Raw genomic sequence first — 45,576 nt, 5'->3', positions numbered from 1 at the left:
ACGATGGCGCCGATCGCGGCCCCGCGGCTGCCACCCAGCGCGCCGCCAACGATCGCGCCCGCAGCGCCGCCGAACAGCGCGCCACCGAGCGTGCTTTCCTGCGCCGCAGCCTCCTGGAGCGGCGCGCAAACCGCAAGGGCGACCACGATCGAGAGCGCGAATTTCGGCATCATGTCAGTTCTCCGGCCATTGGACGATTCGCTTGCGTATTCCGCGTCCAGCTTTGACATAATTTGGCCTCACGACGCAACGGTGAAGCGGGAACAATTGGCCCTGCAACTTGTTGTAAGCCCGGAAGAAATCAGAGGCTGGGTCATGTCGGACACTTACATTATCGAAGTCGGCTCACAGCCGGCGGGGATTGTCGTGCGCACGCCTGGCGGCTTTTGCTTCTTCGCCGCCTCGCACCGTTTCAACCAGCTGGAAGGGCGGATATTTCGCAACGCGCGAGAGGCTGAGCGTGCCGCACGGGAGCTCGTCAGCGGGGTGACGCTGGCGGCCTAACCGCCAGCGCCGGTCGTGTGCAGCGGTCAGAGCTTGGTGGCTGCCCGCGACAGCAGTTTCCAGTCGTTGCCCTGCTTCTGCCAGTTCATCAGGATGTGCAGGTTCTGCGGCGTCTTCTTGCCGTCGGTGAACTCCTGCTCGCCGACGAAGTTGAAGCGCACGATGGCGGTCGGGCCGACGACGCGGATCGTGGGATCCTTGTATTCGAGCGACGTCCATTTGTAGTTGGCCTTGGCGATGCCATCGAGAAGCGACGCCTTGGTGTCGACCTTGGCGTTCGAGTGGCTGTAACTAAGGTCGTCGGCGCAGAGCGAGGCGATTGCCTCGGCATTGCCGGCAGCCTGTCCCGCGCGGAAGGTTTCGACATTCTTCGCGACGGCATCCTCGTCCGCACCGGCAAAGGCGGGGACGACGCTCAGGAGCCCAAGCGCGAGTGCGGGCAGGGCGAGCTGACGTCGATCGATGTTCATGGTTTCCTCCATTTTTTGAGTTGTGCGGCACTCTTTCAGCCATCTGTCGTTTTGTCGAGCGCCGCGTACCACTTCGCTTGCCTTAACCAGTTTCCCTGTTTCGGCCCGCCGGCTCCCCGTGCGGCCGATCTCCCTCGTTGACCGCGGCGCCAATCAGCCGCACCATGACGGCAACTTTGTGCCTCAAACTGTCGTTGTGCCCCAAAGTATCCAAGGGTGCCGCCATGGCCGGACTGTCCCACCGCCAGACTGAAATCCTCAACATCGCCCGCGCCTTTGGCCGGGTGATGGTGGAAGACCTCGCCAAACGCTTCGAGGTCTCGGCGCAGACCATCCGCAAGGACCTCAACGACCTCTGCGACCAGCGCTCGCTGACCCGTATCCATGGCGGCGCGATCATCGCCTCCGGCGTCGAAAACCTCGCCTACGAGGCGCGGCGCTTCGTGGCGGCGGAGGAGAAGCGGGCGATCGGCATTGCCGCGGCGTCGCGGATTCCGAACGGCTGCTCGCTGTTCATCAACATCGGAACCACGACCGAAGAAGTCGCCAGCGCGCTGACCTCGCACGAAGATCTGCTCGTCATCACCAACAACCTCAACGTCGCGATGCTGCTCTATCGGCATCCGCGCATCGAGGTGATCGTGGCGGGTGGCGCGGTGCGCCGCGCCGATGGCGCGGTGATCGGCTCGACCGCGATCAGCCTGATCGGCCAGTTCAAGGTCGATTACGCCATCATCGGCGCATCCGCGATCGACGAGGAGGGCGCGCTGCTCGACTTCGACTATCGCGAAGTGCAGGCGGCCCAAGCCATCATCGCCAATGCGCGCAGCGTCATGCTGGTCGCGGACTCGACCAAGCTTCGCCGCAGCGCGCCGGTGCGCATCGCCCATCTCAGCCAGATTCAGACTTTTGTCACCGACGCGCCGCTGCCGGCAAGTCTTGCCAACATCTGCCACCACCGCGGCATCGAGGTGGTCGAGGCGATGGACAAGCCGGCGGCGGATATCGACGAGCCGAGTGACACGGGTGAGACCGCTTCACTGGTGCGGTTGAAGTAGCAGCGTCGCGTACTGTCAGCTCGGCCACATGGTTCGAGACGCCGCTACGCGGCTCCTCACCATGAGGGTCTGAGATTCTCAACGGTGCACATGTCAGACCTCATCCTGAGGAGGCGCCAAGCGCCGTCTCGAAGGATGAAAGCCCGGCTGCCAGCCCCGCTCCAAATCAGCAGCGAGAATTCTCCACGCCCGGTTCCACTTTCACTTCGCTTTCGTCTTGCTTTCGTTTTTGTTTGTGATTAACTCCCATCCGAAAGTAAAATCGCCGAAGTGAAGAGGCGATCGCCGGGGAAGCGTCTGTTGGATCGGATATTCGACCTCGCCATTATCGGAGGCGGTATTAATGGCTGCGGCATCGCGCGCGACGCGGTGGGCCGGGGCAATTCCGTTTTCCTTTGTGAAATGAATGACTTGGCGAGCGGGACGTCATCCTGGTCGACCAAGCTCGTGCATGGCGGCTTGCGCTATCTTGAATATTACGAGTTTCGTCTGGTCCGCGAGGCGCTCATCGAGCGGGAAATTCTCTGGCAGATCGCGCCCCACATTATCAGGCCCCTTCGTTTCGTTTTGCCGCACCATTCAGGCCTGCGCCCAGCCTGGCTGCTCAGGCTAGGGTTATTCCTGTACGACCATATTGGCGGCCGCCACCTGCTGCCGCCCACCCGTTCGGTCGATCTCGTCCATGACGAAGTGGGCAAACCCTTGATCGCCAACCGCTACAAGCGCGGTTTCGAATATTCCGACTGCTTCGTCGATGACGCGCGTCTCGTCGTGCTGACTGCGCGCGATGCGGCGGACCGTGGCGCGGAAATCCAGACCCGCTCGCGCGCGGTCGAGATCAGGCAGGTTGAGGGCATCTGGCACCTCACCGTCGAGAACATGATCAGCGGCGTGCGCACCACCATCCAGGCGCGCGCGCTGGTCAATGCCGGCGGCCCGTGGGTCGAGCAGGTGCTCTCGTCGGGCTCGGGCGTCAACGCGCGCGCAAAAGTGCGGCTGGTGCAGGGCTCCCACATCGTCGTGCGCAAGCTCTACGATCACGACCGCGCCTACATGTTCCAGAATGCGGATGGCCGCATCATCTTCGTCATTCCCTATCAGGACGACTTCACGCTGATCGGCACCACCGATCGCGACTATGACGGCGATCCGGCCAAGGTAAAGGCTAGCCCCGAGGAGATTCAATATCTCTGTGCGTCGGCCAGCGAGTACCTGAAAAAGCCGGTGCTGCCCGCGGATGTCGTGTGGACTTATTCCGGCGTCCGCCCGCTCTATGACGATGGCGCCAGCGAAGCGAAAGCGGCGACCCGCGACTACGTGTTCGAACTCGATACGCCCGGCGGCGCGCCGCTGCTGTCGATCTATGGCGGCAAGATCACGACCTATCGTCGTCTGGCGGAAGAGGCGCTGGAGCGGCTCGCGCCCTACCTGCGCAGTGCGAAAGAGAAAGATGGGTGGACCGGTAAGGCGCCGCTGCCCGGCGGCGACATGGACGTTTCCGCGGTCGCTGCGCTGACGGCGGAACTGACGCGGAAATATCCGTTCCTCGAGCCCGCCCACGCCAACCGGCTCGCGCATGCCTATGGCACGCGTGCGACAAAATTGCTCGGCAATGCGAAGTCATTCGCCGACCTCGGCCAGTCGTTTGGCGCTACGCTGACCGAAAGCGAGGTTCGTTATCTGATTTCGAACGAATGGGCCTGCAGCGCCGAAGACGTGGTGTGGCGGAGGTCCAAGCTCGGCCTACGGCTGTCATCAGACGAAATCGCCGTGCTCGACGAATGGATCAAGGCCAACAGCGGCTCCGGCGAACGTCCCTTGCGTGAAGCGGGAGGGCGGCCATGAGCGTCACGCTCGAACATGTCACGCGAACCGTGGATGGCATGGCGACCATTCGCGACGTCTCGCTGACGCTGGAACGCGGCACGCTGAGTGTGCTGCTTGGACCGACGCTGTCGGGCAAGACGTCGATCATGCGGCTGCTCGCCGGTCTGGATAAGCCTGCGACTGGCCGCGTGCTGGTCGACGGCAATGACGTCACCGGCGCCGATGTGCGGCGGCGCTCGGTCGCGATGGTCTATCAGCAGTTCATCAACTATCCCTCGTTGACGGTTTACGAGAACATCGCTTCGCCCCTGCGGGTGCAGGGCAGGCCGCGTGAGGAAATCGACCGGCGGGTCCAGGAAGCCGCGAAGCTGCTGCGGCTCGAGCCTTATCTGAAGCGCACGCCATTGCAGCTTTCCGGCGGCCAGCAGCAGCGCACGGCGATCGCGCGCGCACTCGTCAAGGGCGCCGACCTCGTTCTGCTCGACGAGCCGCTTGCCAACCTCGATTACAAGCTGCGCGAGGAGCTGCGCGCCGAATTGCCGCGCATCTTCGAGGCGTCGGGCTCGATCTTCGTCTATGCGACGACCGAACCCTCGGAAGCTCTGCTGCTCGGCGGCAATACCGTCTGCATGTGGGAAGGTCAGGTTCTGCAGGCCGGCGACACCTCAAGAGTCTATCGCCAGCCCGACACGCTGCGGGTGGCGCAGGTGTTCTCCGATCCGCCGCTCAACATCGTCGGTATCGAAAAGAAGAATGGTTCCGTGCAGTATGCCGGCGGCATCCAGGCGCCGGCCACTGGGCTCTACGCGCAGCTTGCCGACGGCCCGTATCGCGTCGGCTTCCGCGCCCATCAGCTCGAAGTGGCCAACGGCGTCGCCGGCCGCCACGCCTTTCACGCCACCGTCACCGTGACCGAGATCACCGGTTCGGAAAGTTTTGTGCATCTCAATCGCGATGCGTCGAACTGGGTTGCGGTGCTGCCGGGCGTGCATGAATACGAGCCCGGCCATGTGCTCGATGCCGTGCTCGATCCCGACAATGTCTTCGTGTTCGACGCCGCCGACCGTCTGGTCGCCGCGCCGGGCAAAGCGTTTTCAAGCGAAGGGCATCGCGCTTCGCGTGAAGAAAACGCAGCAAAAAGGTCGAGCGCTTGAGGAAGATGCGACATGGCCCGCATTGATCTCGTCGATCTAGCGCACTCCTACAGCGGCAATGATGCGCCGCCGGAATCATTCGCGCTGAAGCCTGTCACCATGACCTGGCGGCAGGGTGGCGCCTATGCGCTGCTCGGCCCCTCCGGCTGCGGCAAGACCACCCTGCTGAATCTGATTTCCGGCATCGTCACGCCGTCGCGCGGAAAGATCCTGTTCGACGGCGCCGATATCACACCGCTGTCAACCCAGAAGCGCAATATCGCGCAGGTGTTCCAGTTTCCGGTGATCTACGACACCATGACGGTCGGGCAGAACCTCGCATTCCCGCTGCAGAATCGCGGCGTGCCGAAGGCCGAGGTCGAGGCGCGGGTGAGGCAGATCGCCGATCTCCTGGACCTCACGTTTTATCTCGACCGCAAGGCGACGCGCCTGACCGCCGACGCCAAGCAGAAGATTTCGCTCGGCCGCGGCCTCGTCCGCTCCGACGTCGCCGCCGTGCTGTTCGACGAGCCGTTGACGGTGATCGATCCCGAGCTGAAATGGCAGTTGCGCTCGAAGCTCAAGGCGCTGCATCGCGAGCTCGACCTCACGATGATCTATGTCACCCATGACCAGACCGAGGCGCTGACCTTTGCCGACACCGTCGTCGTCATGCATGACGGCCGCGTGGTGCAGAGCGGTACGCCGGCCGAACTGTTCGACAAGCCCGCGCATACCTTCGTCGGCTATTTCATCGGCTCGCCCGGCATGAACATCGTGCCGGCTGTCGTGAGCGGGCACGAGGCGCGGATCGATGGCCACGTCATCGGCCTGCACCGCAATTACGGCGTGCTGCCGGCGGGCGCGAAGATCGAGATCGGCGTGCGGCCGGAATTCGTCAATATCGCCGCTCCCGCGTCGGGCCTGCTGGCGGCCAATATCGAGCGCATCGATGACCTCGGCCGGGCGCGTTTTGCCCGCGTGCGGATCGGCGATGCCAAATTCGCCGCGCGCGTGCCGCCGGGATTCTCCGCGTCCGACAACTCGGTCGGGCTCGTGTTCGATCCCGCCCATGTTCATGTGTATGCCGACAGCCGTCTGGTCGAGGGGGTTGCCTGATGGACAAGACCATCAACCAGAAAGCCTGGTTCCTGGTGCTGCCGGTATTCGCGGTGGTCGCGTTCTCCGCGATCCTGCCGCTGATGACGGTCGTGAACTATTCGATGCAGGACACGTTCGGCAACAATCAGTTCTTCTGGAACGGCGTCGGCTGGTTCAAGGAGCTGCTCGATCCCTCGACCGATCTCGGTGGCCGCTTCCTGGCTTCGCTCGGCCGCAACCTGCTGTTCTCCGCCATCATCCTGGCGATCGAGGTGCCGCTCGGCATCGTCGTGGCGCTGTCGATGCCGCGCGAGGGCTGGACCGTCGCCGTCTGCCTCGTCATCCTGGCGCTGCCGTTGCTGATTCCGTGGAACGTGGTCGGAACGATCTGGCAGATTTTCGGCCGGCCCGACATCGGTCTGCTCGGCTATACGCTGAACAGTCTCGGCATCGACTATAATTACGTCTCCAACGAGTTCGATGCCTGGGCCACCGTCATCGTGATGGACGTCTGGCACTGGACCAGCCTCGTCGCGCTGTTGTGCTATGCCGGCTTGAAGTCGATCCCCGACGCCTATTACCAGGCGGCGCAGATCGACGGCGCCTCGCGCTGGGCGGTGTTCAAGGCGATCCAGCTGCCCAAGATGAACCGCGTGCTGCTGATCGCGGTGCTGCTGCGCTTCATGGACAGCTTTATGATCTACACCGAGCCGTTCGTCGTCACCGGCGGCGGTCCCGGCAATTCCACCACCTTTGTCTCGATCGAGCTGGTCAAGATCGCGCTCGGGCAGTTCGACCTCGGAAAGGCGGCAGCACTTTCGCTGGTCTATAACCTGATCATCCTGATCGTGTGCTGGGTGTTCTACACTGTTATGACCAACGCCGGGGCCGAGCGCCCCGAGAAAAAGGGAGCCGCGTGATGAACACGATTCCCGGCCGTCGCATCATCATGGTGGTGTTCCTGATCTTCCTGCTGCTGCCGATCTACTGGCTCGTCAACATGAGCTTCAAGACCAATACCGAGATCGTCACCACCATGACGCTGTGGCCGCACCAGCCCACGCTGGAGAACTACAAGCGCATCTTCACCGACGAGAGCTGGTACTCCGGCTATATCAACTCGCTGACTTACGTCCTGATCAACACCGTGATCTCGATCGCGGTGGCGCTGCCGGCGGCCTATGCCTTCTCGCGCTACCGCTTCCTCGGCGACAAGCATCTGTTCTTCTGGCTGCTGTCGAACCGCATGGCGCCGGCGGCGGTGTTCGCGCTGCCGTTCTTCAACCTCTATTCGGCGATCAACCTGTTCGATACGCCCTGGGCGGTCGCGCTGGCGCACTGCATCTTCAATGTGCCGCTTGCAGTGTGGATCCTCGAAGGCTTCGTCTCGGGCGTGCCGCGCGAGATCGACGAAACCGCATTCCTCGACGGCTATTCGTTCCCGCGCTTCTTCGCCAAGATCCTGGTGCCGCTGATTGCCAGCGGCATCGGCGTCGCGGCGTTCTTCTGCTTCATGTTCTCCTGGGTCGAATTGCTGCTGGCGCGAACGCTGACGTCGGTCAACGCCAAGCCGATCTCGGCGATCATGACGCGCACGGTCTCCGCCGCCGGCATGGACTGGGGGCTTTTGGCCGCCGCCGGCGTACTCACCATCATCCCCGGCGCGCTGGTGATCTGGTTCGTCCGCAACTACATCGCGCGCGGTTTCGCGCTGGGACGGGTGTAGCCATGGAACACATCGCATGGATGGCATGGACGCTGCCGACCGCGATCTTCTTCGTGATGCTGGCGCTGACGCTCGGCGTCATGACCTGGCTCGCCGTCGCCTATCCCGAAGCCGAGCGCGTCGGTGTCTTGCGCATTCCGACCACGCGTGGTGACCGGCTTTTCATTTCGCTGGTGCTGGCTGCCGTCATCCATTTGCTGTGGATCGCCTTTGTCGGCACCGATCCGATCGCCACGTTGCCGATCGGGGAGGGCGTTGAGATTTCGAGCCTGTGGCTCGCAACCCTGATTTCGCTTGTCTCGGCCGTTGCGATTTTCCGCACCGTCTAGGAAGCGAAAAAGAGCAGATCCGGGATCAACCCGGGCCTGAATTTGTGTTTGTCGCTGCAACCGGAGGATCCAACATGCGACGCTTGAGAGGAAGGAATGGTCCGTTGACCAAGGAGAGCTTTCTGACGATGACCAGCGCGGCTGCGCTGATCGCGGCTTCCGTGACCATTGCGGCACCCGCGCATGCGGACGACGCCACCAATCAGAGGTGGATCGACAGCGAATTCCAGCCCTCGACGCTGTCGAAGGCGGACCAGCTGAAGGAGCTGCAGTGGTTTGAAAAGGCCGCCGCACCCTTCAAGGGAATGGAAATCAACGTCGTCTCGGAAACAATCACGACGCATGAATATGAATCGCGCACCCTGGCGAAAGCCTTCACCGAAATCACCGGCATCAAGGTCAAGCATGACCTGATCCAGGAAGGTGACGTCGTCGAAAAGCTGCAGACCCAGATGCAGTCCGGCAAGAACGTCTATGATGGCTGGATCAATGACTCCGACCTGATCGGCACCCACTTCCGCTACGGCCAGACCGTGATCCTGTCGGACTACATGACCGGCGAGGGCAAGGACGTCACCAATCCGCAGCTCGACGTCAACGACTTCATCGGCAAATCCTTCACCACGGGTCCGGACGGCAAGCTCTATCAGCTTCCTGACCAGCAGTTCGCGAACCTCTATTGGTTCCGCTACGACTGGTTCTCCAATCCGGAATACAAGGCCAAGTTCAAGGCCAAGTATGGCTACGATCTCGGCGTTCCCGTGAATTGGTCGGCCTATGAAGACATCGCCGAGTTCTTCACCAACGACATCAAGGAGATCAACGGCGTCAAGGTCTATGGCCACATGGACTATGGCAAGAAGGATCCCTCGCTTGGCTGGCGTTTCACCGACGCGTGGCTGTCGATGGCCGGCAACGGCGACAAGGGCATCCCGAACGGCAAGCCGGTCGATGAATGGGGTATCCGCATGGAAGGCTGCCGTCCCGTCGGCTCGTCCGTCGAGCGTGGCGGTGACACCAACGGCCCGGCGGCGGTCTATTCGATCGTCAAGTATCTCGAGTGGATGAAGAAGTATGCCCCGCCGCAGGCGCAAGGCATGACCTTCTCCGAAGCAGGTCCGGTGCCGGCGCAGGGCAACATCGCCCAGCAGATCTTCTGGTACACCGCTTTCACCGCCGACATGGTGAAGCCGGGTATTGCAGTCGTGAACGCGGACGGCACGCCGAAATGGCGCATGGCGCCGTCGCCGCACGGCTCGTACTGGAAAGAGGGCATGAAGCTCGGCTACCAGGACGCCGGCTCCGCCACGCTGTTGAAGTCGACCCCGCCCGATCGCCGCAAGGCAGCCTGGCTCTATCTGCAGTTCATCAACTCCAAGACGGTCAGCTTGAAGAAGAGCCATGTCGGTCTCACCTTCGTGCGTGAATCCGACATCTGGGATAAGTCCTTTACTGAGCGCGCGCCGAAGCTCGGCGGCCTGATCGAGTTCTACCGTTCGCCCGCGCGCGTGCAGTGGACCCCGACCGGCAACAACGTACCTGACTATCCGAAGCTCGCGCAATTGTGGTGGCAGAACATCGGCGATGCGTCGTCCGGTGCGAAGACCCCGCAGGCGGCGATGGATGCGCTGGCCGCAGCGCAGGACTCGGTGCTCGAACGTCTTGAGAAGTCCGGCGTGCAGGGCGCCTGCGGGCCGAAGCTGAACAAGAAGGAGACGGCCGAGTTCTGGTTCAAGAAGTCCGAAAAGGACGGCAACGTCGCTCCCCAGCGCAAGCTGGCGAACGAAAAGCCGAAGGGCGAAACCGTCGACTACGACACGCTGGTGAAGTCGTGGCCGGCCACCCCGCCCAAGCGCGCCGAGGCGAAGTGATCCCCCGGCGTCATCGTCCTCGGACGGTCCGGTACGCCGCGGCCTTTCGCTTCTGACGGCCGCGGTTATCGGATGCCCCGCATTCGCGGGGCGTGACGAGCGGAGATAAACGAAAGGCCGGGAGCGATCCCGGCCTTTTTCGTGCCTGCCGTCATTGCGAGCGGAGCGACTTGTCCGCCGTAGCTCTAGCGAAGGCGGAAGCAATCCATCTCGCCGCTTGCTGAAGNTCGCTTCGCTCCCTTGCACAAACGCTTCGCGTTTGTCGCAGGCAATGACGGACGAGGGAGCGCCTCTGCTTACGCCCCTCAATCCCTCCGCCGCACCAGATCGTCGATCATCGCCTGCACATGTGCGAGCCAGGCTTTCCGCCGGCCATCCTCGGCAAGGTCGATCTGCATGTAGCTCGACAGCGTGTAGAGATTGGCGCGGTAGAAATAGGTCAGCGACAGGATCGAGAGGTAGATATGGAAGCTGTCGCAATCCGGTTTGAAAATGCCGAGCTTGATCCCGCCTTCGATCACCCGGTTGAGCATGCCGAGTTGTGTGTTGGCGAAGCTGCGGCGGATGTTGTTTTTGACGTGGCGTCCCTTGAACAGGTTTTCGGAAGCGAGGATGCTTAGCAGCTCCGGATGCTCCCAATAGTAGTTCCAGTTGAACGCGACGAGGGCGGCGAGCGCCTCGCGCGGCCGGGCGAAGTCGAGGTCAAGCGCCTCCTCGCGCGAGACGAGATCGGCATAGCAATGCTCGATCACATGGTGGAACAGCTTCTCCTTGCTCTTGAAATAGTAATAGAGCATGCGGTCGTTGCTCCTGGCCGCCTTGCTGATGCGATCGACACGGGCGCCGCCATAGCCTTCGCGGGCGAATTCGGCGACCGCCGCGCGCAATAGTGCCTCGCGCGTCTGGTCCGGCGCTCGCGTCCGCCGGCGGGGTTTTGCCGTCTTCTTGCGCGGGGCTGCCGTTCGCGCGCGAGCACTGGGCTCGCGTCCGGAAGCTTCTGTCTCGTTCGCCATGGCGCACCTTCGCAAATCACATTCGGCAGGATGGGCCCTGCCTGCTTTTTGGCAAGCCCTGCCGTTTTTTGGCCGTTGACAATCCCTCTAAGCGGGTATTCGATATGTAGTAAGTACTACATACATAAGCTGATCCCCAATGGCGGAGGGTGGCATGCGGTTGTCAGGTGCCTTGCAACTGGTCGTACTTGCTTGGGTCGCAGCCGGCGGCACAGCCCTCGCGGCCGACCCGCCGCCGATCAAGATCGGGGAGATTTCCAGTTATTCGGCGCTTCCGATCGGCACCCGCGGCTATCGCCAGGGCTGGGAACTCGCCCGCGACGAGATCAACGGCAAGGGCGGCGTGCTCGGCCGCAAGCTCGAGATCATTTCCCGGGACGACGCCGGCAAGCCCGATGTCGCGATCACCGCGGCGGCGCAACTCGTCGAGGCGGAACAGGTCGATCTCCTGACCGGTACCATCCTCTCTCATGTCGGGCTTGCGGTCGCCGACTTCGCCAGGCAGAAGCAGATCTACTTTCTGGCGTCGCAGCCGCTGACGGATGCGCTGATCTGGGAGAAGGGGAACCGCTATACCTTCCGGCTGCGGCCGAGCACTTACACCCAGGCTTCCATCCTGGCGAAGGAGGCTGCCAAATATCCGGCGCGGCGCTGGGCGACGATCGCGCCGAACTACGAGTTCGGCCAGGCGGCCGTGGCAGGCTTCAAGCGCGAATTGACGCGGCTGCGCCCGGATGTCGAGTTCGTCTCCGAGCAATGGCCGCCGCTCGGCAAGGTCGATGCCGGGGCGATCGTGCAGGCGATGTCGGCGGCCAATCCCGAAGCGGTGTTCAACGCGACCTTCGGCTCCGATCTCGCCAAGCTCGTGCGCGAGGGCACGACCCGCAACGCCTTTGCGAACCGCGCCGTCGTCAGCATTCTTGCCGGCGAGCCCGAATATCTGGCGCCGCTCAAGGACGAGGCGCCGGCCGGATGGCTGGTCACCGGCTATCCCCCAGGCGAGATCAAGACGCCGGCGCATGACGCGTTCCTCAAGGCCTATGTCGGCCGCTTCAAGGAGACGCCGAACATCGGCGCGCTGATCGGCTACATCAACACGATCATGCTGGCGAAGGCGATCGAGAGCGCCGGCTCGACCAAGGCCGACGATTTGATCAAGGCCACCGAGCAACTGAAGGCGGACACACCCGTCGGCAACATCGCCTTCCGTGCCATCGACCACCAGTCGACCATGGGCGTCTATATCGGCAAGCTCGCGGTGCGGGACGGGCAGGGGGTGATGACCGACTGGCGCTATGTCGACGGCGCCGACTTCCAGCCCGCCGACGCCGAAGTGCTGGCCAAACTGAAGAACTGACAATTCGGATTTCATGCCATGAATCTGCTCGCTCCCCGCAATACCTGGTACCCGCTCACCTGGTCGCGCAACGTGACGCGCGCCTTGTCGCGCCATCGTATTCTCGGCGCGGATCTCGTCGTCTATCGCAGCGAGGCCGGCGAGCCGGTCGCGCTGGACGACATGTGTCCGCATCGGTTCGCGCCGCTCTCGATGGGCAAGCTCAAGGGCGACGCCATCGAATGCGGCTATCACGGCATGACCTTCGGCCGTGACGGACGCTGCGTCCGCATTCCCGGGCAGCCGACCATTCCGCCGAATGCGCGGGTGCCGTCCTATCCGCTGCAGGAGAGGATGGGACTGGTATGGATCTGGCCCGGCGATCCCGCGCTGGCCGATCCGTCGCTGATCTACGATCTTCCGCAGTTCGGCCAGGCCGGCTGGCACGCGGCCGAGGGCGACGCGCTGTGGATTGACACCAACTACCTCAACCTCGCCGACAATCTCTGCGATCCCGCGCATGTCAGCTTCGTGCACCTGTCGACGCTGGGCAATGCGGCGAGTGAGGAGATTCCGGTCGAGCATACGTTTGGCGAGCGCGGCGTGCTGGTGTGGCGCTGGATCAGGGACGCGCCGGCGATTCCGCTGTTTGCCAAATACGGCAATTTCAGCGGCAATGTGGACCGCTGGCACTATTACGACTATGTCGCGCCCTGCATCGCGGTGATCGATTTCGGCAGCGCGGACGCCGGTGCGATTGCAAGACCAGAGGACCGCGGCGCGGGATTGCGGATCTTTGCCTGCCACTTCATTACACCGGTGGACGAGCATGTCTGCATCGACCACTGGCTCCATGTCCGCAATTTCGCGCTCGACGATTCCGAGACCGATCAGCGCCTGCATGCCGATTTCCGGATCGCCTTCAACGAGGACAAGGAGATTCTGGAGCGTATCGAAGAGGTCGCGCAGGCGCGGCCCAACGCTAAATCGATCCGGCTTGCGATCGATGCGGCGCCCCAGCGAATGCGGCGCATCGTCGAGCGGATGGTGGCGAGCGAGGGAGGCAAGCGGGCGTCGGCGTGAGGTTGGTGCCGGGGAGGGGCCGGGAGCGATCTAACCACCGTCATTGCGAGGAGCGAAGCGACGAAGCAATCCATGCCTCGGCAAGCAGNNGATTGCTTCGCNNNNGTCATCGGGCGCGCATTCGCGCGACCCGTTGGCTCGCAATGACGGGGAGAGGGCGTCGTGCTTTTACTCCGCCGCTTGCGCTGCTCCTAGCGTCGGATAATCCGTGTAGCCCTTGGCGCCGCCGCCGTAGAACGTATTCTTGTCCCACTCGTTCAGCGGCGCGCCCTTCTTCAGACGCTCGACCAGATCCGGGTTCGAGATGAACGGTTTTCCGAACGCGATCAGATCGGCGGCGCCGGCTTCGAGCACCTTTGTCGCGAGATCGAAGTCGTAGCCGTTATTGGCGACATAGGCGCCGCTGAATCGCTTGCGCAGGGATGCGTAGTCAAACGGCGCGTTGTCGCGCGGGCCGCCGGTGGCGCCTTCGATGACGTGAATATAGGTGAGCTTCAGCGCGTTGAGCCCATCGACGATGTGATCGAACAGCGGCTGCGGATTTGAGTCGGAAACATCGTTGGCCGGCGTCACCGGCGAGATGCGGATGCCGGTGCGCTCGGGGCCGGCGACCGCGGCGACCGCCTTCGAGACTTCCAGCATCAGTTTGGCGCGGTTCTCGATTCCGCCACCGTAAGCGTCGGCGCGTTTGTTGGCGCCGTCTTTCGCGAACTGGTCGAGCAGATAGCCGTTGGCGCCGTGGATCTCGACGCCGTCGAAACCGGCCGCCAGCGCATTCTCGGTGCCGCGCTTGAAGTCGTCGATGATCCCTGGAATTTCCGACAGCTCCAGTGCACGCGGCTCGGAGATTTCGGTGAAGGTGCCGTTGACGAAGGTCTTGCCCTTAGCGCGGATCGCTGACGGCCCCACCGGCTTGCCGCCGCCGGGCTGCAGCGTGGTGTGCGAGATGCGGCCGACATGCCAGATCTGGATGAAGATGCGGCCGCCTTTTTCATGCACGCGGTCGGTGATCTTGCGCCAGCCTTCGACCTGCTCCTTGGAATAGATGCCGGGCGTATCCTGATAACCCTGGCCCTGCTGCGAGACCTGGCTGGCCTCGGTGATGAGCAATCCGGCCGAGGCGCGCTGGCCGTAATAGTCGACCGCGAGCGGGCTCGGCACCATGCCGGGAGGCACCGCGCGGTTGCGGGTCAGCGGCGCCATCGCGAGGCGGTTCGGCAGCGTAATCGGGCCAAGCTTGAGGGGCTCGAACAGTTTGGTCTGGCTCATGTCAGGGATGTCCGGATGAATGACGATACGGGAAAATTGGGCATTGCGGCCATTTGTGCAATCCCGAAAGCCATTCGGCTTGCGCAGATGAGCTGCGCAGGCCCTCAAGTCTGTACCGGCATCGCGATACGGCCCGGCGCGCCGGTGTAGAATTATCCAATCGAAATCGGGAGCGGCGCAGCATGGGCCGCCTCCTGTCCGGTGCCGTAACGGCCCAACGGTACTCCGGGCACCCGACCGGCTGCAGCGCGCACGATCGATCGGCCGTCGGACCCGGCGCGATCACTCACATTGCAGCGAACGCGCTTTTCTCACCCACGGCCACGGGCGCATGCACCGCTACGCCGGCTCGCCTGTTGTCCAGCTCGACGGCGAGGCCGGTGATATCGACCTGCATCAGCTCGAAGGTCAGGCATTCGCAACCGATCGAGCGAAACACCTGGCTGGCCGCCTTCTGGACGCTGTTGCTGAAGGTCTGGTGGTCCATCTGGATTTCGAGGCGGGTTTTGCGGCTGCACACCGCCTTCACCACCGATTGCAGGCGCATGCAGACCTCGTCCCGGTAGCTCTGCGTGCTTTCGAACGAGGCTTGGGGGGCGATGATCTGGGTCCGCACGACGTAGATGAGGTTGAGGGCAAAGCGGTCGGCGGAGACGGCGCCTTGCTTGAACCGGAACACCTCCGGGCGCAGATCGATCCGCACGAGTTGACGGCTGCCGGTGCGGATGCGGTGCGGGCCGGGGTTGAGGGCTCTTTCAAAACGCCCGTTCCGGTAGAGCAACACGGTCTCGAACTGCTGGACGCAGATCCGGTCGAAACCGAGCAGCGCCATCATCCCTTTCCTGAACAGCGTCGTAATCCAGGCCCAGGCGCCGGCGATCAGCGCGATGATGATCAGAGAAAATGCTAACGAGCCCAGGAGTTCACCCACGTTTTCCCTTTCCCCGCCACGGACTTTATCTTTATTGCGACTCCGCGATCTCAATTCATCTCTTGGCGTTCCGTGCGTCGAAAATAAGTCATCGTCATTTCAATCTCGACGGGTAAACAAAAAAATAATTGAAGTGTGACTTCGCAATTTGATTTTCAAATAGGCGCATCGTGCCGCCCGATTGTGCGACGAGGTATAGTCGTTGCCTATGAGGTAGCGCCGCAACGAACCACCGTCATCCCCGCGCATGCGGGGATCCAATACGCCGCGGTTCCTCGATTCAATCACCGGCGTCTCTGGAATACTGGGGTTCCCCGCCTTCGCGGGGGATGACAGCGGAGTATGACTTCGCGATCTCGCGACATGTTCTGCCCGAGGTTGCATCTTCGTTTGCCCTCCGAGAACAGAGGGCGCAGGGAAGACCGGGTGCTTGCCGCACCCGCGGTCTCGCGTGCAGGGTGCACACGAAGAGCNAGGTACAGCGGGAGCATCCCGGCCTTCCCTGCGCAATGGCTTTACGGCTTATAACGAGCTCTCCCCGGAGAACGGCTTTCTTGCCTCCGTCATCGGCGGGACACCGCGCTCGATCCATTTGGATCGATGCGCAACCGCCAACTTAACGCCAGCACCGCGACGCCAGGACCACACGACTTCGCCGTACGCTGCCTTGCGCGTACGTCTAGCGCGCATTCAGCGTCCATCGCATCTCACCGCACGTTCGTGACGATCGCGAAGCGCCCCTCATCTGCCGTGAGATGGGCGGAGTTATGCGGNACGAAAGCGGAATATTTTTGATTCCCGGGCTTGACACGATTTCTGAAAATCCGAAGTGATTTGCCCCTCGTGCCAAGCTTGTCGCACGCGCGGGCGTAAATGCGCTCGCGCGAAGGGCAATCAGTACGCACTCCGTAGCCGTAGGGTGGGCAAAGGCGCTGGAAGCGCCGTGCCCACCAGTTCACGCCGCGCTCGTGATGGTGGGCACGCTTCCGCCTTCGCTCCCCAAGCCGCGGCGGGACAAGGTCGCTTTGCTCAGCCTACGCCCTAATTGTGCGCGGGTATTTCGGCGCCATCGGTCGCATACTGCTTGATCTTGTTGCGCATCGTGCGCACCGAAAGCCCGAGCAGGCGCGCGGCGTGGGTGCGATTGCCGTGGCAGCGCGCCAGCGTCTGCAGCACGAGCTCGCGTTCGATCGCCTCGACCGTCGAGCCGATCAGCATCGGCACGATCTCGTGGGGTGGGCGGATTTGCGAATCCGAAAGCGGAATTTCGGTTACCGGAACACAGTCCGTGCCAAGATATACGTCAAAATATTCCCAGGGCATCAACACCTCCCGATCGACGCTTGCTCCGAAACGCGGAGCAGAAACATCAGGAATCACAAGCCCTCCAGCCGCAGGGAAGCGTGGGCGCGAATGGTTAACGAAAGATTAATAAGCACGGGAAAGTTTTGTAGATTAATCAATACACCCTGAAGTATATGCTCGGTAGCAGGCAGATAATCGCGTGCGCAGGGGCCTCGTAATTTTCAAGTTGAGCCTGCGAACATAGGGATACATAGCCACCGCTCGTGGTTGTTGATGCGATCGCTGCTCCAGTTCCATATCACGATCAGCGCGTAGACAGCATGAGCCAACGGATCGCTCATCCGGATTACGCTTGCTGTGAGCTATGGCACGACCCACGAATCCACGAGTGATTTCAGCTTGCGATCCATCTCTTCCCACTGGGGCAGGGCAGTTCGTGGGGCGGTGTAATAGAGTATGTAGCGTTCCAGCCTTGTATGGTGATTGCAGCCACCGGACTCGAAGCACTCGACGGTACGAAGTGTCTTCCCTTCGGGATCGCTCCGCAGAAAGTAATAGAGCGTCAGCCCCGGTCGACGCCCTTCCGCAGGGATGGACTGGACATAGGCTTGATGCCCGCTCTGAACGCCGGCCGCGGCGAATTTTTCCGGATGGCGTTGCCAGGGCGTTTCCGCAACGAAGCCCATGAAGCGATCCATCGCGGGATAGATCGAGAGCTGGCTTTGTCTTCCATGCCTGCACGCCTCATCGTACCGACCCGACAGGGTGTCCAGGCACAAAAACATGTCGACGCCGTTGGAGTACCCCTCTGGACCGAATTGCCAAGGGATTCGGAAGTGCATTTCTCCGGCGTATCTGTCGAAATGTTGAGGACCTCTGGGCACAGAATTCAGATACACCGTGCCGCCGATAACGAGCCCGACCCAGCACGCGACGACAAACGCCGACGTTGCAACGCGCCTGCGCAGGACCAGCGCGAGCGACGAGCCTACGGCAGCCGCCGCGGCAATCCAGAAAACCCATTGAAGCAAATGAACGAGCGCGCGATCGTAGCTTACCCACTCATGCTGCGGGTGATAGCGAGCATTGATCGCCGAGCCGATGCCTACAATGAAGTAGGCAAGAACGGACAGCACCAGCAGCAGCCATGCCAGAGCTACAAACCATCGGGCGCGTTTATGCAGCAGGCTGGGTATCGACAAGGTGGCTTGTTATCATTTCGGGAAATTCGTTCTGCGTAACGTGGCGATCTGCACAGCGAACACAACCCCCGGATGTTGCCGCGTCCACCCGGACTACGCTCCGCTATTGAGCCTTGGCGAAGTTGAGTTGCCTGAATTCGGGTGGCGGCGCGTCGTTCGCTGCAGCGGCCTGTACTGAAAACGTACTGTGAGCGACCGCGGTCTTCTGCGGGACGACGACCGATCCGACCATCGTGTAGCTATAACCGGAATCTTCGCCCCAGCGCTTGGGCAGCAGGTAGTAGGACTTTCCTGCCTCCACCACGAATTCGGCGGGATGCGGTACTCCCGAGATGACGCGTGTCCAATACTCGTTTGGCGAACCAACGCTGTGCCGGCCGGGTGGCAGCTCGACAGTCGCATACTGCCCGGGAGGAAGCGACGTCAGCCGCTTGCCATCGACCTCGATAGGAAGCGCAAATACGCTGGTGTGAAAGGTAAAGGGGCGTCCAATGTACACAGTTGCGTAGCCGGCCCTGGGCGGGGCGGGGACAAAAGTTGCGGCAGCCCCAACGGTTTGATTGTGGACTGCCGAGCAGGCGGTGAGCAGATTGAGTGCCAGCCCAGCAGCAAGCACACGCGCGGATCGAGCCGACGCGACATTCAGAAATTTCACAACGCCCCTCGTCCCCAGAGCTGAGCGGAAATGCAGCTCTACGAACATTTTTGGTCGGGCCAACGTACAAGTCAAGGTAATCTAATCGGCTCGAGTACACGCGTTGGCGAAACTATCAGGCATAGGCCTCCGCGATCGCGGCCGTATCCGTATATTCGCGAAACCGGACGATCCGCCCGTCCCGCACCTCGTGCACCTGCATCCAATCGACCGCCCATTCCTTGCCGGTCGCCTTCACCAGAAAACGCTCGCTGCCGAACACCACAACCGTATTGCGCAGCATGGCCGGCACGGTCGTAGTCCGCATGAGCGCAGTATTGGACCCGGATTTCGCTTCGCTCATCCGGGCTATGCATGCTCAGCAAGACTTGTGAGGATCATAGTCACTTTTTGACTGCGACTACGTAGCAGGCCCTATCGCCAGTGTCGCATCGCTTCCATCTGTAAGAATTGTCGTCCCAATAAGCATTGACGACCATACACGGCGTGGTCGTTCCACACGCTGCGCCGTCCTGCGCAACTGCTGTCTGGAAGAGCTGTTGGCCCGCAATTACGGACAGTGCAGCAGCAATAACTGTCAGGGTCAGTTTCGAATATCGATCAATCATCTTCAATTCTCCAAGAGCTACAAGTAAGAGCAATAATCAATAATACTACTATAGGTAGTATAAAAGTAAATGCGAGATGTGTGAAAGAAAGCCAGGCTTGCGCGAGACCTCCCGGTCAGGTCCGGTCATGATTTAGAGAGGGCGGAAGGGAACTTTCTACCGTACCGGTTCCTTCGCCCGTTCTTCGGCCGCAACCGCCTCCGCAGGCTTGCTCGACCTCACCATCAAAAACGTCCCCGAAACCGCGGTGCCCGGCAGCTTCCAGCGCCCATCGATTTCCGTGGCCTCGGCATTGACCGTGCCCTCATAGGAGACGGTGGTGTAGCCGTGGCCGGGCGGCTCGTAGCGTTTGACGAAGGACACGGTGCTGCCGGATCGATGGCCCGCAATCGATGCGTTGTGGGTGCTGATCGGGCAGCCGGGCACGGTGCAGGGTTCGGTCACGTTTCCCGTGAGCGCGCCACCGGTTTCGATGAGCGTCGCCAGAAACGTGACCATTCCTACCTGCTGCTGAACAAAGGTGCCGTCCCAGACACCGGTCAGGCTGTCGGTCATTGCTTTCTGGATGCGTGCGCCGTCCTCATAGCACCCGGTTGCTCTCCTTCACCTTATCCGCATCCAGATACACGCTCGATCCCATCTCCTTGAACTTCTGGCTCATCGCCGCCATTCCATCCTCGATGGTGCCGCTTATGGACATCCCGACACTCGCCGGGTCGTTCAGCGTCGCCGCATAGTCCCGCACGTCCTGCGTGATCTTCATCGAGCAGAACTTTGGGCCGCACATCGAACAGAAATGCGCGACCTTGTGGGCTTCCTTCGGCAACGTCTCGTCGTGGAAGTTCTTGGCCGTATCCGGATCGAGGCCGAGGTTGAACTGGTCGGTCCAGCGGAAGTCGAAGCGGGCGCGGGAGAGGGCGTCGTCGCGCAGTTGCGCGGCGGGGTGGCCCTTGGCGAGATCGGAGGCATGGGCGGCGATCTTGTAGGTGATGACGCCGACCTTGACGTCGTTGCGATCGGGCAGGCCCAGATGCTCCTTCGGCGTGACGTAGCAGAGCATGGCGCAGCCGAACCAGCCGATCATGGCCGCACCAATCCCCGACGTGATGTGGTCGTAGCCCGGCGCGATGTCGGTCGTCAGCGGCCCAAGCGTGTAGAACGGGGCTTCGCCGCACTCCTTGAGCTGCTTGTCCATGTTGATCTTGATCTTGTGCATCGGCACGTGGCCGGGGCCTTCGATCATCACCTGGCAACCCTTGTCCCATGCGATCTTGGTCAGCTCGCCGAGCGTCTCCAGTTCGGCGAACTGCGCGCGGTCGTTGGCGTCCGCGATCGAGCCGGGGCGCAGGCCGTCGCCGAGCGAGAACGAGACGTCATACTTGCGCATGAGGTCGCAGATCTCGTCGAAATGCGTATAGAGGAAGCTCTCCTTGTGATGCGCCAGGCACCACTTCGCCATGATCGAGCCGCCGCGCGAGACGATGCCGGTGACGCGGTTGGCGGTGAGGTGGATGTAGGGCAGGCGCACACCGGCGTGGATGGTAAAATAGTCGACGCCCTGTTCGCACTGCTCGATCAACGTGTCCTTGTAGAGCTCCCAGGTCAGTTTCACCGGATCGCCTTCGCACTTCTCCAGCGCCTGGTAGATCGGCACGGTGCCGATCGGAACCGGCGAGTTACGCAAGATCCATTCCCGCGTCGTGTGGATGTTGCGGCCGGTCGAGAGGTCCATCACGGTGTCGGCGCCCCAGCGGATCGCCCACACCATCTTGTCGACTTCCTCCTCCACCGACGAGGTGACGGCGGAGTTGCCGATATTGGCGTTGATCTTGGTCAGGAAGTTGCGGCCGATGATCATCGGCTCGAGTTCGGCGTGGTTGATGTTGGACGGAATGATAGCGCGGCCGCGCGCGATCTCGGAGCGGACGAACTCCGGGGTGATGAAGGCGGGCACCGAGGCGCCGAAGCTTTCGCCATCAGCCAATGCGGCCTCTGCGCGCTCGAGCTGCTGCTTGCGGCCGAGGTTTTCGCGCTCGGCGACGTAGATCATCTCCTTGGTGATGATGCCGGCGCGGGCGAATTCGAGCTGGGTGATCTTGTGGCCGTCAAGGCCGCGGATCGGCTTGTGATGCGCGGTGAAGGCCTTTGCGGCGTGCGAGGCGCCGACATTGCCGTTGTCTTCCGGCTTGATGGCGCGGCCCTCATACTCCTCGATACCGCCGCGTTCCTTGACCCAAGCGAGACGGTTGCGGGAGAGGCCGGCGTTGACGTCGATGGTGACGGAGGGATCGGTGTAGGGGCCCGAGGTGTCGTAGACCGGCAGGTTCGGCTCGCCCGCGGCTTCCGAGAGGATGATCTCACGCAAGGGCACGCGCAGGTCAGGCGCGGCATCGGGGGTCGCGAAGATTTTTCGCGACGAGGCGAGCGGGCCGGTGGTGACGGCGGGGAGCGTGGTGTCGGGGTTGGAGCGAATGTTCATTACGTATCCTCCGTTAAATTCTGTCTGTTGTTTTNAGGAGCCAACGGGTCGGCGCGAAGCGCCGCCCGATGACAGGCTCCGCGACGAAGCAATCCACTGTCACCGAGTGCGCGGTGCCAATGGATTGCTTCGCTGCGCTCGCAATGACGGCTGATGGGTTCGTAATCATCTCACGCGACCTCCGCGCTTTGGCCCAGCCACTGCCGCACCCGTGCGTCGGGATCGGCGTTCTGGGTGACGTCGCTGACGACGGCGATGGAGTCGGCGCCGGCGGCGTAGATTTCGGCCGCCTGTTCGAACTTGATGCCGCCGATCGCAACCAGCGGGATGTCGCCGATGCGCTTCTTCCATTCGGTGATCTTTGGAATACCCTGCGGCGCGAAGCGCATCGATTTCAGCGTGGTCGGGAAGATCGGGCCGAGCGCGATGTAATCGGGCTTGGCGGCGAGCGCGGTCGCCAGCTCCTCGTCGTCATGGGTGGAGATGCCGAGCGTCAGGCCCGCTTTTCGGATTTCGTCAAGGTCCGCGTCGACCAGATCTTCCTGGCCGAGATGCAGATGCTGGGCGCCGGCGACGATCGCCGCGCGCCAGTAATCGTTGACGACCAGCTTGGCGTCGGTGCCCTTGATGACCTCGAGCGCGTCGGTGACGATCTGCAGCGCCTCCGATTCATTGAGGTCCTTGGCGCGCAGTTGAATGGTGCCGACGCCGAGCAGCGCCAGCCGGCCTACCCAGGCGACGCTGTCGACCACGGGATAGAATCTATCAGGATACGGCATGCCAGAACGGGGTCCCGATCACAGGGGTTGAGGGGGAGGCGAAATCGCGGGCTTCCATCAGGCCGGCTTCGTAAGCGGTGCGGCCGGCGTCGACGCCGAGGCGGAACGCTTTCGCCATCGCGACCGGATCGGCGGCTTTCGCCACCGCGGTGTTGAGCAGCACGGCGTCGTAGCCGAGTTCGAGCGCGTGGGCGGCATGCGAGGGCGCGCCGAGACCTGCGTCGACCACCAGCGTGATGTCGGGCAGGCGCTCGCGCATCAACCTCAAGGCGTCGCGGTTGGTGATGCCTTTGGCACTTCCGATCGGCGCGGCCCAGGGCATCACCACCTTGCAGCCGGCGTCGACCAGCCGCATCGCAACCGAAAGGTCTTCGGTGCAGTAGGGGAACACTTCAAAGCCGTCCTTGATGAGAATGCCGGCGGCTTCGACGAGACCGACCACGTCGGGCTGCAGCGTGTCGTTGTCGGCGATCACTTCCAGCTTGATCCAGGGCGTTCCGAACAATTCGCGCGCGAGCTTGGCGGTGGTCACCGCCTCGCGCACGCTGCGGCAGCCGGCGGTGTTCGGCAGCACCGTGACATCGAGCTCGCGGATCAGCGACCAGAACGCGTCCCCGCTCTTGCCGCCGGCAGCCTCGCGCCGCAGCGACACCGTGACGATGTTGGCGCCCGACGCGCGGATCGCGTCCTGCATGATCGCGGGCGAGGGGTAGAGCGCCGTGCCGATCAGGAGGCGGGAGGAAAAGGTCTTGCCGTAGAAGTTCAGCATTGCGTTTGTGTCCCGTTCTCGTCACCCCACGCACACCTCGTCATCCCCGCGAAAGCGGGGATCCAGTACGCCGGGAAGCCTGCGCTGGAATCGAGAAGACGCGGCGTACTGGGTCGCCCGGTCAAGCCGGGCGATGACAGCGGAGTGTGGAAGATGCGTGCACACATCATCCTCACCCTCCCTGCCGCGGCGTGATGATCTCGATCTCGTCGCCGGCCTTCAGCGCAGTCTCGGCCCAGCGGCTTTTCGGCAGCACGTCGTAATTCAGCGCGATCGCGAAATGCGTGCCTTCGTATTCGAGTTCGCTGAGCAGCGCATCGACGCGCGTCGAGGCGATCTCGCGCGCTTCGCCATTGACGGTCACACGCATCGCATCACCTCATTGTCGATGGCGCCGCGCTGCACATAGGCGAGCGTCGCTTCCGCGAGCGCGGGCGCCAGCAGGAAACCGTGGCGGTAGAGCCCGTTCACGGCGATCTTGTCGTTGCGAACCGTGATCCGCGGCAAATTGTCGGGATAGGCGGGACGAAGGCCGGAGCCGAACTCGACGATGCGCGCTTCGGCAAAGGCTGGATGCACGGCGTAGGCGGCCCCTAACAGTTCCAGCGCCGAGCGGACGCTGACGCCGGTGTCCTCGGCCTCGATCGAAGTCGCGCCCAGCATGAACTTGCCGTCGCCGCGCGGGATTACATAGAGCGGCCAGCGCGGATGGATCAGCCGCACCGGGCGGGAGAGCTCGACCTCGCTGGTTTCGACGATGATCATCTCGCCCTTGACGCCGCGCAGCTCGGGCTGCTCGTCGCGCGCAGAGAGGCCGCGGCAATCGATGACGATGCCGTCGAGGTCTTCTGCGCTCGCATCGCAGTCGAATTTGATGGTGCCGCCGGCAGCTTTGATGCGGGCGTGCAACTCGGGGAGCACCTTTCGCGGCTCGACATGACCCTCGTCGGCGTAGAACAGGCCGTTACGAAAGCGGCCATCCAGCGACGGTTCGAGCTCGCTCAACGCCTGCGCGTCGAGCCTGATATGGCCGGTGGTGAGTTTGGCAAAGCGCTCGAAATCGGCGCGGTCGCGCGCATGCGCCACGACCAGCGAGCCGTTGAACGGGGTTTTGGGAAAATGCTCGCGCCACAGGTCGAGCGAGCGGATGCCGAGCCGGCCGATCACGGGCTCGGAGGTCTCGGCCTCGCACCAGGGCGCCAGCATGCCGCCGGCCCAGTGGCTGGTGGAAAGCGTCATATCGGCGTCACTGCGCTCGTACAGGGTGACGGCATGGCCGGCCTGGGCGAACAGCAACGCCTGCCATGCTCCGGCAATGCCCGCGCCGATGATGGATACGGGGGAATCCCCCCTCGAATCTGACTTCTGGTACATCCCTGTCCCTTCGCCGGCATGACCCGGATCAGGTTCAAAGGGTCACCGCGGTCCCAGGACTTCACCTCTGTGAGGTAACGGCCCAAGCTTGCGGTATCTCAGCTCCTCGTCGGAGCACCCCTCGGAACAGGTCTAATGTAGGCGGTTGGGCCTGCGTGTCAACAACGCGCACCCTCGTCGTGCGGGGCATCCACGTCTTTGGCGCTGGCCGGGACAACGCCCGGCCATGACCGTCATTGCTTGGGAACCTGCAGTGCGTTGGCGTCGGCGGGCGTTCTGGCCGCCCGGACCGGCGCGGCGACGATTTTCGGCGGTGCATCACTCGCCAGCATCGGTGCGATCTGCAGTGGCTTTTCCTGCCGCTGGCGCTTTGCAGCATAGTAATAGCCGCTCGCATAATAACGCACGGCTCGGTTGTGATCCCCGCCCGCGGCGCGGTAGGCGCCGGCGAGATATTTGATGCCCCAGGCGAGGTTGGTAGAGGGATCGCGCAGGCCGGCGGCATCGCCGGTGTAGCCGAGGCCGCGCGCGGTCGGCAGTTTGATCTGCATCAACCCGATAGTGCCGCCGCGCCCGACCAGGTTCGGGTGATATTTGCTCTCGCGCACGATCACGCGGTGCACCAGCGCTTCCGGCACGTTGTTGGCGGCCGCGTGGGTTGCGACCATGCTTTCATATTGCGCGCGGCTCTGCGCGTTTGCACCTGATGAAACGAACAGCGCGGCGGTGGCGGCGAGCCAGACGAATTTCGGAAAACTTTTCATAAAAACGATCTCGACGGATGGAACGATGGCTTGCCTCGGGTTAGTTCCATCTGCGGGCCAAGATGTGGCGAAAAGCGGACGACATCGCGGCGAGATTTCTGCGCTGCGCCGGGGCGCGTGTTAACGAACGCGGCGCACGTGACGCTGACGTTGTGCGTGCAATGCATCGCGTCGAGCGACGCGAATCTGAATCTGCGTCATGCGGACGCGCAAGAATGTCGTGCAAAAGTCGCAGTCAAGGTGTAAAGAAGACGCCGCGGCAAAATTCACATCCAATTCATTCCGACAGCAAACCTGTCCCATTCAACGACATTCAAAAAAGCGAGACGTCATTACGACGTCCGAAGTCTAGGGAGATGCGCCATGGCTCGACTTGACACCAGCTATTTGCCTCGCGGAAATCCCTGCGCCCAGTGCGGCAAGCCGATCCCGAGACCCGACTGGGTCGAGAGCAGCCAGGGCCGCACCTCCTTCCTCTGGTTCTGCCGCGCCTGCGACTATCGCTTCGAGGCGATCGCCATCTACGAAGAAGCCGATCCCGACGCGCTCGCAGCCTGACGCGATGATCTAGCCGCGGAGCTGCCGCCGTCCTGGTGCGTCGGCAATTGCATGCGCACCACCAGCCCATGCGGCTGCCGGTCGTGCAGCGACAGCGTCCCGCCATGCGCCGTTGCGATCGCGTTCGTAATCGAAAGCCCGAGGCCGAAGCCCGCCGCCTCGTCCATGTTGCGGGCGTCATCGCCGCGCACGAACGGTTCCAGCATGGTTTGCTTTTGCGCATCCGAAATGCCGGGACCATCGTCCTCGACATCGATGGTGAATTCATTCGGTGAGATGCGAAGCCGGATCACCGCCTCGGCGCCGAACCGCACCGCATTCTCCACCAGGTTGGTGACGGCGCGGTGCAGGTCGTCCGGCCGCACGGTCGCCATCGCATGCGCGGGACCGTCATAGGCGACCCTGCGCCCGAGATCGCTGAACTGGTCGGTGACGAGCTGCAGCGAGCTTGCGATGTCGACCAGCGTCATTGCCTCGAGCCTGCGGTCGTTGCGCAGGAATGACAGCACCGATTCCAGCATCGCACGCATCTGGTCGAGATCGGCGAGCATGCGGCTGCGATGGGTCTCGTCCTCGATGAATTCCGAGCGCAGCCGCATCCGCGTGATCGGCGTGCGCAGATCGTGGCTGATGGCGGCGAGCATCCTGGTGCGGTCGTCGATCAGGCCGGTGATGCGCTCGCGCATCCGGTTGAGCGCTTTGGCTACGGAACGGATTTCTTCCGGCCCGCGCTCGGGCAGCGGCGCCGTCGTCCCGTCGAGGCTGAAACTTTCCGCAGCCTTTGCAAATGACGACAGCGGCGCGGTCAAGGCGCGCGCCGCCCACAGGCCGAGCAGGGTGACGCTGATGACGGCGAACAACAGCGTCATCATCGTGGGGCCGCCCATGAAGGGCGGCCGGCGGTCGGCCGGCATGTTGGCGGCGATCGTCGCGCCATCCGGCAGCACGATGCCGAGCCGTTGCGTTTCGCTGCCGGGCGGCCACGTGAACAGGCGATAGCTGTGGCCGAGGCGGCGATGCAGCCCGTGCAGGTTGGCCTCCGGCTCGCGCGCCGCCGGCGGCGTGTCCGCGGCCAGCAATTCGATGCCGAGCTGCGGAAAGGTCCGCGCGATGTCGGCCGACAGCCGCGGCCGTTCGGAGGCTGGCGCCGCGCCGAGCAACTGCACGGCGGTCGCGAGCTGGGCGTGCCCGCGATCGTGCGCGGGATCCGGCAGCTCCGGCCGGTTGATCAGAAAGCCTGCGGTGATGATCGCATGCAGGGCGACGATCGAGGCGATCACGAGTGCTGCGATCTGCCCGCTGATGCGTCGAAGGCTCAGGAAGCCGAGCAGCTTCATGATCAGGTGCCGGCGGCGGATGCGATTTCCACCTTTGGGGTGAACATGTAGCCGCCGGAGCGCACCGTCTTGATCACGGTGGCTTCCTGCGGATCAGGCTCGATCTTGCGGCGGATGCGGCTGACCAGCACGTCGATCGAGCGCTCGAACGAGCCGGCGTTGCGCCCCTGCGTGAGGTCGAGCAGGCTGTCGCGCGACAGCACGCGGCCGGGCCGCTCGCAGAAGGTGCGCAACAGGTCGAATTCGGCGCTGGTCATGGCGACGCGCGCGCCTTCGGGATTGCGCAACTCCCGCATCCGGAAATCGATCCGCCAGCCGGCAAAGGACAGCGCGGTGGCGCCTTCGGTGGCGCTGGCGGTGCGCCCCGCCGCCTGCCGGCGCAGCACCGCGTTGATGCGCGCCAGCAATTCGCGCGGGTTGAACGGTTTGGCGAGATAGTCGTCGGCGCCCATCTCCAGCCCGAGGATGCGATCGACGTCCTCGCCACGCGCGGTCAGCATGATGATCGGCGTCTGCGACTCCGCGCGCACCTTTCGGCAAAGGGTGAGGCCGTCCTCGCCGGGCAGCATGACGTCGAGGATCAACAGATCGACCCGGCGGTCGGTCATGGCGCGAACCATCTCGCGGCCGTCGCCGGCCGTCGTGACGTTGCAGGCGTTGTTGCGCAGGTATTTTGCGATCAGCGTCCGCGTCTCGCGGTCGTCCTCGACGACGAGGATGTTGGGGATTGCCTGGGCCATGTCGACCTTTTGTCGATGATTCGGGCCTGTGGGCGAAGGATTTTTGTTTCCGGATGTTTCTGGATGGCCCCGGGCAATACCGGGCAACAGGCGAGGGGCGCGCTGAAAAGACCTCGTTAAGACCGCCAATCCTACGTTCGCGGCGTCCGATGCGTTCCCGCGAGTAACCGAATCACTGAACAATTCACCGGAGCTATCATGACCTCGATCTCGGCGGCCTCCATCAATACCCGTCAGTCGCCCCTGCAGATGCTGCAGAACGAGTTATTGTCCGAAGTCAAATCCGGCGCCATCAGTTCGTCCGATCAGGACGCGTTGTCGACGGCGCTGAATGATATCGATTCCGCCATGCAGGCGAGCCGCGCCAGCGACCAGGCCAGCGGCACGCGGCCCTCGCCCGACGAGCTCAAGTCCAAGATCGACGATTTGATCGCGGGCCAGGTTTCCTCGGGCAAGCTGACCAGCGACCAGGCCACCGAGCTGCAGGGCATCTTCAAGGCCGCCTTCGCCAACGGTCCCGGCGGCGCGGGCGGTCCCGGTGGAGCAGGCGGCCCGCCTCCGGGAGGTGGTCCCGGCGGTCCGCCGCCGTCGGACGGCGCCTCGTCGAGCGACGATACATCGTCATCATCATCATCATCGACGTCGGTGGACGACATCCTCAAGCAGTTCCTGGAATTGCTGAAGGAGTCGCAGTCGTCATCGACGTCCTACGCCTCGACCGGCACGACATCGACCGGCACCTCCTTCTCGGCGCTGTTGATCGACTTCCAGAGCTGACGTTCTTCCCGCGTCGGCATGTCGCAACCATCTTTCCCGAAAGGGAAGGATGGTTGCCTCATTTCAGCGGCGGAACCGCTCACGCGGTGCAACGTTGGTTCCCGCACAGATGTGTGGAGGGTGCAATGGCAGATGACGTCATGACCAAGCCGCATCCGTTGATCGCGAGCGACCGTGTTGAGGGGACCGCGGTGCGACGGCCGAACGGGGATACGATTGGCCACATCGAACGGCTGATGATCGACAAGGTCACCGGCAAAGTATCCTATGCCATCCTGAGTTTTGGCGGCTTTCTCGGCATCGGAGCCAATCTGATTCCGTTGCCGTGGGGACGGCTGCGCTACAGCACCAGGTTCGAAGCCTACGAACTCGATATCGACGATGAGGAGCTGAAGCGCGCGCCGTCATTCCGTGCCGATAAGGATTTCGACTGGGGCGATCGTGCCAAGGAAGCAGAGCTGCATCGCTATTACGGCATGCCGCCTTATTGGGGCGGCTTCTGACCGCACGCAAAGCGAGTGTTCCAGCCGAATATGTATGGAACACTTGCTAATGAGCCGGGTTTTCCTCGAAGCGTTTCTGAAATGAGGAGAACCGATATGTTGACCAAATATGCCGTTGCCGGCATCGCGGCCTCCGCGCTGCTGGCGAGTGTCGCGTTTGCGCAAAGTCCGTCGGCAACGACCGACAAGGCCACCACCGCCGCACCCGCGGCTGCGTCCGATACCTCGTCGTTCAAGGGCAACTGGCGGACCTCGAAGCTGGTTGGCCTGAACGTGTACAACGACAGCAACGAAAGCCTCGGATCGATCAACGATCTCCTGACCGACAAGAACGGCGATATCAAAGCCGTGGTGATCGGCGTCGGCGGCTTCCTCGGCGTCGGTGAGCATCTCGTCGCGGTGCCGATGGACAAGGTGAAGTTCGTCGAGGAGCCGATCGCCTATACCGGCGCCTCCACCCAGCCTGCGACCGGCGGCGCACGTCCTGCGACCGGCACGGGCACGACGACGGGTGCTGCGACCGCGCCCGCTGCGCCGGCCGTCAAGAAGAATCCGTGGTATCCGGATCACGCCGTGTTCAGCGCGACCAAGGATCAGCTGAAGGCGATGCCGGAGTTCAAGTATTCGACCGAGTAATGCCGCGGCCTTGAAACCGCAGGCTTCCTCAAAATGGCCGGACGGCGTGATGCCGCCCGGCCATTTGATTTTGGCAATCCCGTTTCGTGCATGGTGCGGCGCATCCTATCGGCGCCCGCCTCCCGATGTTAGGTTGCAAGCGGCAGGAGCACCTGCCTCCTGCCTTGCATTGACCCTTGCATCAACGGGAGGACGACATGCCTGAGAGCGTCTACAAGGTCATCGAGCTGATCGGCACCAGCAAGGAATCCTGGGAGAAGGCCGCCGCCGCGGCGGTCGGACGCGCGGGAAAATCGCTACGCGATCTCAGGGTCGCCGAGATCGTGAAGCTCGACTTGCAACTGGACGCCAAAGGCGAGATCGAGGCCTATCGCGCCAAGGTGAACGTCTCGTTCAAGTTCGAGGATTGACTTCAATCTCCTGAGCCGTCATTGCGAGCGAAGCGAAGCAATCCATACTTTTTTCGCAGCGCCATGGATTGCTTCGCTTGCGCTCGCAATGACGGTGTGAGAGGCGCGCTGCACGGCCTCACAGCGCCGGCAGCGCATGTCACGCAGACGCTGATCGCGCCTTCGGCTTCCGCGATTATGCGGAGCGTCCTTGAATCGAAAGGCGATGGCGGCGAGTCGCTATTGCCGATTTCTGCCGAGACCCTCCGCGTGTTGGCGGTCAAGCGTCAGGGCCAGAACACGCGCAATGACGTCGACGAGGGCGTCCGGTTTCGAAGGAGGCTCGTCCGGATCGAATGCCAGGCCAATGACGGCATTTTGAGCTTCTGCCGTCTTCACCGGCCAGAAGTCAAAGCGCGAAGCGAGATTCGGGTAGACGCCACTGTGCATCACCGTTCCGGTCGCAAGCGCAGATCGCGCCACTTCCAGGTCGGCTTCTTGCGGCTCAATGTCACCGACCTGCTCGAGCAGAGCCACCCTGCCTTCGCTAACGAGCATCACGGCGACAGGAACATGGAAGAGCGCGGCAAGTGCCTGGGAAGTGATCGAGACGACCGCCTTCGTGCTGCCGGCCGCGGCGATGTCGCGGCAGTAGCCTTGCAGCACACTCACCTGCCTTTTCAACCGTTCAGCCTCGGCCGCCCTCTGGTGGGAAGTGAAGGCAACGCCGCTGACGATGAGTCCGACCACAAACAGCAGTCCAATCGCCCAGATATTTGCCGCATCATCGACGGCGAGTGAATAGCGAGGCTCGGTAAGGAAGAAATTGAAGGCCAGCGCGCCAAGCACCGCGGAACAGAGTGACGGACCCAAGCCGAGGCCAACGCCGGCGATAATGACTGGCACGACAAATACGAGGGACAGGTTGGGAATCGTCAGATGGCTGTCGACACCGACAGCCACGACGGTTGCAAAGGCGGTCATTGCGATTGAAGCAAGGTAGCGCGCCACTTCCGACGCTGCCGGGCCTAAAAGGGGACCGGCATCGGGCCCCTGGGTGACGTCCTGCTGCAGTTTCGATTCAATGCTGGTCACCGGTTCAACTCCCGCTTGGAGATGGCGCAGCCGGGACATATCCTGTCACGATTATGGCCTGCTGCCATCGGCGATGATTATCAGTGCGTTGACCGCAATGCTGATGGTCAAGAGGACGCCGAGCAGTGCGGCCACGCGCATGGACTTTCTCGACATCCATTCCGCAAAAAGAGCGCGGCGTTCCTGAACAACAACCTGCGCACGCACGACTCGTTCTCCATTCCGTCAGTCGCGGTTCCAGACCGCATGGGAGAGATCGGCCTTCCGGCATATAAAATCGAGAGCATAGTTTGGCCGGCGTTATAGGAACGGCATAAAGGTCCAGCGCCGTGGCCCGCTGATTGCGGGCGGAACCCGTCTAGCACCTCCTTACACGAAGGCGTGATGGTCGCTGTCCCGCCGCCCTACAGCGCCGGCAGGGCGCTCACATAGACATTAATCGCGCCTTCGGCTTCCGCGATCACGCGCAGCGTCTTGGAATCGAAGGCGATGTCGGCAAGCCGCAGCTTGCTGATGTCGGCCGACACGCGCAGGCCGTCCTCGTTCTTCTGGAAGTCGGCGATGACGGCGGCAATCTTCTTTTGCGCATTGCTCGCGAAAGGCTTGAGGTCGACGACGGCCTTTTCCGCCAGCGTCTTCTGCAGATGCGGGATCGCCGCGCGCGCCGCGGCGCCGAGCAGCCCGAAGGCGGCTTCGGATTCGACGGCGAGTTCGATATCGGCGAGCCGCAGCGTCTGCTCGGCCTGATCGAGCACCGGTTTTCCCCAGATGTGCACGTTGGCTTCGCCGGCGAGGCCAAGGAAGCTCTTTTTCTCCCTGGCGTTCACCAATAGCGAAATCAGCAGGCGGTTGCCGGATGCGGCCACGCTGGCGCGCTTGACGGTGACGTCGACCGCGCCCGAACCATCTTCCGGAAAGGTCTTTCCGGCAAACTGCGCCTCCACGATCTTGCTGATATCGGTAAACGGCATGTCCATGGGCACGCCGATTGCGACCCGTCCCGGCGACGGCGGCACGATGTCGATGGTGGCGGGGAACGGGCAGGACGGCTTGGTCTCGGCAGGCGTGATGCGGGTCTCCGCCTCGATGCCGAGCGTCAGCGTCAGGTTCGCCGCATCGATGCGCGGCTGCGCGGCGATTGCCCGTGTGGGGCGCAATTCCAGCCACAGCGTCGGCAGGGTCGATCCGGCGGTCGTGTCTTGCAACGGGATCGAGCGGCAGGCCTTGGCCCATTGCGCCCGCGCGTTCCGTTCGAAGGTCGGATCGTTGCGCATGCGCGCCTGCACCAGCGCGATCTGTTCGGCGACGTTCTGATCGATCAACGGCTTCACCTGCGCCGGCACGTTGACCCGAGCGCCCGCCACCGTGAGGCTGGTGTCGCCGAGATTGACCTGCGCCGCCAAATTCGGCTCGATGCGCCAGTTCGCGGCGATCTTCGGCCGCGAGGTGATGACGACGTTGCCCTTGATCTCGGCGCTGGCGTTGAGGTTCTTGATGTTCACGCTGCCGATCTGCTTGGCGACGTTGCCGCCGAGCAGGCTGCCGAGCGCTTCGCCGACGGCTCCGGTTGCCTTTGCCGACAGCGAGCCGGTGACGTTCAGTGTACCCGTCAGCGGCGTTGCCAGCGACAGCACCTCCGGCGCCCCGGTCGCGCTGATCGGCCCGCGCGATGCGGTCCAGCCGATATCGGCGTTCTGCAGGATCTGCGAGATCGGGTTGTCGGCCTTGCCGGCAAAGGAGCGCGGCGCGCCGCGATCGGCGGCGTCGCGGATTGCCGCCAGCGTCACCGCAATCGGTGCCATCACGGTGGACGCACGCGAAGCCGGCGGCAGCGGCGGCAGTTGGGCAAGCGGCGGCGGACGGTTCGTGGCGCGCGGCGCGATGACGTCCATGAGCTTCAGGCTGGCGGTAAACGAGACGACCATGACCGCAAGCGCGATCGCAATCGTCTTCAGACGCATCGGCAGACGCATCGTCCCCCCGGACCCCGTTGAATCGCCCCGCAATGTTTTACAGGGAAGGGGAGAGTCACGCTAGTGCGGCAGTCTCCAGTTCTCGGCCCGGGACAGGGAACCTCCTCGGCCAAGCTGAGGAGCACTTTCGGTCCTGCACGGAGGATGGATGATAGTTGACTCCATATTTTATACTGATTACTATAAAAAATGTAGTAAAATCGGAGTTGCCGATGTCCGCAGTATCGTACGTTGCCCGCCCGGCCGGCGCCCGCAGCTTTTGGCTCGGCTTTGCCGCCTACATTCTTCCGTCCTTTCCGATCGCCTTCGTCTGGCATCTCGTCCTTTTCGAGCAGAAGTATCATGCGCTCCAGATCTATCGCGACGAGCCGGTGATCGCCTTTGGATTGGGTTCAATGATCATCCAGGGCGCGATCTTCTCGTGGTTGTTCCCGCGCGTATTCACGCGGGGCAACGAGTCTATTTTGAAGGACGGGCTCTTGTATGGTCTTGGCGCAGGCCTGTTGTCGTGGTCGTTCACCACGCTCGCCGTTGCAGCCAAAAATGTGATGGTTTCCGTGCCGGACTATCTGTTGCTCGAAACCGCGTTCACGATTCTACAGTTCGCCATCGTGGGCCCGCTGATCGCCCTCGCCTATAGAAGATGATGCGGAGGAACTAATCTCGAAGGTATGAGCAATCTTCACTATCCGCAATTCTGCGCGCTTGCCCGCGCGGCGGAAATCATCGGTGAGCGTTGGACTCTCCTGATTGTCAGGGAGCTCCTTCTTGGGCCGAAGCGATTTGGCGATCTCCTGGATCATCTCGACGGTATGAGTCCCACCTTGCTGACAGCGCGCCTTGCCAACTTGATCGAGTGTAACGTCGTGCGGCGAACTGTCTTGCCGCGGCCGGTCAATGCGCAGGTGTACGAGCTGACGGAGATCGGTCGGGAAGTTCAGCCCGCGATCCGCGAGTTGATCCGTTGGGGCGGTCGCTTCCTGTTTCCGCCCGTACCGGGCGACACTTTCGAGCCGGACTGGGTGATGCTCGGCCTTGATGCCATTGCGAAGCGTTCGCCCGTGCCGGAAATCAACGTCGGTCTCGTGGTTACCCACGGCAAGAAATCGGCAGGCTTTACTGTCGCGGGCAGCGGCTCAGGTACGTCAATTCAGAGAGGAATTACGGATTGCAAGGGGACATTGGAAGCCCCGTTTGACGCGGTGTTGCAGATTGTTGGAACGAGCGTATCCCTTCAAAACGCAATCGCAGCGAAGCGCGCCAAGGTCGTCGGCTCCATGGCGCTGGTTCGCAAGCTTCCACTTTTGTTCGACTTGGCCGAACGTCGGCGCATCGCGCCCGCTGCGAACTGATAGGCGTAATCGGAAAGCGGAGTTCGGAGGAGAAAGCACACTAGCCTTAACCGGTGAACAGGAGACGAACATGAAGAAGTTTGTGCTGCTGCATTACGGATTTGAAAAACCCACTCCGGAAATCATGTCCGCCTGGGGCAAATGGTTTGAGGCAACCAAGCCGCATACCGTAGACATCTGCGGCTTCGGGAATGGTCGAGAAGTATCGAAGGGTGGAACCAAGGACCTTCCGCTCGGCCCCGACTCCATTACCGGATTCACGATCGTCAACGCGGCAAATCTCGACGACGCGGAGAAAATGGCGCAAGGCAACCCTTTCATTTCGAGTATTCGGATCTACGAAGTGAGGTCGGGTTGACGCGGCGCTGAAACCAAAAACGGCCTCGGCAATGCCGGGGCCGTTCGCAGCGTGGGAATTGTTTGGCGCTTAGCGGATGGTGCGGCCGAGATCGGCGCGACGATCCGTCATCGGCAGCACGATCACCTTGGTTCCGACGTTGACCCGCGAATAGAGGTCAGTGACGTCTGCATTGGTGAGGCGGAGGCAGCCGGAGGAAACGCGGGTTCCGATCGTCTCCGGCGCGTTGGTGCCGTGGATGCGATAGATGGTGCCGCCGAGATACATCGCGCGGGCGCCGAGCGGGTTGCCGGGGCCGCCGGCCATGTGGCGCGGCAGATAGGGCTGGCGGGCGATCATTTCCGGGGGCGGGGTCCAGGCCGGCCACTCGGCCTTGCGGGTGATCGTCTGGGTGCCCGACCAGGTGAAGCCATCGCGGCCGATGCCGATGCCGTAACGCATCGCCTGGCCGTTGCCGAGCACGAGATAGAGATAGGTGTTGGGAGTATCGATGATGATCGTGCCCGGTGCCTCGCGGGTATAGTAGTTCACGACCTGGCGGCGCAGACGGGCCGGCAACTCGACCGAACGGTCTTCCTCTTCCCGGGGCGCAGCCGCAACCGGCGGCGGGGCCGCTTCGATCTGCGGCAGGAAAAACGGAAACAGCGGCAGCGGGGCAGCAGTAGCGGGTGCGGAAAACGCGGTCGCGCCGATCACGAGTGCGCCCAGAGTGGCGGCAGCAAAGCGGGTGTTCAGCCTGAATGGATTAAACATTGGTCGCCCCTGTTTTAAAATATGTCGCGCCGTTCTCGGCGCGTCGTTGGGGAAACCTCTACCGATGAACCGTTTCAGGACATTTGCACGAAATCGCCAAAATGGTTTCGTCGCGTTAGGGAATTGTTTCGTTAAGGTTTCGTTGCTGTCTCATCCAAGAACTGGGGCTACCCGGCACGCGCCCGGTCCGAGTTTCGATGGCTTCAAAAGGAATCCCAAAAAGAACCCTAAAGGAACTCTCGGGGTCCGGCGCCGTTGGAGTGACAGTCCAGAAATAGGCGAGATCGCCATGACGAGACCAACGATTTTGTTTGGTGCCGTTGCCTTGCTACTCCTGTTCGCTCCTGCCAATCCGGCATCGGCGCAACACGTCATTACCAATCCAGGCAAGTGTGCCCAGTTCTATCCGAACGCAAATTGCCAGAACTATGGGCGAGGTAATCCCTACACGAGCTATGGCTGGCATCGGTCGGGATATCGTCACTCCTGGGGCCATCGTCACCACCGCCACTATTGGCGCTGACGTTCAACCAGGGTGAAGGGGTGGCGTCTCAAGGCCGGACGTATCCTGCCAGCCCGTCCCACAGCAGCTTGGCCGCGGTGACGACCAGAATGGCGTAGCAGGTGCGGTAAAGCGTGCGCTGGTCGAGGCGCTCGTGCAGCCGCCATCCGGCCCAGACGCCGGCGGGCACCGCCGGCGCGCAGAGTGCCATCAGCATCCACAGGCTCTTCGAGGGCGTGGCGAGCACGAGCCACGGGCCGGCCTTCAGCAGATTGCCGACCGTGAAGAACAGGCTTGTGGTGCCGGCATAGAGCGCCTTCGACATGCCGAGCGGCAGCAGGTACATCGCCAGCGGCGGTCCGCCCGAATGCGCGACCATCGTGGTCACGCCGGAGGAGAGGCCGGCGAGCACGGCCTTCGGCGTTGAACGCGGGCGCGGCCTGACTTCGCCGCCGCCGAGAAACCAGATCGCGGCGAACACCAGCGTCACGAGGCCCATGACGACCTCGATGGCGTGGCGGTCGAGATCGCGCAGCGCGAAGTAACCGAGCCCGATGCCTGCGACCAGCGCCGGCAGCAGCATAGCGAGGTCGACGCGCGACCAGGTGTTCGGCCGCCAATAGCGCAGCGCCGTGATATCCATCACCACGAACAGCGGCGCCAGCAGAGCGCCGGCCGCGATCGGATCCATCGCCAGCGAAAGCAAGGGGATACCGACGATGGCGAAGCCGCCGCCGAATGCGCCCTTCATGAAGGCGATCAGGAAGACGCCGGAAAGCGCAATCGCGAGCGTGAGAGGCGCGGGCATGTCTGATACGGCTGATACGATCACGGGCGTACCCGCGTTGATATGATTACAGCCGATCGTGGCCGCCACGGCACGCGCGGTCTCTCACTCTCTCCTGTGAAGTGGAAAGGCATCAAGGTCCGATGGGAATGTTGTGCGAAGTGTCGCGATCGCGCGCAACATGGCATCGCGCCAGTGCAAGGCGCAACATGAACATTGCTCTCGGTGCATATTGCTCTCGGTGCAATGCGCGTGAGCGCAACGCTTGCGGTCTAGCCGGCGCTTATTCGTGGTACGTCGGCGGCCCCGGTGGCAAGCATCGCATCGGCCGCCACCGTCGCTCGCACGCGTGACGAATAGATAAGCCGGTAGCTGAACGGCCGTGGGACGATTGATTTAGATCAAGGGTTGATTCAGTCGACGCGCAACCCTAACCGCACTGATTCGATCCGAGACCTGATCAATGTGGAAAATGCCGATCAATTGGGAAATGGTGTTTTGGCTTCTATGCGGAGCGGGCATCGTGCTGGCTTTTTGGCACTACGGCACCATGATCAGCGACTACACGGATTGATGCGTGCCAGACGTAAAATCTGGTCGGGCGGGTCGAGCTTGAACAGGGGCGTTTTCGGTCCGGCTCCGTTGGAGTCGCCGTGGACGCCTACGATCAAATGCGGTAACGGCGAATCGTAAAGGATGCGGTTCTAGCTCGCGCGCATGCGCGGCATGTCGGCCGCGCCCGCGCCGAGCACCACGCGGCGGTCGGTGACGGCATGATGGAATTGTTCGAGCGCAAGAGCGATCACCGACAGATCGCTTTCCTCGACGGTGCCGTCGTCATAGCAATCGAGGGTTTCGCGCAACATGCCGTCGGCCGCGTTCTGCATGTCCGCCAGCTCTTCCGGCGTCTGGGCCTTTCTCACCTTGGCAATCAGCTCCAGCAGATGATCGCGATGGGCGATGTACTGCTCACGCTCGTCCTTGTTCCAGTAATGCTTGAACCATGCGCCCGCCGAGCCCAGGCCCGAGAGGATCAGGACTGCGAACCAGATGTAGTCCGTGTATTTTTCGAGGAACGTTCGTTCGTTGCCGTCGATATAGGCGGCGGCGCCCGCATGGGCCGGCAGTGCGGCGTCCTTGTCGGTATCCGGCTTTTCGATCTGCGAGGCGGTTGGCAGTTCGCGCGCTAGCTGCTGGCGGTTGGTGAAAAGCTGGCGGGCGAGGGCGGCAACCGCCGTGTCCGACAGCGATTTCGGCGCGATGATCAGATGGTTGATGGCAACGGTGTCGACCTTGTCTTCCGGCCGTTGCGGCGAAGAGCCGAAGATGCTCGCTGGAATTTCCTCGGATTCGTAGACCGGGTTTTTCTTGGCGATGGCGTCGGCAACGTCGATCGGCAGGAATTTCGGTTCGCCGCGTGCCGTAGCCGTCGCCGCGATCGCGTCGACCGTGATCTTGCTCTTGAGCGGGCCGACGGCCATGAAGGCGTCGACCGACTGATCTTTCGCCATCTCACTGATCTGGTTGGTGGCGAACTGGCTGATCGTGACCTTGTCCGGATTGATGCCGGACTCTTTCAGGATCACGCGCAGCAGCGTGACATTGGCCTGCGTGCGTCCGATCACGCCGACGCGGTGACCGGCGAGGTCCTCGAGGCTCTTGATCTTCGGCGTCGGCTGCTTCTTGGACCCCTTGGCGGGGAGGCCCGAAGGCGCCCACAGCACGACGACATTCTTGCGCAGGATGGCGACCGACTCGGCATTCTCCGGCAGGTTCAGGTCGCCGCGGGCGACCGCGAGATCGGCCTTGCCGGCGGCGAACAGGGCGATGCTCTCCTGTGTTCCTTCCGTCGTGACCAGCGACAGCCGCACCGGGCTGCCTTCGCGCGCAAAGGTCTGCGCCATGAGCTGGATCAGCTTCTGGTCCTCGCTGCCGGCGGGGCCCACCGCAATCCGCAGCGTGGTCGGCCGCAGCACGTAATACAGCGTACTCGCGGCGAGGCCGAACGCGAGCAGGCCCGCGGCGAGGATCAGAAGCGCGTAGCTCTTCTGCTTTCGCCGGCGGCGGGATCGTGCGGAATTGTCGTTCGGGTCTGACATCATTCTGTCACGTTACCTGAAAACCGTGGAGATGGGTTTAAAAAACAACCTTACAGAACGATGACGTCATACGCCTGAAATATCCATGTCCCAACGTCGAATTTGAGAATCGTTAATCTCGGATTCGGGCCATGAAGATCTTGATTGCGACGGATGCGTGGCATCCACAGGTGAACGGCGTCGTGCGCACGCTGACGTCGCTGGCGCGCAGCGCCGCAGCGCTCGATGCAGATATCAGCTTCCTGACCCCGGACGGATTTCCCTCGATGGCGCTGCCGACCTATCCGGGGTTGCGCATCGCGCTGCCGAACCGGCGCGAGATCGGGCGGCGGATCGAGGAGGCGGCGCCGGACGCCATCCATATCGCGACCGAGGGGCCAATCGGCTGGATGGTGCGCGCCTATTGCCGCCGCCGCAAGCTTGCGTTTACCACGTCCTACACGACACGCTTTCCCGAATATATCGCCGTCCGCATCGGGCTCCCGGTCGCCGTCGGCTATGCGGTGTTGCAGCGGTTTCATGCTGCCGCCTCCACGACCATGGTCGCAACCGACTCGCTGCGGCAGGAGCTTGCCGCGCGGGGGTTCCGCAAGCTCGGCTTCTGGACACGCGGCGTCGACACCGAACTGTTCAATCCGCACAGCCCGGCTGTGCTCGACCTGCCGCGGCCGATCTTCATGACCATGGGCCGCGTTGCGGTGGAAAAGAATCTCGAAGCGTTTCTGTCGCTCGACCTGCCGGGATCGAAGGTGGTCGTCGGCGACGGGCCGCAGAGGGCGCAGCTCGCAAAGCAATTCCCCGACGCGATCTTCCTCGGCGAGAAGAAGGGCGCGGACCTGACCGCGCATCTCGCCGCCGCGGACGTCTTCGTGTTTCCGAGCCTCACCGATACCTTTGGCGTCGTGCAGCTCGAAGCGCTGGCGTGCGGAACGCCGGTTGCTGCATTCCCCGTTACCGGCCCCAAGGATGTCATTGCCGATCATCCGATCGGCGCAATCGACGCGGACCTGCGCAGCGCCTGCTTGCGGGCGCTGACAATGTCGCGCGAGGCTTGCCGGAATTTTGCGCTGGCGCGTTCCTGGGAAAACAGCGCGCGGCAGTTTCTCGGCAATCTGACCGCGCTGCAGCCGAGCCGCGCGCTGCGGCCGGTGCGCCGGGCGCCCACGACCAGCGCCGTGCAGGGGTAGGGCTTGCGAAGGTTCGACCATCAAACCAGTCACATGCGTAAGACGAGAAGGCAGGACAATCATGGCAGACATCATCAAGCTTGACGGCACGAGGCCGCTCGATTTCGACCGCGAAACGGTCGAGCAGGCCTATGACCGCTGGGCGCCGGTTTACGACCTCGTGTTCGGCGGCGTGTTCTCAAAGGGCCGCAAGGCGGCGATTGCGGCGACCAACAAGATCGGCGGCCGCGTACTCGAGGTCGGCGTCGGCACCGGCATTTCGCTGCCGCTATACGCGCCGCATCTGCGCATCTTCGGCACCGACATTTCCGAGTTGATGCTGGAGAAGGCGAAGAAGCGCGTCGATGAGCTCGGCCTGAAGAACGTCGAGGGTCTCGCGGTGATGGACGCCGAGAACCTCGAATTCCCTGATGATTCCTTCGACGTGGTGATGGCGCAATATGTCGTCACGGCGGTGCCCAATCCCGAAAAGGCGCTCGACGAATTCGCCCGCGTGCTGCGGCCGGGCGGCGAGCTCATCATCCTCACCCGCGTCAGCGCCGATGCCGGCATGCGCCGCTTCATCGAGCAGCGGCTGCAGCCGGTGGTGCGTCCGCTCGGCTTCCGCACCGCCGAGTTCGCCTGGTCGCGCTATGCGCAATGGCTGGCCGGTGCGCGCGGCATGGAACTGGCGGAACGCCGTTTGGTGCCGCCGCTCGGGCATTTCTCGCTGGTGCGTTTCCGCAAAATCGACGTCGCCGCGGCGGCCTGACGCGAGCATTGCTTGCGTCATTGCACAGCTAGCGCCCTGTCACATGTCAACTTCATGATGTCACATACTGGACATCGAATCCCGATAAACGTCACCCACGAAAGAATGAGGGGGTAGAGAATGATCAAGAACTTCCTGCAGGAACTGCGAACCCAGCGCTGGGACGACCATCGCTACTATCACCACAGCCGCATCAACCAGTCGCTGCACTTCGTCAGCGCCGCGAGCTTCCTGTTCGCCTATGTCATGCTGTTCTTCGATCCCGTGGTGTCGGCGCTGGTCGGCTGGCTGGTGTCGATGACGACGCGCCAGGCCGGTCACTTCTTCTTCGAGCCCAGGGGCTATGACCACGTCAACCAGGCGACCCATGAGCACAAGGAAGAGATCAAGGTCGGCTACAATCTGCAGCGCAAGGTCGTGCTGATGACAATTTGGGCGCTGTCGCCGCTGGTGCTGTATTTCAGCCCGACGCTGTTCGGCCTGGTCGAGCCATGGACCTCGAACGCCGACTTCATGCGGCAGGTGGCCAAGGTGTGGCTGGCGGTCGGCATCGGCGGGCTGTTGTTCCGCACCGTGCACCTGTTCTTCATCCGCGACGTCGAGACCGGCCTGGTCTGGATGACGAAGATCCTCACCGACCCCTTCAGCGATCTCAAGCTGTACTACAAGGCACCGCTGGCTCTGATGAAGGGCGAGCTGATCGATCCGGGCCTGGAGAAACACGTCAAGCACGCATGAGCGTTGGCTCTGATGTCTGTAACGAACGTGATGCCCGGGCTTGTCCCGGGCATTCACGTCTTGAGGGTGTCCGCTGTGACGTGGATGGCCGGGACGTCTAGCGCGAAGACGCGCTTCGCGCTTTTGCCGGCCATGACGGAAGATGAAGAACTCTCAGCCCGTCATTGCGAGCGAAGCGAAGCAATCCATCTCTCCGGACGGAGATAGATGGATTGCCGCGTCGCTTCCGCCTTCGCTCTTCGAGCTACGGCGGACAAGTCGCTCCTCGCAATGACGAAGGCGCCAGCCGGGCTATGACGATAAGTAGAAGAACGTCCCTAGCGGCCAAATCTCTTGGCAAGCATCTCTTTCAAAATCTGTCGCTTGATATCCTTGTTGGTCAGCGAAACCTCATGCCACCACCAGCCATCGCGCTTCATCTTGTCGGCCGCCGCGACAAAGCGGTCGGCGACCTCGGTGAAATCCGCATCGGTGTAGTTGAGGCTGAATATCAGCCGGCCGGTGCCGACCCAGCTCAAGGCCAGCCCCTCGGCGCGCAGGTAATATTGAAGCATCCAGTTGTAGCGGGACGGCTCGGGGTATTGCACCGTCCAGATCGAGGAGAGATTGCTGACGCGGACCGGCAGGTCCAGGGCGGCCAGCCGCTCGTTCAAGGCTTTCGCGCGGCCGTTCCAGGTCTCGTCGAGCCCATGGTAGACCGCGTTGAAGTTCGGGCTGGCGAGGCGGCTCAAGAATTCGTCCATCGCCGTCATCACGTAGGGGTGCGAATTGAAGGTGCCGCGGGCGAAGCAGACGTCGGCGGGGCGATCGTCGCGGAAGCGGCGCATCAGATCCTTGCGGCCGCAGACGACGCCGACGGGCAGGCCGCCGGCAAGGCTCTTGCCGTAGGTCACCATGTCGGCGCGGACGCCGAAATATTCCTGGGCGCCGCCCGCGGCGAGGCGGAAGCCGACGAAGACTTCGTCGAAGATCAGGACGATGCCGCGCTCGGTGCAGACCTCGCGGAGTTTCTTCAGCCACTCCGTGTAAGCCGCGCGATCGAACGCGCCCTTGCGCGAGGAGTCGACCAGGGCGGAATCGCCGGGCGCGTTGGCGTTCGGGTGGAGTGCCTGCAGCGGATTGACCAGCACGCAGGCGATGTCGCGGCGCGTCCGCAGCACATGCAGCGTCCGCTCCGACACCTCGGCCAGCGTGTAGGTCTCGTGCGGCGATACCGGATTGCCGACGCCGGGCTGCACGTCGCCCCACCAGCCGTGATAGGCGCCGGCGAAACGAACCAGATGCGAGCGCCTGGTGTGGTAGCGCGCCAGCCGCACTGCCTGCATGACGGCTTCGGTGCCGGACATGTGGAACGAGACTTCGTCGAGGCCCGAAATCTCGCAGAGACGGCGGACGTTGTCGGTGATGACGGGATGATAGGGGCCGAGCACGGGGCCGAGCGCGTGGGCGCGCTTTTCGGCTTCCGTGATGCACTCCTTGTAGAAGTCGTTGCCAAAAATATTGACGCCGTAGGAGCCGGTCAGGTCGTAGAAGGTGTTGCCGTCGACATCGGTGACGGTGACCCCGGCGGAAGACTCCATGAACGCGCCGGTGCCGAGATTTTCCCGCACCAGCCGGCTGTACTGGAACGGCACGCGGTAGGCTTCGGTGAACTGGAGGTCGGAGATGTGTTCGGCCGCCTCGGCCGTCATCTTCCGGCCCTTGGCGTAGCGCTCCTCATAGAGGCAGGCGAGCCGGAAGAAGGCGTCCTGGCGCTGCATCGCGACGTCGGCGGGCGCGCCGTCGGAGGCGAAGAAATCGTCGATCTCGAACTCGTAATGCGGCACCAGCCGCGCGACCATCTTGGACATTTTCGAATGTCCTGATAGCGAACGGTGCTTGGCGCGCGACAGCGCCAGTCGCGCCTTCAATTTGGGGAATACTGCCGCGGCGCTTACGGCCGCAGCGGCGGACAGGGAAAGAATCGGAAGGGATGTGTCCATGCCTGAAGCGCTAGCCAATCCACCTGACAGATTGATGACAATCCGGGGCCTGATCGCCCGCTTCACCCAGCAGGAGAATCTCAATTTCCTGTTGACCAACCGCGTGCCGCGGGCGGCGCTGACCCGCTTCATGGGCTGGTTCAGCAAGATCGAGAACCCCCTGGTGCGCGATTTCTCGATCGGGTGCTGGCGGCTGTTTTCCGATCTCGATCTGTCGGAAGCCAAGAAGACCGAATTCAAGAGCCTGCACGATTGCTTTACCCGCGAGCTTCGTCCCGGGCTGCGGCCGGCCGATCCGGACCCCAGCGTGGTGGCCAGTCCTTCCGACGGCATCATCGGCGCGCACGGAAAAATCGCCGACACCGAACTGTTCCAGATCAAGGGCGCGCCTTACTCGCTGCTAGACCTGCTCGGCGATCCCGCGCTGGTCGACCAGCACCGCAACGGCCGTTTCCTCACGCTGCGGCTGACGTCGAGCATGTATCATCGCTTCCACGCGCCTTATGACGCCACGATCAAGAGGGTGACGTTCATCCACGGCGATGTCTGGAACGTCAATCCGATTGCGCTGAAGCGCGTGGAGCGCCTGTTCTGCAAGAACGAGCGCGCGGTGCTGCGCACGCGGCTGTCGACCGGCGAGGCGCTGACGCTGGTGCCGGTCGCCGCCATTCTTGTCGCCAGCATCCGCCTGCATTTCCTCGATGTCACGCTCAACGCGCAGAGCAGGGGACCGGTGGACTTCACCTGCCTTGCGCGGGTCAAGAAGGGCGACGAACTCGGCTGGTTCGAGCACGGCTCGACCATCATCGTGCTGGCGCCGGAGAGATTCGAATTCGCCGATGGCGTCGCGGAGGGAGCGCGCATCCGTGCCGGCGAGCCGCTGTTGCGCAAACCGCAGGTTTAGTCTCGATTCTCCCGGCCTTTGCCTCTATATGCTCGCGTTCGCACTGGATTCGCAGTGGCGAAAATGCGGGAAGCGAGAGATGGCGCGGACGCCGGTGCTGGCGGCGGGAGGCATTGTGTTGCGGCAGGCAAGGACGCCGCTGGTCGCGGTGGTGCGCCTGCGCAAGCGCAATGAATGGGTCCTGCCCAAAGGCAAGCTCGACGACGGCGAGACGCCGCGCGCCGCCGCTGAACGCGAAGTGATGGAGGAAACCGGCCACGATGTTTCCGTGCATGAGTTTCTGGGAACGCTGGTCTATGAGTCTCGCGGTGGCTCCAAGGTCGTGCACTACTGGCGCATGCAGGCGGACGACGCGCCGGCTCACGAACTGATGCGTGACGTGAAGGCGGTGGATTGGCTGCCGCTTGCCGACGCCGTCGACCGGCTCTCTCGCGGTTACGAGCGCGCCTTTCTGGAAAATGTCGGCCCGATTGCGCTGGCCGCGGCCGCGCATGCCCGCAAGGCGCGGGCCAAGCAACCGGCGCCGGACAAGCGCCGGACGAGGCGGACCGGCGAGACGGCACCTCCCG

General features: G+C 62.8%; 49 protein-coding genes and 1 riboswitch. Of the genes, 24 read left to right on the top strand and 25 right to left on the bottom strand.

Translation table 11 applies throughout. From position 1 onward, the window contains the following. Positions 1–170, bottom strand: a 170-nt coding sequence (locus CQ14_RS48565) for a YMGG-like glycine zipper-containing protein (protein ID WP_488230448.1), incomplete at its 3' end; no start/stop codon positions are given. 145 nt (positions 171–315) lie between these two features. Between CQ14_RS48565 and CQ14_RS19790 the strand changes: the two genes are divergently transcribed. Then, positions 316–504 carry a hypothetical protein gene (locus CQ14_RS19790; protein ID WP_057840733.1) on the top strand — a complete coding sequence of 63 codons (189 nt, stop codon included), beginning with the start codon at positions 316–318 and terminating at the stop codon, positions 502–504. 26 nt (positions 505–530) lie between these two features. On the opposite strand, the gene CQ14_RS19785 is transcribed toward CQ14_RS19790, so the two are convergent. After that, positions 531–974 (bottom strand): nuclear transport factor 2 family protein, encoded by a 444-nt coding sequence (locus tag CQ14_RS19785; RefSeq protein WP_057859529.1) that lies wholly within the window; start codon positions 972–974, stop codon positions 531–533. Between the two features lie 224 nt (positions 975–1,198). Between CQ14_RS19785 and CQ14_RS19780 the strand changes: the two genes are divergently transcribed. From CQ14_RS19780 to CQ14_RS19745, 8 genes are all read left to right on the top strand, one after another. Continuing rightward, a complete protein-coding gene (locus CQ14_RS19780; RefSeq protein ID WP_057859527.1) occupies positions 1,199–2,032 on the top strand; it encodes a DeoR/GlpR family DNA-binding transcription regulator in 834 nt (277 codons plus the stop codon). A gap of 300 nt (positions 2,033–2,332) precedes the next feature. Further along, positions 2,333–3,877 carry a glycerol-3-phosphate dehydrogenase gene (glpD, locus tag CQ14_RS19775; protein ID WP_057859526.1) on the top strand — a complete coding sequence of 515 codons (1,545 nt, stop codon included), beginning with the start codon at positions 2,333–2,335 and terminating at the stop codon, positions 3,875–3,877. Next, positions 3,874–5,013: an ABC transporter ATP-binding protein gene (locus tag CQ14_RS19770; protein WP_057859525.1), complete on the top strand. Its 1,140-nt coding sequence runs from the start codon at positions 3,874–3,876 to the stop codon at positions 5,011–5,013. The genes glpD and CQ14_RS19770 overlap by 4 nt, the downstream gene beginning before the upstream one ends. A gap of 12 nt (positions 5,014–5,025) precedes the next feature. Beyond that, complete coding sequence (locus CQ14_RS19765; protein WP_057859524.1) at positions 5,026–6,111, top strand: ABC transporter ATP-binding protein; 1,086 nt, start codon at positions 5,026–5,028, stop codon at positions 6,109–6,111. After that, positions 6,111–7,013 carry a carbohydrate ABC transporter permease gene (locus CQ14_RS19760; RefSeq protein WP_057859523.1) on the top strand — a complete coding sequence of 301 codons (903 nt, stop codon included), beginning with the start codon at positions 6,111–6,113 and terminating at the stop codon, positions 7,011–7,013. The genes CQ14_RS19765 and CQ14_RS19760 overlap by 1 nt, the downstream gene beginning before the upstream one ends. Further along, entirely contained in the window at positions 7,013–7,819 is an 807-nt protein-coding gene (locus tag CQ14_RS19755) for a carbohydrate ABC transporter permease (RefSeq protein WP_057859522.1), read from the top strand. The genes CQ14_RS19760 and CQ14_RS19755 overlap by 1 nt, the downstream gene beginning before the upstream one ends. 2 nt (positions 7,820–7,821) lie before the next feature. Continuing rightward, on the top strand, positions 7,822–8,148 hold the full coding sequence (locus tag CQ14_RS19750; protein WP_057859521.1) for a DUF2160 domain-containing protein: 327 nt from the start codon (positions 7,822–7,824) through the stop codon (positions 8,146–8,148). A 128-nt stretch (positions 8,149–8,276) separates the two neighbouring features. Further along, positions 8,277–10,019 carry an ABC transporter substrate-binding protein gene (locus CQ14_RS19745; protein ID WP_199805570.1) on the top strand — a complete coding sequence of 581 codons (1,743 nt, stop codon included), beginning with the start codon at positions 8,277–8,279 and terminating at the stop codon, positions 10,017–10,019. A 305-nt stretch (positions 10,020–10,324) separates the two neighbouring features. On the opposite strand, the gene CQ14_RS19740 is transcribed toward CQ14_RS19745, so the two are convergent. Then, positions 10,325–11,032, bottom strand: coding sequence for a TetR/AcrR family transcriptional regulator (locus CQ14_RS19740; RefSeq protein WP_057859519.1), 708 nt, complete (start codon positions 11,030–11,032; stop codon positions 10,325–10,327). A 154-nt stretch (positions 11,033–11,186) separates the two neighbouring features. On the opposite strand from CQ14_RS19740, the gene CQ14_RS19735 reads away from it, so the two are divergent. Together CQ14_RS19735 and CQ14_RS19730 are read left to right on the top strand one after the other, a co-directional pair. Beyond that, positions 11,187–12,389 (top strand): ABC transporter substrate-binding protein, encoded by a 1,203-nt coding sequence (locus CQ14_RS19735; RefSeq protein ID WP_156435181.1) that lies wholly within the window; start codon positions 11,187–11,189, stop codon positions 12,387–12,389. A gap of 18 nt (positions 12,390–12,407) precedes the next feature. Then, positions 12,408–13,451 carry an aromatic ring-hydroxylating dioxygenase subunit alpha gene (locus CQ14_RS19730; protein WP_057859517.1) on the top strand — a complete coding sequence of 348 codons (1,044 nt, stop codon included), beginning with the start codon at positions 12,408–12,410 and terminating at the stop codon, positions 13,449–13,451. Positions 13,452–13,619: 168 nt separating this feature from the next. On the opposite strand, the gene CQ14_RS19725 is transcribed toward CQ14_RS19730, so the two are convergent. The 13 genes from CQ14_RS19725 to CQ14_RS19665 all read right to left on the bottom strand — a co-directional run bounded on the left by CQ14_RS19725 (position 13,620) and on the right by CQ14_RS19665 (position 25,586). Beyond that, positions 13,620–14,720 (bottom strand): alkene reductase, encoded by a 1,101-nt coding sequence (locus CQ14_RS19725; protein WP_057859516.1) that lies wholly within the window; start codon positions 14,718–14,720, stop codon positions 13,620–13,622. A gap of 286 nt (positions 14,721–15,006) precedes the next feature. Next, a complete protein-coding gene (locus tag CQ14_RS19720; RefSeq protein WP_057859515.1) occupies positions 15,007–15,651 on the bottom strand; it encodes an SPFH domain-containing protein in 645 nt (214 codons plus the stop codon). Between the two features lie 1,041 nt (positions 15,652–16,692). Then, entirely contained in the window at positions 16,693–16,974 is a 282-nt protein-coding gene (locus CQ14_RS19715; protein ID WP_057859514.1) for a helix-turn-helix domain-containing protein, read from the bottom strand. Between the two features lie 344 nt (positions 16,975–17,318). After that, entirely contained in the window at positions 17,319–18,158 is an 840-nt protein-coding gene (locus tag CQ14_RS19710) for a hypothetical protein (RefSeq protein WP_057859513.1), read from the bottom strand. Between the two features lie 103 nt (positions 18,159–18,261). Continuing rightward, positions 18,262–18,813: a DUF2846 domain-containing protein gene (locus CQ14_RS19705; RefSeq protein ID WP_199805569.1), complete on the bottom strand. Its 552-nt coding sequence runs from the start codon at positions 18,811–18,813 to the stop codon at positions 18,262–18,264. Positions 18,814–18,928: 115 nt separating this feature from the next. Further along, positions 18,929–19,120, bottom strand: coding sequence for a nuclear transport factor 2 family protein (locus CQ14_RS19700; protein ID WP_156435179.1), 192 nt, complete (start codon positions 19,118–19,120; stop codon positions 18,929–18,931). A 457-nt stretch (positions 19,121–19,577) separates the two neighbouring features. Beyond that, positions 19,578–19,976, bottom strand: a complete 399-nt coding sequence (locus tag CQ14_RS19695) for a hypothetical protein (RefSeq protein ID WP_057859510.1) — start codon at positions 19,974–19,976, stop codon at positions 19,578–19,580. Positions 19,977–20,001: 25 nt separating this feature from the next. Beyond that, the gene (gene thiC, locus CQ14_RS19690; protein ID WP_057859509.1) at positions 20,002–21,900 is read right to left on the bottom strand and encodes a phosphomethylpyrimidine synthase ThiC; all 1,899 of its coding nucleotides are present in this window, start codon (positions 21,898–21,900) and stop codon (positions 20,002–20,004) included. A gap of 170 nt (positions 21,901–22,070) precedes the next feature. Then, a complete protein-coding gene (locus CQ14_RS19685; RefSeq protein ID WP_057859508.1) occupies positions 22,071–22,679 on the bottom strand; it encodes a thiamine phosphate synthase in 609 nt (202 codons plus the stop codon). Continuing rightward, positions 22,666–23,448, bottom strand: coding sequence for a thiazole synthase (locus CQ14_RS19680; RefSeq protein ID WP_057859507.1), 783 nt, complete (start codon positions 23,446–23,448; stop codon positions 22,666–22,668). Before CQ14_RS19680 ends, CQ14_RS19685 begins: the two co-directional genes overlap by 14 nt. Before the next feature lie 172 nt (positions 23,449–23,620). Next, complete coding sequence (gene thiS / locus CQ14_RS19675) at positions 23,621–23,818, bottom strand: sulfur carrier protein ThiS (RefSeq protein ID WP_057859506.1); 198 nt, start codon at positions 23,816–23,818, stop codon at positions 23,621–23,623. Beyond that, a complete protein-coding gene (locus CQ14_RS19670) occupies positions 23,809–24,822 on the bottom strand; it encodes an FAD-dependent oxidoreductase (protein ID WP_057859505.1) in 1,014 nt (337 codons plus the stop codon). The genes thiS and CQ14_RS19670 overlap by 10 nt, the downstream gene beginning before the upstream one ends. Then, positions 24,810–24,954: riboswitch (TPP riboswitch) on the bottom strand. (Overlaps the previous gene by 13 nt.) Before the next feature lie 101 nt (positions 24,955–25,055). After that, positions 25,056–25,586, bottom strand: coding sequence for a lytic transglycosylase domain-containing protein (locus CQ14_RS19665; RefSeq protein ID WP_057859504.1), 531 nt, complete (start codon positions 25,584–25,586; stop codon positions 25,056–25,058). Between the two features lie 363 nt (positions 25,587–25,949). Between CQ14_RS19665 and CQ14_RS19660 the strand changes: the two genes are divergently transcribed. Next, positions 25,950–26,144 (top strand): hypothetical protein, encoded by a 195-nt coding sequence (locus CQ14_RS19660; RefSeq protein ID WP_057859503.1) that lies wholly within the window; start codon positions 25,950–25,952, stop codon positions 26,142–26,144. Here the strand turns inward: CQ14_RS19660 and CQ14_RS19655 are convergent. Then, positions 26,108–27,481, bottom strand: coding sequence for an ATP-binding protein (locus tag CQ14_RS19655; RefSeq protein WP_063800388.1), 1,374 nt, complete (start codon positions 27,479–27,481; stop codon positions 26,108–26,110). The genes CQ14_RS19660 and CQ14_RS19655 overlap by 37 nt on opposite strands. Positions 27,482–27,483: 2 nt before the next feature. Next, on the bottom strand, positions 27,484–28,221 hold the full coding sequence (locus CQ14_RS19650; protein WP_057859502.1) for a response regulator: 738 nt from the start codon (positions 28,219–28,221) through the stop codon (positions 27,484–27,486). A 198-nt stretch (positions 28,222–28,419) separates the two neighbouring features. Between CQ14_RS19650 and CQ14_RS19645 the strand changes: the two genes are divergently transcribed. The 4 genes from CQ14_RS19645 to CQ14_RS19630 all read left to right on the top strand — a co-directional run bounded on the left by CQ14_RS19645 (position 28,420) and on the right by CQ14_RS19630 (position 30,547). Continuing rightward, positions 28,420–28,998 (top strand): hypothetical protein, encoded by a 579-nt coding sequence (locus CQ14_RS19645; RefSeq protein WP_057859501.1) that lies wholly within the window; start codon positions 28,420–28,422, stop codon positions 28,996–28,998. A 125-nt stretch (positions 28,999–29,123) separates the two neighbouring features. Further along, the gene (locus CQ14_RS19640) at positions 29,124–29,501 is read left to right on the top strand and encodes a PRC-barrel domain-containing protein (RefSeq protein WP_057859500.1); all 378 of its coding nucleotides are present in this window, start codon (positions 29,124–29,126) and stop codon (positions 29,499–29,501) included. Positions 29,502–29,597: 96 nt separating this feature from the next. Next, complete coding sequence (locus CQ14_RS19635; RefSeq protein ID WP_057859499.1) at positions 29,598–30,137, top strand: PRC-barrel domain-containing protein; 540 nt, start codon at positions 29,598–29,600, stop codon at positions 30,135–30,137. Between the two features lie 197 nt (positions 30,138–30,334). Then, positions 30,335–30,547 (top strand): dodecin family protein, encoded by a 213-nt coding sequence (locus CQ14_RS19630; RefSeq protein ID WP_057859498.1) that lies wholly within the window; start codon positions 30,335–30,337, stop codon positions 30,545–30,547. 219 nt (positions 30,548–30,766) lie between these two features. On the opposite strand, the gene CQ14_RS19625 is transcribed toward CQ14_RS19630, so the two are convergent. The 3 genes from CQ14_RS19625 to CQ14_RS19620 all read right to left on the bottom strand — a co-directional run bounded on the left by CQ14_RS19625 (position 30,767) and on the right by CQ14_RS19620 (position 33,594). Next, positions 30,767–31,621: a DUF4118 domain-containing protein gene (locus CQ14_RS19625; RefSeq protein ID WP_245320420.1), complete on the bottom strand. Its 855-nt coding sequence runs from the start codon at positions 31,619–31,621 to the stop codon at positions 30,767–30,769. 51 nt (positions 31,622–31,672) lie between these two features. Then, positions 31,673–31,828 (bottom strand): hypothetical protein, encoded by a 156-nt coding sequence (locus CQ14_RS43715; RefSeq protein ID WP_156435177.1) that lies wholly within the window; start codon positions 31,826–31,828, stop codon positions 31,673–31,675. 197 nt (positions 31,829–32,025) lie between these two features. Continuing rightward, entirely contained in the window at positions 32,026–33,594 is a 1,569-nt protein-coding gene (locus tag CQ14_RS19620; RefSeq protein ID WP_057859496.1) for a DUF4403 family protein, read from the bottom strand. Positions 33,595–33,800: 206 nt separating this feature from the next. Between CQ14_RS19620 and CQ14_RS19615 the strand changes: the two genes are divergently transcribed. From CQ14_RS19615 to CQ14_RS19605, 3 genes are all read left to right on the top strand, one after another. Then, positions 33,801–34,241 (top strand): hypothetical protein, encoded by a 441-nt coding sequence (locus CQ14_RS19615; RefSeq protein ID WP_156435175.1) that lies wholly within the window; start codon positions 33,801–33,803, stop codon positions 34,239–34,241. Between the two features lie 24 nt (positions 34,242–34,265). After that, positions 34,266–34,946 carry a winged helix-turn-helix transcriptional regulator gene (locus tag CQ14_RS19610; RefSeq protein ID WP_057859494.1) on the top strand — a complete coding sequence of 227 codons (681 nt, stop codon included), beginning with the start codon at positions 34,266–34,268 and terminating at the stop codon, positions 34,944–34,946. Positions 34,947–35,016: 70 nt separating this feature from the next. Next, complete coding sequence (locus CQ14_RS19605) at positions 35,017–35,304, top strand: YciI family protein (RefSeq protein ID WP_057859493.1); 288 nt, start codon at positions 35,017–35,019, stop codon at positions 35,302–35,304. A 69-nt stretch (positions 35,305–35,373) separates the two neighbouring features. Here CQ14_RS19605 and CQ14_RS19600 read toward each other — a convergent pair whose 3' ends face one another. From CQ14_RS19600 to CQ14_RS19590, 3 genes are all read right to left on the bottom strand, one after another. Further along, positions 35,374–36,057 carry a L,D-transpeptidase gene (locus CQ14_RS19600; protein ID WP_057859492.1) on the bottom strand — a complete coding sequence of 228 codons (684 nt, stop codon included), beginning with the start codon at positions 36,055–36,057 and terminating at the stop codon, positions 35,374–35,376. A 551-nt stretch (positions 36,058–36,608) separates the two neighbouring features. After that, entirely contained in the window at positions 36,609–37,367 is a 759-nt protein-coding gene (locus CQ14_RS19595) for a sulfite exporter TauE/SafE family protein (RefSeq protein ID WP_156435173.1), read from the bottom strand. A 683-nt stretch (positions 37,368–38,050) separates the two neighbouring features. Then, positions 38,051–39,445 carry a TAXI family TRAP transporter solute-binding subunit gene (locus tag CQ14_RS19590; protein WP_057859491.1) on the bottom strand — a complete coding sequence of 465 codons (1,395 nt, stop codon included), beginning with the start codon at positions 39,443–39,445 and terminating at the stop codon, positions 38,051–38,053. 131 nt (positions 39,446–39,576) lie between these two features. Here CQ14_RS19590 and CQ14_RS19585 point away from each other — a divergent pair, with 131 nt between their 5' ends. The 3 genes from CQ14_RS19585 (at position 39,577) to CQ14_RS19575 (ending at position 42,121) form a co-directional block, all read left to right on the top strand. Continuing rightward, entirely contained in the window at positions 39,577–40,632 is a 1,056-nt protein-coding gene (locus tag CQ14_RS19585) for a glycosyltransferase family 4 protein (RefSeq protein ID WP_057859490.1), read from the top strand. Positions 40,633–40,693: 61 nt separating this feature from the next. Continuing rightward, positions 40,694–41,383: a class I SAM-dependent methyltransferase gene (locus tag CQ14_RS19580; protein WP_057859489.1), complete on the top strand. Its 690-nt coding sequence runs from the start codon at positions 40,694–40,696 to the stop codon at positions 41,381–41,383. A 120-nt stretch (positions 41,384–41,503) separates the two neighbouring features. Beyond that, positions 41,504–42,121: a hypothetical protein gene (locus CQ14_RS19575; RefSeq protein WP_057859488.1), complete on the top strand. Its 618-nt coding sequence runs from the start codon at positions 41,504–41,506 to the stop codon at positions 42,119–42,121. 317 nt (positions 42,122–42,438) lie between these two features. Here the strand turns inward: CQ14_RS19575 and CQ14_RS19570 are convergent, their stop codons facing one another. Next, on the bottom strand, positions 42,439–44,103 hold the full coding sequence (locus CQ14_RS19570) for an aminotransferase class III-fold pyridoxal phosphate-dependent enzyme (RefSeq protein ID WP_057859487.1): 1,665 nt from the start codon (positions 44,101–44,103) through the stop codon (positions 42,439–42,441). A gap of 34 nt (positions 44,104–44,137) precedes the next feature. On the opposite strand from CQ14_RS19570, the gene asd reads away from it, so the two are divergent. Together asd and CQ14_RS19560 are read left to right on the top strand one after the other, a co-directional pair. Beyond that, positions 44,138–45,007, top strand: a complete 870-nt coding sequence (asd, locus tag CQ14_RS19565; RefSeq protein ID WP_057859486.1) for an archaetidylserine decarboxylase — start codon at positions 44,138–44,140, stop codon at positions 45,005–45,007. A gap of 79 nt (positions 45,008–45,086) precedes the next feature. Next, the coding region (locus CQ14_RS19560) for an NUDIX hydrolase (RefSeq protein WP_082649951.1) at positions 45,087–45,576 on the top strand (490 nt) is incomplete at its 3' end.

The organism is Bradyrhizobium lablabi, from assembly GCF_001440475.1.
GTDB lineage: Bacteria > Pseudomonadota > Alphaproteobacteria > Rhizobiales > Xanthobacteraceae > Bradyrhizobium > Bradyrhizobium lablabi.
The sequence above is the reverse complement of the archived record's forward strand: the minus strand, read 5'-3'. Positions and strand labels throughout refer to the sequence as shown.

Bases quoted from the DNA above. Each gene is read 5' to 3' on its own strand.
- CQ14_RS19790 (WP_057840733.1), top strand. From the start codon at position 316: ATGTCGGACACTTACATTATCGAAGTCGGCTCACAGCCGGCGGGGATT.
- CQ14_RS19785 (WP_057859529.1), bottom strand. From the start codon at position 974: ATGAACATCGATCGACGTCAGCTCGCCCTGCCCGCACTCGCGCTTGGG.
- CQ14_RS19780 (WP_057859527.1), top strand. From the start codon at position 1,199: ATGGCCGGACTGTCCCACCGCCAGACTGAAATCCTCAACATCGCCCGC.
- CQ14_RS19770 (WP_057859525.1), top strand. From the start codon at position 3,874: ATGAGCGTCACGCTCGAACATGTCACGCGAACCGTGGATGGCATGGCG.
- CQ14_RS19765 (WP_057859524.1), top strand. From the start codon at position 5,026: ATGGCCCGCATTGATCTCGTCGATCTAGCGCACTCCTACAGCGGCAAT.
- CQ14_RS19760 (WP_057859523.1), top strand. From the start codon at position 6,111: ATGGACAAGACCATCAACCAGAAAGCCTGGTTCCTGGTGCTGCCGGTA.
- CQ14_RS19755 (WP_057859522.1), top strand. From the start codon at position 7,013: ATGAACACGATTCCCGGCCGTCGCATCATCATGGTGGTGTTCCTGATC.
- CQ14_RS19750 (WP_057859521.1), top strand. From the start codon at position 7,822: ATGGAACACATCGCATGGATGGCATGGACGCTGCCGACCGCGATCTTC.
- CQ14_RS19745 (WP_199805570.1), top strand. From the start codon at position 8,277: ATGACCAGCGCGGCTGCGCTGATCGCGGCTTCCGTGACCATTGCGGCA.
- CQ14_RS19740 (WP_057859519.1), bottom strand. From the start codon at position 11,032: ATGGCGAACGAGACAGAAGCTTCCGGACGCGAGCCCAGTGCTCGCGCG.
- CQ14_RS19735 (WP_156435181.1), top strand. From the start codon at position 11,187: ATGCGGTTGTCAGGTGCCTTGCAACTGGTCGTACTTGCTTGGGTCGCA.
- CQ14_RS19730 (WP_057859517.1), top strand. From the start codon at position 12,408: ATGAATCTGCTCGCTCCCCGCAATACCTGGTACCCGCTCACCTGGTCG.
- CQ14_RS19725 (WP_057859516.1), bottom strand. From the start codon at position 14,720: ATGAGCCAGACCAAACTGTTCGAGCCCCTCAAGCTTGGCCCGATTACG.
- CQ14_RS19715 (WP_057859514.1), bottom strand. From the start codon at position 16,974: ATGCCCTGGGAATATTTTGACGTATATCTTGGCACGGACTGTGTTCCG.
- CQ14_RS19700 (WP_156435179.1), bottom strand. From the start codon at position 19,120: ATGCGGACTACGACCGTGCCGGCCATGCTGCGCAATACGGTTGTGGTG.
- CQ14_RS19695 (WP_057859510.1), bottom strand. From the start codon at position 19,976: ATGACCGACAGCCTGACCGGTGTCTGGGACGGCACCTTTGTTCAGCAG.
- thiC (WP_057859509.1), bottom strand. From the start codon at position 21,900: ATGAACATTCGCTCCAACCCCGACACCACGCTCCCCGCCGTCACCACC.
- CQ14_RS19685 (WP_057859508.1), bottom strand. From the start codon at position 22,679: ATGCCGTATCCTGATAGATTCTATCCCGTGGTCGACAGCGTCGCCTGG.
- CQ14_RS19680 (WP_057859507.1), bottom strand. From the start codon at position 23,448: ATGCTGAACTTCTACGGCAAGACCTTTTCCTCCCGCCTCCTGATCGGC.
- thiS (WP_057859506.1), bottom strand. From the start codon at position 23,818: ATGCGTGTGACCGTCAATGGCGAAGCGCGCGAGATCGCCTCGACGCGC.
- CQ14_RS19670 (WP_057859505.1), bottom strand. From the start codon at position 24,822: ATGTACCAGAAGTCAGATTCGAGGGGGGATTCCCCCGTATCCATCATC.
- CQ14_RS19665 (WP_057859504.1), bottom strand. From the start codon at position 25,586: ATGAAAAGTTTTCCGAAATTCGTCTGGCTCGCCGCCACCGCCGCGCTG.
- CQ14_RS19660 (WP_057859503.1), top strand. From the start codon at position 25,950: ATGGCTCGACTTGACACCAGCTATTTGCCTCGCGGAAATCCCTGCGCC.
- CQ14_RS19655 (WP_063800388.1), bottom strand. From the start codon at position 27,481: ATGAAGCTGCTCGGCTTCCTGAGCCTTCGACGCATCAGCGGGCAGATC.
- CQ14_RS19650 (WP_057859502.1), bottom strand. From the start codon at position 28,221: ATGGCCCAGGCAATCCCCAACATCCTCGTCGTCGAGGACGACCGCGAG.
- CQ14_RS19645 (WP_057859501.1), top strand. From the start codon at position 28,420: ATGACCTCGATCTCGGCGGCCTCCATCAATACCCGTCAGTCGCCCCTG.
- CQ14_RS19640 (WP_057859500.1), top strand. From the start codon at position 29,124: ATGGCAGATGACGTCATGACCAAGCCGCATCCGTTGATCGCGAGCGAC.
- CQ14_RS19635 (WP_057859499.1), top strand. From the start codon at position 29,598: ATGTTGACCAAATATGCCGTTGCCGGCATCGCGGCCTCCGCGCTGCTG.
- CQ14_RS19630 (WP_057859498.1), top strand. From the start codon at position 30,335: ATGCCTGAGAGCGTCTACAAGGTCATCGAGCTGATCGGCACCAGCAAG.
- CQ14_RS19620 (WP_057859496.1), bottom strand. From the start codon at position 33,594: ATGCGTCTGCCGATGCGTCTGAAGACGATTGCGATCGCGCTTGCGGTC.
- CQ14_RS19610 (WP_057859494.1), top strand. From the start codon at position 34,266: ATGAGCAATCTTCACTATCCGCAATTCTGCGCGCTTGCCCGCGCGGCG.
- CQ14_RS19605 (WP_057859493.1), top strand. From the start codon at position 35,017: ATGAAGAAGTTTGTGCTGCTGCATTACGGATTTGAAAAACCCACTCCG.
- CQ14_RS19600 (WP_057859492.1), bottom strand. From the start codon at position 36,057: ATGTTTAATCCATTCAGGCTGAACACCCGCTTTGCTGCCGCCACTCTG.
- CQ14_RS19595 (WP_156435173.1), bottom strand. From the start codon at position 37,367: ATGCCCGCGCCTCTCACGCTCGCGATTGCGCTTTCCGGCGTCTTCCTG.
- CQ14_RS19590 (WP_057859491.1), bottom strand. From the start codon at position 39,445: ATGTCAGACCCGAACGACAATTCCGCACGATCCCGCCGCCGGCGAAAG.
- CQ14_RS19585 (WP_057859490.1), top strand. From the start codon at position 39,577: ATGAAGATCTTGATTGCGACGGATGCGTGGCATCCACAGGTGAACGGC.
- CQ14_RS19580 (WP_057859489.1), top strand. From the start codon at position 40,694: ATGGCAGACATCATCAAGCTTGACGGCACGAGGCCGCTCGATTTCGAC.
- CQ14_RS19575 (WP_057859488.1), top strand. From the start codon at position 41,504: ATGATCAAGAACTTCCTGCAGGAACTGCGAACCCAGCGCTGGGACGAC.
- CQ14_RS19570 (WP_057859487.1), bottom strand. From the start codon at position 44,103: ATGGACACATCCCTTCCGATTCTTTCCCTGTCCGCCGCTGCGGCCGTA.
- asd (WP_057859486.1), top strand. From the start codon at position 44,138: ATGACAATCCGGGGCCTGATCGCCCGCTTCACCCAGCAGGAGAATCTC.